Genomic DNA, 57,671 nt, shown 5'->3' on the forward strand with positions numbered 1-57,671 from the left:
CTTTGAAGTTATAAGGCAAGGTGAGAGTACAACTAAATTTTGGATGGGCTATATAGTGAAACTGCATTGTGCCAAGATATTTCACATTTCTGTTACATAACAATAAAGTCGTACTGTTTATAAAAAAGTGGAACCGTTCACTCCCTTTAGATTTACTTATCTATGGGGATGTTTTTATTTATATAAGAAATTGATATATATATACTGAATATAAAAATTTTATTCTTTGAAAATATTCCATAATTTAGTATTGTTTATATATGGAATATTTAGTTTGTACGAAAGGGGGAATAAGATGTTTTTACAAAAGTATAAGGGTTTGATTCTAGGGATAGTGGGTGCTGTATTAGGAGTAATATCTTTTGTTTACCTTAAAGATTTGGATTATATATATAAGACGGGCCTTAAGTTATTATCTGTAACATTAATCGTTATAGGATGGGGTATTGCCTGTGATTCGACCCGTTTCTATAAAAAAGAGAATAATAATGTATAGGTGTTATTATTCTCTTTTTTATACAGTCTTTAATTAGCGAACATTTCTTATGCAAGGAAGAGGGCAAGGTGCTATATGAAAAGAATGAAAAATGTAATGTTGCTATTGTTATGTTTCTTATGTTTAAGTGGTTGTAATTATGAAGATGAAGATCAGGTGAAAAAATATGTGAAAAAAAAGCACGGAATTGATGTGATTGTAACAGATTGGGGTGCTATACATGAAGGGAATATGGGACATACATATCATACTGTTCAAGCAAAAAATAATAAAAATATTCAATTTAGAGTAGAGGTAGATGGTTTCTTATATTCAAGAATAAAAGGGGATGAATATCAATACGGGAAAAAAACATATGAGGAATATAAGAAATTCAAACCCATGCTAGAAGAAATTAAAAAATTAGGTTACGTGGAACCTGAAAATAAAAATGTTTTTCAATATATAGTGGATGATGATTATATAGAGGAGAAACCAACTGATAAGTTATTATTAACTTTAAAAACGAGTGACAAGATTGATTACAGTCAATTTGAATCAAAAGAATTAGATCGTTTATATGCTCTATTCCAATTCATTCAGAAGAGTAATAAAAAGATAACAAAACTTGAAATTGAGGATCATAATGGTGAATCTATAGGCTTACCTTTTGATAATGTGCAAAAAGCTATAACGAAAGAAGAACTGCTTTTAACAATGAAAAACACTGTAAGAGGTTATTGGACATATTTGATTCAAACTGAAACAAAAGTAGGCGAAAGGTTAAATGAAATTCAAAATGATCGTTTTGTAATTGAAGATATTACTTGTTCACAGCCGAAAGACGGCAACTGTCTAGAGTATGAATTGACTTTAGTTTTCAATGACAGTGAGATAAAATATAGAAATGATTCCTATGTAATAGAGGATTTGAGAAAGGTAGTCACTATTCTTAAAGAAGAACTATATAATAAGGAATTTAACATATTTTTAAGGAACAAGGATGGAACAAGTTATTCACTCTGGCTATCATCAGAAAAAATCAAGAAAAATGATAACATAGAAGAGCTAGTAAAATAAAGGTATAAAGAAGAATTTTAAAGCACTTTTTACGTTTATTATTGCTTTATTCAAAAGGAAAAACCGCTTATACTTCATTCTTGAAGCATAAGCGGTTTTGTTTAAAATACTCAAAAAGAAAAATCTTTTGGTAAAGTACCATTTTTAATAACCGTTCGTAACCCATGTTTTATAATCCAAGGATTAACTGGATGCTGTTTATCACGCAATTGTTGCAACCATTGAAAAACGAGTTCTTTATTTTCTTTCGTAATGTCATTGATATGATTGGCTACAGATTTTTGGACATATTTAGACGGATCATTCATTAAAGGTTCAAGAAGTTGTAAATTGTTCTTAAAGTCACCTTTTAGAGCTCCAATTTTTTTAGCCCAAGGAAGTCTTGGTCTTGTACCTTCAGAAACTAATCTTCTAATGTGGCTGTTTTCGTCATGAATCCACTGTTGTAATATGTCTAGTGTATCTTCATGATATGTTTCAAGAAAAGGCCGAATGGCATATTCAGCAGTATTCCTTTTTGTTATTTCATACATGGCGTTGAAAGAGGAGTCAAAATCGTTAAGTCCATATTTTTCAACGTATTTTGCGATAGGCATGTACATATATCCGTTTGTAAATGTGCCTACTTCTGTTGTATTTTCTGGCCCCAATGTTTTCAGTAAAATATGTATTGCTGCATGAAAATCTTTTTGTAAAGCATTGTGTAATTCATCTGCTATTACTTCAATACGCTGCTTTAACTCTAAATTTTCAACTTTACATGTTACGGAAGATACAAAGTTTCTTTTAGAGAAAGTAGGATCGTGTTTACAAATAGAATCAGCCATTTTTTCTGCCAATTCTTCGTTAAATAAAAATTTTAATGGAACATATTTACCCATTTTTTTCACCTCAGTGGTCAGTTGAGAACAAGTTTTATTTTTTTATCGACAATCCATAAACTAAAGTCTCACTCGGAGTCGTAATACTAAAACCTGTCGTCTTATAATCAAGTTTCACCGTATCACCAGTGTAGTCTTTCGTAAATGAATCCATTTGTACAATAAAATCAGCACCTTCATATACAACATCATCTGCATCATATGTATCCAAAATTAAATCAACATCAACGAAAATACTACAAGAGTTTGTCATTGTTCCTCTAATGCGAATGATTTTTTTGTCTTCACGTTCTAATCTATGTATAGCTGCTTTTGCTTCATCAGTAATGCGAATGTTCATGGTATCCCAACCTTTATTTATATTTCCTTTATTATTGCAAAAACAGGAGCAATAGGGAAGGGAGAAGCATTGGAATAAAAAACGAGCAAACATATTTGTTTGCTCGTTTCACTTTATTTCAATTCACATTTATCAAGTGGAATCACTTTCGTTTTCTTCGTAAATTTATATCCTAACCATAGTACTAAGAAGAGTGGTAAACCGATGTAAGAAACGAGTACACCGTTCCAATCGATTGCTTCGCCCATAAATGCGCCGTAGTTTTGTCCTAAAATTACGATGACACAAAGTGCAAATGCGAAGATTGGACCGAACGGGAACCATTTTGCTCTATATGGTAAGTCTTTTAAATCTTTACCTTGAGCGATATATGCTTTACGGAAACGGTAATGACTAATTGCAATGCCGACCCATGCTATAAAGCCAGACATTCCAGATGCGTTTAATAACCAAATATATACAACACCGTCACCGAATAAAGAAGCAATGAAAGCGATACTACCGACAATCGATGTTACGATTAATGCGTTAACAGGTACACCGCGGCTATCTAATTTACCAAGAAACTTCGGTGCTTTTCCTTGGCGAGCTAAATCCCAAAGCATACGAGTTGATGCATACATTCCAGAGTTACCAGCAGATAGTACTGCCGTTAAAATAACAGCGTTCATAACAGAAGCAGCAAAGGCAACGCCCGCTTTTTCAAAAATAAGTGTAAATGGACTTACTGTTACATCACTTGCGGCAAGGCTTTCAGTTGTATAAGGAATTAATAAACCGATAACGAGAATCGCAAGAATATAGAATAAAAGAATACGCCAAAAGATCGAACGAATTGCTTTCGGAATATTACGTTCTGGATCAGAAGTTTCACCAGCAGCTACCCCAAGTAATTCAGTACCTTGGAATGAGAAACCAGCTGCCATAAATACACCGATAATTGCCATAATACCACCGTTAAATGGTGCATCTGCAACAGTGAAGTTTTTAAAGCCAACAGTCTCGCCGCCCATAATTCCAAAAATCATCATAAAGCCGACAATTAAAAAGATAATAATAGTAACTACTTTAATAAGTGCGAACCAATATTCAGATTCACCAAACCCTTTAACAGATAAGTAGTTTAAAAGGAAAATAATAGCTAAACATAATCCGCTCCAAATGAGGGAAGGGGTATCAGGGAACCAAAATTTCATAATTAATGTTACGGCCGCTAGTTCTGCCGCAATTGTAATCGCCCAGTTATACCAATAGTTCCATCCAAGTGCAAAGCCAAGTGATGGATCAACAAATTTTGTTGCATACGTGCTAAAAGATCCAGTAACAGGCATGTAAGCTGCAAGTTCAGCTAAGCTTGTCATTAAGAAATACACCATAATTCCAATTGCGGCGTATGCGATTAGTGCACCGCCAGGACCAGCTGAATGGATGACACCACCGCTGGCAAGAAATAGTCCGGTACCGATTGTACCACCGAGAGAAATCATCGTAAGGTGACGAGATTTTAATCCGCGTTTTAATTCACCTTGTCCTTGTGTAGTTTGCGTTTTAGAGGTAGATTGATTTGTTGCGCTATTCATGTTCAACACTCCTTTTCTTGTAGGTTAGGAAGGAGCGGGGGAGAAAAATACAAAAAACCGCCAAAGGAATTAGGCGGAACGTTTCACAAATAACCACCCCATCATACCCTTCCGTTAAGATAGCACCCCACGTTTACACGGTAATTTTGTAAACGTGACAGTTCTGTTCCTTTCGGAGACAGCCCCAGCTCATATTTCCAGAAAAGAAATATAAACTTCGGCAACTTTTCCTTTCAAACGGAGTCAGTGACATTCTCTGTGTCTCGTCCGTTTTACTCTTAAAAGTCGCAACCTCTACCTCATCGGATTGATGAGGATTTATATATTGCTAAGATATTTAATATATGGCAATTGTAATGAGTTTCTGAATATATTGCAAGGGATTTTGTTAGGAAAAGTCAAAAAATATCGGTTATTGTATAGGAAACGCTTGCATAACTCCACCCGAACCTACTATTATGTAGCAATAAGCAAAGAAAAAATTGTTATACAAATGTTTCGCAAAAAATATTGAAAAACCCTTTAAAATTAAAAGAAAATTCAGAAAATATAATTCGACATAACTATCAAAAGAGGATTATTCCTTAAATTCGTTTCAAAGAATAAGTTATAAATCTGATAAATAGAATGAATATTCTTTTTATTTCTGATAAAATTGAGGTATTGTTTAATTGAAAAGGGGAAATCAACATGAAATTAGAAACAGAAAGGCTCTATATAGTGCCGTGTACAGAAGAGAGTATTCACGTTGCTAACGAGCAAGGGTATAATAGTGGTCCACATATTGTAGGGCATGTAGAAAATATAAAGCAAGATAAGGATTTATTACCTTGGGGCGCGTGGTATGTCATTCGAAAAGAAGATGACATCGTTCTAGGTGATGTAGGGTTTAAAGGGAAACCAAATGAGGAACATACAGTAGAAATTGGTTATGGATTTATTGAGAAATATTGGAATAAAGGGTATGCAACAGAAGCTGTAAGAGAATTAATAAATTGGGCTTTTCAAACAGAACAGGTAGAAACAATTATTGCAGAGACACTTCTAGAAAATGATGGATCGATTCGTGTATTAGAGAAATTACATATGAAGAGAATTGGCAATACAGAGACAATGATTAATTGGAGAATGGAAAAATAAAAAATACCGCTCGAAGTATATCGGGCGGTATTTTTATCGTTATGGTAGCATTTGCTTTTGATCATTCGGATATCCGGCGGTCGATGCGTTAGAATGTTTGGAATGATTGCGAACAGCAATGAAAATAGAAATAATAACGACAAGACCAACTGCCACGTAAGAAAGTGAAATAATAGTTGGATCCACTTTAAATGTAGTAAGCAGTGTACGAATGTTTGTAAAGATAATAAGGCCACCAACTAATACGCCAAGTAAATGAGAAGGTACGATGCGCACTAACCACGCGGCGATTGGTGCCGCAACGATACCACCGAGCATGAGAGAAAATACCCAAACCCAACTTACTTGTTCCCAGCCAAGTGAAATGAAAAATCCAATTGTTGCAGCGAGTGAAACAGGAAATTCACTCGTATCTACAGAGCCGATAACTTTTCTAGCTTCGTTTCCTCTTGCTAAAAGTACAGGTGTCGTAATTGGACCCCAGCCACCACCACCAGTTGAATCAACGAATCCAGCGAATAAGCCAAGCGGAACAAGCTGTTTAGCAGACATACGTTTCTTTGAAGTGACAATTTGTTTTTGAATGATGAATCGTAATAAAATATAAACCCCTAAAATAAATAAAAATACGGAAATGTACGGTTTAATTACATCGCCAGGTAAATTACTTAAAAAACATGCCCCAATAAATGCGCCAACTGCTCCTGGCAATGTAAGCCTGGAAACGGTATATTTATCAACGTTTCCAAATTTGATGTGGGATGCACCAGAAGCGGCGGTTGTAACGACTTCAGCTAAATGAACAGATGCGGAAGCGACAGCAGGTGCGATACCAAACATTAGTAAAAGTGAGGTAGATGTTACCCCATACGCCATTCCAAGTGCTCCGTCAATCAATTGAGCGAAAAATCCAATAATAGCAAAGACAATTAATTTCTGCATAAATAATCCCCCTGTAATAGTAAATGAAAAAGGCACTTTTCCCGTATGAGAAAAGTGCCTTTGGTTTTTCCAATCAGCAATAATTAAATTTGTTTTATTATAATACATATTAATCGTATAAATCAACTGGGTTTTAAAGTTTTTTGAATTGAATGAAAGAAAAATAAAATATACAATAAAAGGATGGAGAGAAAGGGGAGAAAGACATGTTACGATTTGATCATCTCGTACACGCAGTACATGGTACACCGGAGGAAGCGGCAAAACAAATGCAGGAGCGTGGATTTCATACTGCACTAGGCGGAGAGCATACGACCTGGGGTACTTGGAATAGTTTAAGTTATTTTGATTTATCATATATAGAATTTTTAGCAGTTCAGCATGAAGAAAAAGCGAAGAAAGCAGACAATCCATTAGTACAAGAAACAGTAGTGAAATTACAAGACGGAGAAGGAATGCTACAAATTGCAATTCGAACAGATGCCATTGAAGACCTAGCAAATAAATTTAGTAAGCACGGTTTACATACGATAGGACCATTTGAAGGGAAACGTATGAGAAAAGATGGCCGCCTTTTAGAGTGGAAAATGTTATTTATAAAGCAAGAAGAGAACGGACCGAAATTACCTTTCTTTATACAATGGAATGAAACGGACGAAGAAAGAAGAAACGATTTACGTAACATAGGGACGATCACTGAACATAAAAACAAAGTACAACAAATTGAAACGATTCATTACGCAGTGAAAAGCGTTCGAGAAACGGTGCGGAAATGGAAAGAAGTAATGGGGCTAACTGCAAGCCAGGTCGTTAAAAATGAAGAATGGAATGCAGAGTGTCAAAGCGTATCGTTTGGTGACGTTCATGTGCAGTTTTGTGAACCAATAGGAGAAGGGTTAGTACTAGAACGTTTGAAGAATCATGGTGAATATCCATTTGCAGTGGAGTTTAAAGGTGAAAATAAACGAGAGTATGAAGTGTTAGGTAGTTTGTACATATATTGATAGAGGTGAACGTTGTGAAGGAAATACTTAGAGAGATAGAGAGAAAACTAGAATGGCCTCGTATTGTAAAGTGTACAGCTATTTCAAAAGGTTTTTCACATGAAGAGAAATATAAAATTGAATTAAAGAACGAAGAAACTTATTTTGTAAAAGTATGTGATGCTGTTCATTTTGAACGTAAACAAGAAGAATATACGTATATGAAACAATTAGAGTTATTACATATTCCTACGCCTCAGTTAATTCATTTTATAAAGCTGGAGGATTTAAATAAATGTGTTCAAGTATTTGAATGGGCCCAAGGTGTAAATGGTGAAGAAGGTTTAGGGAAGCTATCGGTGGAAGAACAGTATTATGCAGGAAGAAAAGCAGGGGAAGTATTAAAGAGAATCCACTCAATTGAAAGAGAAAGTGCAAGTAATAAATGGGAAACGGTTCGATGGAATAAATACGAAAGATACGTAGAAGCGTTAGCAAACTATGAAATAGACTTCCTTGATTTGAAGCCAGTATTAAGTTTTGTAGGGGAGCATAAACAATTATTGAAAAATCGCCCAATCACATTTTTACACGATGACTTCCATCCAGCAAATAGTATGATTCATAATAAGGAATTTATCGTTATCGATTTTGGTGGATATGATTTTGGCGATCCAATACACGATTTCTATAACGTAGCGATTTTTACTACAAGAATAAGCAAACCATTTGCGGTTGGACAAGTTCACGGTTATTGCGGAGGCGAACCATCGCTTCACTTTTGGCAGCTGTACTCATTATATGCAGCAATGACATTCCCAGCGGATATCGTATGGACAAACCGAAGCACGCCGCATTTAGTAGATGATATGAAGGAAAGGTTAAACGGAATTTTAGAAGATCATAATCAATTTTCAACCTATATTCCAAAATGGTATCAATCACAACATGAGGATATAATAAACAATAAGTAATGGAGGGATTCATATGGATAAAATAGCGGTAATTTCAGATATTCACGGTAATATTCCAGCATTAGATTCTGTACTGAAAGATATTAAAGTAAGAGGAATCGAGCGCATTATTTGTCTTGGAGATCTAGTCGGAAAAGGTCCCCATTCTAGCGAAGTGATTGAAATCATTCGTAAAGAATGTGATGGAGTTGTAATGGGGAACTGGGATGATTTTATTACAAAACCGACTGAATTTGAAGCGTTAAAATGGCACCAAAAACAATTATCGGAAGAACAAAATGACTATTTAAGAAGCTTACCATTTTCAATCGAATTTTTTATGAGCGGCAAACTGATTCGTATGTTCCACGCCTCACCAAGAAGTTTATATGAAAGAATACAACCACATGCCTCAAGAGAAGAGCGTATTAGTATGTTCGAAAACAGTGAGCTCACAGAGAATATAGAAGGAGAAAGAAAACCAGATGTCGTTTGCTACGGTGACGTTCACCAAGCATTCGTTCAAAATTTCAGAGGGAAAACGTTATGTAATGCTGGTAGTGTAGGTAATCCTCTTGAAATTACACAAGCGTCCTATTTAATATTTGAAGGAACTTACGGTAAAAAAGAAGCAGCGAGCTTTTCCATTCAACTCGTACGTGTACCGTATGATATTGAATTGGCCATCAGGCTAGCAGAAGAACTCAATATGCCAGAGATTGAAGAATACAAACAAGAGTTACGCACTGCTTTATATCGAGGATTTAAGGGAAAGTAAGCCAATCATAATATATCAACGATTTTTCAAATATATCTATCGTAACTTAAAATATATCAACGATTTTTTCGATATATCAACGATTCGACAAAGAATATCGACTTACCGACAAATAGTGACAAAAAATCTCACTCATAATAATATTATGTAAACTGGTTGTGTGGAGGAAATATCATGAACCGAAAACAACGTATGAAAGAAATTGCAGATCATATTTTAAAATTAAATTTAACACATCCAATAAGAGTTGGAGTAAGTGATATTACAGCTTCAGGAAAAACAACATTTGCAAACGAACTAGCATAATCCGAAAGAGTGTGCGGATGTTGTTTTTCAGAATAGCAATTTTGACGATCCGTTAGTTATATGTAAAGGAATTTAATATCGTTTATATAGCAAAAAATTTGTGAAAGGGTGATGTTTTGGGTGGATAAAAAAGATAATCCGAACGAATGGCCTGTGTGGGCGAATGAGTCAGTAGAGATAGTTAATGCAAATCCTGATTGGCAAGATAAAGGCCGATGTGAAGAACAGCAACTATATGAACTGCTTGCTCCTCACGGTATAAGCAAAGTAATACATATAGGAAGTACATCCATACCTGGTTTACCTGCAAAACCTATCATTGATTTAATGGCTGAAATAGACTCATTTGATAGAGTACTACATATTTCAGCGAAATTGGGCATATATAATTGGCATTATGTAAGCCCAGAATTAGATGAAAGACCTTGGAGAAGGTTCTTTGTGAAAGTTAAGAATAATAGGCGTGTAGCGCACCTGCATTTGATGGTTAAAGGAACTGAGCGATGGGAGCAACAACTTTTATTTCGTAACCGCTTACGAGAAAATCCACAATTAGTTTATGAGTATTCAAATCTTAAACAAGATTTAGCTAAAAGATTTAACCAAGATAGAGAAGCATACACAAAAGCTAAAACAGAATTTATTAAACAAGTTCTAAAATGATTAAATTTTTGATTGTAACTATGTGTGAATACAAAAGAAAAAACATCCTTTATTTTATAACTTAAACTTACATGAAATGCATGTAAACAAAGTGAGAGACTGCGATGTTCTAATGTATTTCCTTTTATTTATCAGGATAAATTATATATAATTGAATCAAGTTCATATAAGGATAGGTAATTACAGGGGATAAGGCGAAAATATGTTAATAAAGTAAAAAGGGGACAGGAAATATAATGAATGAAGTACTAGAATTAAAAGAAGAACTACTACAAATTAAAAATAATAATTATGCTGTACCAGAAGATGTAGATGCATATCCGTATGCACAGTGGATGCTAGATTATATCGGATCACCAGATGCTGAATTACGCGATGATTTAATTTATAGTACGCTTCATACATGGATTACAAATGATGTGTTTAGACAAAAAGAGTTAAGAGGATTAATGTTACAAGCAATTAGTCCTGATTATTTATTTTATAAAATTGGTGAAAAGGGCACAGACTCTGTTTTTAAACGTGCATTCTCCGTATTAATTCCACCACTTATTTTATCTGTTCATGAAAGAGAACCGTTATTATCCGAAGAACAACTGTACAGTGTAGCAGAACAAGTGCTGGAATATGTATATTTAGAAGAAGATGTAAGAGGCTACGTAGAAGGAAAAGGTTGGGCACATTCTACAGCACACGCTGCTGATGCACTCGATGCGTTAGCACGTACAATACAAAATCGTGAGTTTTCATATGCAATACTAGCTGCTGTTCGTCAGAAGGTTCGCTTACATGATTACGTATATATACACTTTGAGGATGAGAGATTAGTAACGCCAATTATGTCGTTACGTAACCAAAATCTTTTAACAGAAGAAGAGTGGGGCAACTGGCTACATAGTATAGCAACTGTTGAAGACATCCGACATCCGCAGCATGCTATTTTAGTACAAAATATTAGAACTTTCTTAAGAAGTTTTTATTTTAGAGTTTTAGAGGCGGAAGGTAGTACAGCCTTTACAGATGATATATTGGAGACTTTGAAGGGCTTGTGTAGGTATTAAAAAAGAGAAATATAAGAAAAGAATAAGCGTAAAAACCGATTATACATGTAGGCTCTCTACAAAAATAATCGGTTTTTTAGTTGAATTGAAATTTTCGACTTAACTATACATGTGCTTGTATGTAATAAGAAATGTATTAAATATGTAATTGTGGATTTTCTTCATATAAACTATTCATATACTGTTTTAAATTCTTAATGAACAATAAAATATTTTGACTAGCCATTCTAGCATGTTGAAGATGAAATATATTTCTTTTTCCAATTTCAAATTCATCTGAAGTTAAAGTAATAGGGATATTTTTAAAGACATGCCATGGGAAATATAAGTGTACAAAGGTTTCTCTAAAATATATACCTGATTCACAAATTAATACTCCATCAGATCCTTTCCCCATATTCCCAAGGACAGATGTATCTAAAAAAGCGATGATTTGTTCTTCTTTTGGAACGATAAATCGTGCCTCAATTGCTTTTAACTTTTTGTCTGAAATATGAGTGTCTACAAATAATCCGTTATCAGGTTCTAATAATTCATTGTATGTTTCAAATAATGAGCAAATTGATTTTATCTCATTAATTTTTATAACTGGATGTATATCATGTTGTTTAGAATTTTGGAATGAATTTGTAAGAGCTATAAGTAATTCTTTAAATAACAGTGGTGGATAATCACTCCCGCTAATATTAAAGCTTTTTTGTGCATCAAAAGATAAGAAACCATCTTTATCAATTTCAATTTGTTGCACTTCAATTAATTGATCCCATTTCAATTTTCCTTTACCTAATAACCAATTTTTCCAGTATAAACCCGAACTCGTAAAGTAAACACCATACTTGCCTGATCCAAATAAATTACAACTTAAAAAAGCAATAATTTGATCATCCGTTGGTATAGAAAAACGTTTTTGGGCAATTGATAAGAAATCTTTAGGGATTCTAGTAACATAAAATCTAGATTGCTGATACTCTAAACAAATATCAGTTAAACGATTAATATCTATATTCATCTTAGCCATTCTCCATTTCAAATTTCGTTTCGACATAATCAATTATAAAGTTGTCAGGAAAATATTAACACTTAAATTTAGCTTAAATTAAGAAGGTAAGGAACTATAAATAGATTTGTATTAGGCTACAAAAAATGACCAGTATTCTTTATTTGGAGTAGTAAAGACTTGTTACGGTAATAAAAAGGTACATAAAACCAACACCTCCCAACCATACTAATAAAATGAGTTGGAGGTGAGTTTTATGGACAAAAAAGACTTTGAAAAAGTTTATAATGATTACTTACATCAAGGAGAAGAGCAAGCGCAATTTGAAGTAGACCATGAAGTCAATTCAGGAGAAGAACAAATTGTTGCCGTTCGTAAAAATGACGATGGGGATTTAATAGCTTTTAAAACAAGTAGCGGGAGAGAGTTAGATTATATGACTGCTCTTAGTGAAGCAAAATCAGGGAAGTTAGCTCATGTGGACGTATTTCATAAGTATGGTAGAGATATTATACGTAGTGAACCGGATGGAATAAAAGAAAATAACTTAGATAATTTACCTTCATTTTAAAAGGGTAAACCCCAAGAAGAGAATGTTCATTTCGATATTCTCTTCTTTGTTTTGCGAAGTTTTCCTTGCAAATAGACGGTTCATTTCTAAAGTGCAATCATACTTTTAAAGAGCGCTCTAAATTTCTCTTTATCTTCTGCTGTAAATGGTTTTGGTCCCTTTGTACGCTTACCGCTTTTTCGAACCATTGCACTTAAATACCGAGTTTGTAACAATTGTTCAATGTTTTCATTCGTATACTTATACCCTTTATGGTGTAGAACGATACAGCCTTTTGCTAAAGCAAGCGAAGCAAGACCGTAATCTTGTGTTACGATTAAATCTTCTTTTTTTGCTAACTGCATAATCCGGTAATCTGCAGCATCTGCTCCAGAATCAACATAAATTGTTTCTACGCCTGTTGGCTGTTCTGCATTAGAATAATGAGAAAAGCTAGTAACGAGGGTAACAGGGATTTCTACATTCGTAGCTTCGGAAATAATCACATCTTTTACAGGACAAGCATCTGCATCAACGTAAATTTTCATTTTTATCACTCCTATAACTAGGCTCGTGTTGATAATAATGGTAGATTTTTCTTTTGTCAAACGAGAAAGCTTTATTTAAAGTTATTTTCCACAAACCAAAATAGCCTTACGCAAACGAGAAATACCTTCCTCAATTTGATCAATATTCACTTTTCCATAAGATAAACGAATATAACCATCTTTCGCACCGAAAATACTACCTGGCATAAATGCGATTTCTTGTTTTAAACTTTGCATAATAAGTTGTTTTTCGTTTATCGGTTCTTTTAGTTTTCCCCATATGTATATACCGCCGGTCGGGTTTGAAAAAGAGATTTTGTCGTGAAGTTGCTCATTTAAGGCGCGAACGATAACGTCTCTTTTTTCTGCTAATTGTTTTCGTAACGGTACGATATGAGACTGAAATGGTACAGTTTCGAAAAATTGTTGCATAAGCCACTGTGGGAAAATGCTCATTCCTAATTCCATTTGGTGCCTTGCGTCGGATAACCTTTCTACTACAGACTGCGGAGCGACAAGCCAGCCAACTCGTAAGCCTGGTGCAATCATTTTTGATAAGGAATGTACATAAATGACTGTCCCATTTTCATCTATTGATTTTAAAGTAGGGCAAGGTTGTTTCTTTTCTAGCGTAAGTAGACTGGACGGATCATCTTCCACAATCGCAATTCGTAAGTCTGCGCAAAGTGATAACAATTTTTTTCTACGGTTTGGATGAAGCATTGTTCCCGTAGGATTTTGGAAATTTGGATTTAAAAAAATCATTTTAATACGATGTTTTCTATATAACTCTTGTACATCGTCTGGATTAATACCGTGTTCATCGACAGGTAATGGGAAAATACGAATACCTGCTGATTGGAATAACGGTAAGGAATAACAGTGCGATGGACTTTCGAAAGCGACAGCATCACCGGGATTTAATAAACATTGAACGATAAGGTGAAGTGCTTGCTGTGCGCCAGATGTAATCATAATGGATTGTTCAGTCGCTTCAACTTTTAAATATTCTTTCATATATTTTACGACCGCTTGTCTTAGCGGGAGATAGCCTTGCGGATGATCATAACTTAATGAATGCGTTAACGGTTGTTCTCGTAAAATCGTTTGTAGTTGCTCGTGAGGATAGAGATTACAACCGAGCTCTCCGTTTGCAAAATCTATAATATTTTCATTTTGTTGTACTTCTGCCCGAATATGGCGAAGTAACGGTAAGTTTGGTAAAAAAGTACCACCTTCTACGAAATTTCTCCAGTTCGGCGTTAATGTTGGAGAAACACCCCACATATGTGTACTCACACGTGTACCTTTACCAGTCGTACTTTCTACAATTCCCATAGCACGCAGCTCATTATAAGCAGTCGTTACCGTACTTCGGTTTACATTTAATTGCGTAGCTAATTTCCGTTCTGAAGGGAGGAAGCTTCCAGGAGGAAGTTCTCCGTATGTAATACGTTTTTCAATAAAGTCAACAACTTGCTGATAAATTGGGATTTTACTGTCGTTATCTAGCTTCCATTCCATACAAACGCCTCCGCATCTCTTATATACATTCAGTATAACAAATTGGCTGAGGAAAAAAACAGCCAATTGGACGGTGCTATATCCAGCCAATTTTACTATGCTAAATATGGAAGGGGAGATTCGGATGAAACGATGGCAAATGGAGTGGCTCCTAGTATCAGTAGCATTAGTATGGGGAGCAAATTATACAATTGGAAAGTATGGCGTGGCATATATGTCATCCATTCAATTTAATAGTTTACGATTTTTAGTAGCATCTCCGGTATTATTACTTATTACATTTATGATGGAACGCTCATTACGTATTGAAAGAAAAGATTGGTTACGATTAATAGCAGTCGGTATCGTTGGTACGGCAATGTATCAAACGATGTTTATGCTATCTGTGAAATATACTTCAGCAACGAACGCCTCATTATTAATTGCGATGTCACCTATTTTTACAGGGATATTAGCAGTATTACACAAACAAGAACGTTTTTCGATGAAAGTACAAATAGGCTCAATCGTAGCGTTTATTGGTGCAGCATTCGTTTTATTAACAGGGCATACAGGAGGAGCTACTTACGAGTATGCGTGGCTCGGAAATATAATTGGATTAGCCGCAGCAATTGCTTGGGGATGGTATCCAATTTTAGCACAACCTCTTATTACAAAATACTCCGCAATGAGAGTGACTTCATGGTCTACTTTAATTGGAATTGTACCGCTTGTTATATACTGTTTATTCAATGTAAACACATTAACGTGGCCAGTAGACATGCCAAGCTGGGGTTCTCTAGCATATTCAATCATCTTTGCGACCATCTTTGGGTTAGCAATGTGGTATGTCGGTATTAGTCAAATAGGCTCAACGAAAGTAATGGTTTATATGTATCTCGTACCATTATTCGCAGTGATCTTTGCAGCAGTAACAATTGGAGAGCAAATCAATATGATGCAACTTGTTGGCGGACTTATTATCTTTGTGGGTCTATATGTTGTAAAAAAAGGCGGAATCAAAAAGCCTGCTCTCAATTTGAAAAAAGTCAGTTAACAGTAAAAATGATCTCTTTCATATAGAAGGAGATCATTTTTGTTTTCGTAATAAAAGCGCTTGTTCAACGGCCCATTTTTGATGATCGTGAAGGAGAAGATCTACAGCAAGTAATGGAGACATCCACCGTAAAACATGATCATCCTCACAGTTTTCAGTTTGTTTCTGCACCATGTTCGCAATATAAAAGAACCCATCGTTTAAATAATATGTTTCTTCCTTTTCCGCATAAAAATATCGTGCTGTATTACCGATATATTGATCAATTTCAATTACCCATCCTAATTCCTCTAGTAGTTCACGGTGCAAACATGCATCTTTTGTTTCATCACCTTCCATACCGCCACCGGGTAAAAAGTAACGGCCTCCTTTTTGGATAACAGCAATCATTGAAGAAGATGAATGGAAAATAATCGCATAACAACTAGGTCTTAATACATAATGAACGGTAGATTTTTTCGAGCCAAATGTGAGTTTCGAAATCATAAAACACGATCTTTCTCTATAAAATACATAAAAGGGATATTAAGGTAAAAATAGAATTATATAAGTATAATCTTATTAGATTGGAGTGGTAAAAATATGATAAATCGAAAATGTTCAAGATGTAAAGAAATAACTGGTGCATTGCATGGTGGTAAAAAAATTAAGGAAGAATTTTTATGTGAGGACTGTTTGCAAAAAGGAATCGAGAGCGGGGAAATCGAATTATCACAAGTGGAGCAAGAACAAACTTCGTATCTTTCTATAAAAATATTAAAAATAATGAGTGTGATTTATTTAATAGCATCTATTTTTATGGCTTTTTCAACCGGTCCATTTATACACAATATGGGATTTGATGAAATGTCCATTTCAGGATCAGAATTAGGTTTAATAAGTATTGTTATGCTAGGTTCTATATTCCAGTCTGTTCTTGTATTTTGCGGGATTTGGGTATTCATTCTCTTAGTAGAAACCGTAATTAAAATATATGAAAAAATGAAGTGAGTGAGAGGGAGAAACATATGCAAGTAAGAAACATCCAAGGGGAAGATTATGTAAAGATTCATTCTGTTTTAAATGATTGGTGGGGCGGGAGAGACATGGCTGCTATGTTGCCAAAATTGTTTTTCGTTCACTTTCAAGAAACGAGTTTTATTATTGAAGAAGATGGCGAAACGTTAGGTTTCTTATGCGGATTTTTTTCACAAACATATAAAGATGAAGCATACGTTCATTTTATCGGTGTAAATCCAAAGTATAGAAGAAGAGGAATCGCATCGACATTGTATTCTTATTTCTTTGATATTACTCGTGCAAATAACCGTAAAGTTGTAAAAGCAATCACGTCACCAACTAATAAAAACTCGATACAGTTTCATCAAGAAATCGGTTTTCGAATTGATACAGGAGATGATGAGATAGAAGGTGTATCGGTACATACAAATTATGACGGGAACGGCGGTAGTAGAGTTTTATTTTTAAAGCATGTGTAAAAGTAGGCTAGCGCCAAGTTAGCCTTTTTGTTGTGAGGAGGCAAGGATATGGAGAGTTCTCAAAGTAGAAATGAGTATGTAAGACGCATACATACAGTTCAAGATTATATAGAATCAAACATAGACAGTTCACTATCCATTGAAGATTTAGCGGATATAGCAGGATTTTCGAAGTATCATTTTCATCGGATTTTTAAAGGAATAGTTGATGAGCCATTATCTCGGTATGTGAATCGCTTGAAACTAGAAAGGGCAACACATCTACTTACATATCGAGCAGACATGACGATTACAGATATTGCGTATCACTTCGGATTCACAGATTCAGCTGTTTTCTCCCGAACATTTAAAAATTATTACGGTGTAAGTCCGTCTCAATATCGAAATGACAATAGCAAGAATTGCAAAGACGTAAGCAGAGCTTCTCAATACAATGAATGTAAGAAGGTTCGAGGTAATGTTGAAATTGTAACAGCGGATGATATAAACGTCGCATACATAAGACATATTGGTACATATGAGGAGTTAACTATAGCTTTTCCAGAAATGATAGAGAAATTATTTTATTACGCAGCGGAGCAAAACTATCATGTATTTGGGGATACGAAAGTATTAACCATTTACCACGATCATCATGAGTTTACTGAGGATCATCATTTAAGAACAAGTTTATGTATAACAATTCCGGATGCGTCCGCAGTAAAAACGAGTGATATTGGAATAATGGTAATACCTTCTGGAAAGTATGCAGTAGGGCATTTTGAAATATTTCAGGATGAATATAAAGGAGCATGGGATTTCTTATACGGTGAGTGGCTTCCAAATAGCGGATATAAACCGAGAGATTCGTATCCTTTTGAAGTATATAAAAATGATCCCAAGCAGCATCCCGAAGATAAACATATAGTTGATATATATGTACCTATCGAACCTTTTTAATCATAGGTTAAAGGGGAAAGAATAATGAAAACTGCTGAAAAGTTAGATCAAATTATAAAAGAAGAATATAAAAATATGAATGGTATGTTAGTAGTGCAGAAAGAGAATGTTATTTTTGAAAAATATTATAACGGTCACGGTTCAGATGATGCATTTCATATAGCGTCAGTCACAAAAACGATTACTTCTGCGTTAATTGGACTATGTGTAGATAAAGGGTATATAAAAAGCGTTGATCAAAGAGTAATAGAATTTTTCCCGGAATATAACGTTAATTCACCTGAAATAACAGTACGACATCTTCTTACGATGACAGCTCCACATCCATTCGTAGACTGGCAGGAACCGTTAGAAGAACTATGTACACAACAAGATTGGATACAGTATACGTTAAATAGGATAGGAAACGGCGGAGAAATTGGATCTTTTAAATATTCATCTGCAGGAGCTCATATACTATCAGCGATTATAACGAACGCAACAGGAAAAAATGCGCGTGAATTTGCGAATGAATACTTATTTCAGCCACTCGGCATGAGAGAAATTCCAAACTATAAAATGAAAGCATTTGGATTTGATGACTTATTTGGAAAAGATGTGAAAGGATGGGTTCACGATCCAAATGGTATTTCGACGGGCGGATGGGGACTAACGTTAACGGTTAGGGATATGGCTAAGTTTGGACAGATGTATTTGAATGAAGGTATTCATAATGGAAAACAAATACTATCAAAATCATGGATAAAAGAATCGACAGAAATGAACCAAAATCAATATGGTTATTTATGGTGGTTACGAGAAGAAGATGGAATCTTTTCATACTGTGCTATGGGTGATGGTGGGAATATGATTTGCTGCGTACCAGAGAAGGAACTGGTGGTAGTGATTGCTACTGAGGTTATACGAAATGCAGAGGATAGATGGGAGTTAATTAAAGAGTGCATACTTCCTTATTTAAAAGATTAATATGGTTATTTTTATAAAAATAAGAATAAAAGGTTTAGTTAAACTTGTTTTGTTCTCTACGATAGAAAAAAGTGTTGTATTAACCAAGTTGTGCAACTAAGATTATAAAACTTCAACACCTATACGATTATTGAATAGGTGTTGAAGTACTTTATAATTTGTTTAGGTACTTTTAACTATTTTTTAACTTTTCGATGTATTAGATACATCATGCCAAACACAATTACCAGCAAGATAAATTTAATTAATTCCATTAGGCTAATATCCCATTTTGTTTCTACTCCATCTGTTAAATAAAATACATTAAACATACCATGTAAAATTGCGGGTGATATTACAGAACCACCATATTCTCTCGTGTACGTCAAAATTAAAGACAATATAAATAATAAAGAGAGATAACTTAATATTCCTACAAACTGAAACTCATAATTTTTATAAAAGATAGCTACTGGTAAATGCCATGAAGACCAAAGCAAAGCTATAATAATAGCTGTTTGCATAAATGAATATTTTTTTCGTAAATAGAAATGAAAATTCCCTCGCCATATAATCTCTTCTAATAATGCAGATAAAGATCCAATTGTAAGACCAACGAGCAAGAGAAATCCTAATTCATTCCAATGATGATATAAGAACTTTATATCATAAATATAAAAATAAAAATGGAGACATAGCCCTAGAAGTAGTGGAAATAATATGGAGAAAATTAGTGTTTTTATTTTTGGGCGTGAAATTCCAAATGTATGAACTATTTTTTGTTTCTTATATAATGTTTGATATGAAATAACCGCTAAAAGCGGAACAACCATTGTAAACCCCAAATAATTACGACCATTTTCTATGTTCAGCAAGATGATATATACAAGTGATGTAAGAAAATAAATACATAATGTTGAATGATAAACTATGTGTTTATTAATATTTTTCACCTGCCTAAGTATGTATAAGTGGTTAATCGAATATCCGATATTTTAATTATATATGAAATGGAAATCGACAGAATGAATATTTCCATATTATTGTTTTTAAGATAGAAAAAGTGTCGAAATTGCATATATTGAACTTGTAGAAAAAAATAAATTATCCCCCGTAACTTTCACAACAAAAAATCGTTAAACAAAAGAATAGATTTTTTATTACGAATGGGGGAGAACCATGAAAATTCTAATACTAGGCGGTACACGATTTTTAGGAAGAGCATTTGTAGAAGAAGTTTTGAACAGGGGGCACGAGGTTACAGTATTTAATCGTGGAACAAACAAAGAGATTTTCCCTGAAGTGGAACATTTAATCGGTGACAGAAATGGTAATGTATTAAGCTTAGAGAATCGAAAGTGGGATGTTGTCATAGACACGTGTGGCTTTTCTCCGCATCACATTCGGAATGTTGGAGAAGTATTAAAAAATCATATAAAGCATTATATATTCATCTCAAGTCTTTCCGTATATAAAGACTGGATTCCACATGACATAAAAGAAGACTATATATTACAACCTGAACCGACGGAAGAGCAAATAAAGGCTGTAGAGAATGGTGAAGTTTCTCCTTATGAGCATTATGGTGCGCTGAAAGTATTATGTGAAAAAGAAGCAGAGAAGTATTGGCCGGGGCGTGTTTTACATGTAAGAGCAGGACTTCTTTCAGGAATGTTTGATTATACAGATCGACTAACATACTGGATTCAGCGTGTTGCAAAAGGAGGTAAAGTGTTAGTTCCAGGAAGAAAAGACCGTCCAGTGCAGATGGTTGATATAAAAGATGTCGCGTGCTTTGGACTCAACATGGCAGAAAATAATAAAGCAGGTACATTCAATATAACAGGTCCGAATGATAAATTGACGATGGAAGAGCTATTAAATACGTGTAAAAAGGTTACGAATAGCGATGCTGAATTTGTTTGGGTAGACGAATCGTTTATGAGTGAACATAATGTGCAGCCTTGGACAGAAATGCCTTTGTGGATTCCAGAAACTTTCCCATTAGATGGTGAGACGAAGCCGTGGAGAGGCGGGTTTTCTATTTGTATCGAAAGTGCGGTTAATGAAGGGCTTACTTTTAGAAGAATAGAAGAGACCGTTACAGATGTGTATGAGTGGATGGAGAGTACGGACGAATGGAAATTAAAAACAGGTATTTCAGGCGAGAGAGAGAAAGAATTGTTAGAAAAGTGGAATGGATAGTTTTTATAGATAATAGGAATGGATAGAAATATGATAGGTCAATTAAAAAAGGTTAGAAAAAGAACGATAATTTCAACTGTAATAATGCTCTTGCTAACTGTCATTCTCGTAAGAAATAGTACGTGGTATATCTCTCGTTCCTTTTCTTCTGAATTTTTTCAATTGCCGATGCCTTTGGATAGTAAAGTGATTAAAGATTATGAAGCGGATGAGAAAAATTGGATTGAAATAGGGAATGGCGGTTATTGGGAAGTGGTAGCGAATCGAGTTATAGAAACGAAGCAATCGAGGGCAGAAGTAATCTCATTTTATCAAAAAATAGGGAAGTTAAAGTATCCAAATTCTAACGTGGTCGGTGTAGAAATTCAGCTCTATTTTAAAGGTGATAGTACGGTAGTAGAAACCGAAAAGGGAAATTATTACCGAGATAAGACGGGAGATACTCGTTATGTAAGTGAATATGCTATTAGAGATATAAAGAAGGAAAAACAACCAAATGATCCAGAGATGATAACATATGTGATACAAGTACATACCCAATTTGATTATTGGTATAAACTTGATTGAACATGAAGAATTATAGGAGGAGAAAAGATTATGTGGAAAAAACACCATTCGCAGTATTTCATCAAACTTAAGTTTAAAAAATCCAGCTATAAAGGCTGCACACGCCGAAGTTCAAAAAAATTTGCAGGTGGAGTTACCGAATGATTTATATCAATTATTACAGGAAACAAACGGTATAGCTGGTGAATACGGAGACTTTATTTGGGATGCTTCAAAAATTAATACTGAAAATATGAATATGAGAAATATAGTTGATTTTAAGGATTTATATATGCCTTTTGACTGTTTATTATTTTTTGCTGATGGCGGAAATGGTGATTTGTTTGGCTATTCCATTTTGAATGGGATAGTGCAAAGCGATGATATATACGTATGGAACCATGAAAATGATAGTAGAACGTGGATTGCTCCTTCGTTAGAAATTTTTATGGAGTGGTGGGAGAGCGGAAAGATAACAATTTAAACATAGTATTAAGAAAAAACGCCTTGTTACTAAAGAAACAAGGTGTTTTTCGTATGTAAATTTATAACTCAATTGGTTCTTCCCCGTACATTTCCCACAGCTTAGAAAACATATTTTTCAGTCCTTCTTCGTCATCCTCATCCTAGTCTAACTTGATATCAACTTCCTCAAATTTTTCTTCTATTTCAAACTCTTTCTCTTTCACACTATCAGTTGTGCCAATTTTTCTGTAAAACACAACGAAGTCTTTATCGTGTATTAGCTAGTAGCAAGACCTCCACCTCAAAATCCGGCTAATACAAGGGAGGCCCGTATAAATAAGTTGTATTAATTACATTATTAGATTGTGTTTGTGACTATATTTTGGAAATTTTCTGTTGATTTGAAATGTGCGATAGTATATATTGTATATAAAGTATATATACAATATTTTTCAAAAGAGGTATTTGCATGCAAATCATTATTAAGAACACTTCAAAGGAACCCATTTACGAACAAATTGGACTCCAAATAAAAAAACTTATTTTACTAGGTGATTTAAAGCAAGGAGATGCTCTTCCTTCAATGCGTCAGTTAGCAAAAGATTTAAGAGTAAGTATTATTACAACGAAAAGAGCATATGAAGAACTGGAAAAAGATGGTTTTATTAATTCGATTGTCGGAAGAGGGTCCTTTGTAGCAGAACAAAACATTGAAACTATGAAAGAAGAAAAATTAAAAACAGTTGAAGAAAAGTTATGTGAAGCGATTCAAAATGCTAAGCAAATGGATGTTTCTTTAAATGAGCTAAAAGAAATGCTTACAATTTTATACGAGGAGGAAAACTCTTGGAAAACGTAATAGAACTTCAAAATGTCAGTAAATCTTTTAAAGGGTTTCAAATAAACAATTTTTCGGTGGAAGTAAAAAAAGGATTTGTTACGGGTTTTATTGGAGGAAATGGATCAGGTAAATCTACAACGATTAAAATGATTATGAATCTAATAAACCCGGATAGTGGAAACGTCTCCTTATTTGGCATGAACTATTCGACTGATGCGAAACGAATTAAAGAAAGAATTGGCTTCGTTTATGACGATAATGTGTTTTATGATGAACTCACATTAAAGGAAATTACTAAAATTATTGCGCCTGCTTATAAAAAATGGGATTTTAACCAATTTACATATTATAAAGATCTGTTCGAATTACCATTAAATAAAAAAATGAAAACATTCTCCAAAGGAATGAAAATGAAAGCCTCTCTCGCAATTGCCCTTTCACATCATGCTGAACTAATTATTATGGATGAACCTACATCTGGACTTGATCCTGTATTCAGAAGAGAATTATTGGATGTTCTACAAAATATTATGCAGGATGGAGAGAAAACTATCTTTTTCTCATCACATATTACAACGGATTTAGACCGCATTGCCGATTATATTACATTTATTCAAAATGGAAAGCATATTTTCACAAAAGATATTTATGCCATTGCAGAGGATTATGTTTTAGTCAAAGGACCACTAGATTTGTTAAAGTTTGATACTGAGCGTGAATTTATTTCTGTACGTAAGGCAAATACAGGTTTCGAGGGATTGATTGAAAATGCACATTCTATCGAAAACTTATTTGATAAGGATGTGGTGATTGAAAAACCAAGTTTAGAGGATATTATGTATTTCATGAAAAAGGGGGATTCAAGATGCTTAACTTAATTAAAAAGGATTTGATTTTACAAAAAACTTTCTTGCCTGCTTATCTCTTATTTCTAGTTACCTATTTGTGGGCCGGCATGGATGTAGCATATGTCATAATCATTTGTAGTGCCGTTTTTGTAATTAACACATATCAATCTGATGATAAAGATAATGCTAATATTTTAGTAAACTCATTACCGTATACTAGGAAGGAAATTATAAGTTCAAAATACGTTGGAACCTTACTTTTTACAATAGTAATTATCCCATTTTGTTTAGTTGGAAAATATTTTATTTTAGACAGCATGGAATTTCAACTTTCCTTAGAAAGTTACATACTAGGCTTCTTGGCAGTCATGCTGATAACAGCATTTTACATCCCATTTTTTGTTGCATTTAAAGTGAAAACACTTGTACCAATTTTTATATTTTTATCTATTGGAGTTATATATTTAATGCGAAATACTCCATATTTATTAAATAAATATGCTAATGGCGTACTGACCTTTTTAAAAGAGATTTCAGATTTGAAATTATTTCTTTTATTTGCTGTCATAGCAGTGGGGTTCTATGGGGTTTCATGGATATTATCTATTCGTATCTATCAGAACAAGGCTCTTTAATAGCAAGTTCTAAAAGGAGGGTGGTTTAAATGACATCAAAAAAAGAGCGTCCTAGTCGAATACGAAATTGGCTGAAAACTATTGGAGCATTTTTCGTTATGCAACTAATTTTTATCATCCTTGATATGAATTCGTGGATACCGAACTTCAAGGAAGGAGGAGTTGGGGATCGTCTCGTTAATTCAGAGTTCTTTACGGAATGGTTCGCTCCTTATAAAACAAAGCAATTTAATGTACTAACGGCAGTTATGGCTATTTTATTATTCCTAAATGTAGTAACAAGTGCAATAAAAGACGCTTTTTCTAGAAAAAGAATTAATTAGCACATAAGTTGACCTTGCGTCTTTTTAATAATGTCTTAACTATATTTAAAAACAACAGGAAAAAGATAAAAACTCCACTTATTGATGTTTCACTTTATCTTTTACAATGATTCCTTGAAAATTATTTGATTTTTCAGTTTTGTATATTGATAGAGATGCATTCGTCCCCCATAATACTTCCAAAGTGTGCGCAGTAATTGTGACATATGTATTTATACTTGTGATGACAAATGATGTGTATCGTTTTTGGAAAGTTCGAAAATTATTGAACGAACTAGAGAAATTTAGTAATCTTATTTGTACAGCACATACAGATTAGTTTTGTAATGGTTCGATATTTAAAAAATATGTAAGGGGGAATGGGTGTGGATCTTACGTTTAAAGTAGAGGAAACATGTTTTAATTACCGTGTCGGAGCAATTTGTAAACATGATAATAAAATCCTTATTTTGCAAGGGGACGGTGAAGATTTTTGGTACGTACCGGGCGGACGAGTGAAAATGCTAGAAAATAGTGAAGATGCGTTAAAACGGGAGCTGGCAGAAGAACTAGACGTACCTATTAAAGTGAAGAGATTAATATGGTCAGTAGAAAATTTCTTTATACTTTCTGAGCGAAAGTTTCATGAGATTAGTTTTTATTATGAAGTAGAGCTACATGAGTTACCTGCAAATGGAGCGGATCAATATATTTTGGAAGAAGAGGGTAGATCGTATTTGTTTAAGTGGGTGCCGGTAGAAGAGTTAGAGGTATATAATTTACAGCCTGCGTTTATAAAAGAAAAAGTAAAGGATATAGCAGTTCATACAGAACATATTGTTTTGCAAAAATAAACGTATTCGGAGGGGAAAAGGGTGAAGGGGACTAAAAAAGAGATGCATATAAATGACAAAGTAATTCATTACACACATATCGAAAAAGGTTCTAGTAGGGTTTGCTTTATGTTTTCAGGTTCAGGATACAATTATGATAAGCCGTTATTCTATTATGCAACGATGTTAATGCTAGAAAATAAAATTGATGTTGTACATATTCACTATTCCTACGACGAACAAGTAATGAATAAACCAATAGAAGAAGTAACGAAAGTAATGATGGATGATATTAATCCTGTAATGAATGAAGTGTTGAAAAATGGACGCTATAGCAATTCTATGTTTTTAGGGAAATCACTTGGAACAATTCCGATTGCAAATGATGTAATGAAGAGAGAAGAGTTTTTACAGTCAAAAATGATAGTACTGACACCTTTACTAACTTTTGAATCTATTTTTGATTCTATTTTACATAGTAGTCACGAAGGGCTTTTAGTAATTGGGGATAACGACCACCATTATAATGCAAATCAAATGGATCAGTTATATAAAACAAATTTAACGATTGATGTTGTTAAAAACGCAAATCATTCTTTAAATGTTGGAGAATATGAAACAAAGAATTCAATTGAAGCGATAGCAAATATAATAGAAAAGCTTAAAGAAGTTGTTAGGAAAAACTAACTTATCAATACATGCAAAAAGAGGTGCGAATTGCACCTCTTTTACTTTAATAAGCCTTCAACACATGAAGCAAATAATCTTTCCGGTTCAGCGGATTATAATCAACACGTTTTCGAGTAGGGAAGGGAGGCTTCAGCTTTGTGAAACCAGCTGGATTTGTTGTGAAGATACCTTCTCCTTCAGTAAATGAATGAAGCATTCGTTTAAAATTCTCTGTTTTCGCAACAGGTAATGACCCTGTTAACTGATAAGAATTGTTATTGAATATAGGCTCTGCAAAAGTTGCTGGAACGGCAGCGAGCTTATACATTGCAGTACTAATTGCGTGCTCTGGTACAGTTAATTCAAACTCATTTACTGTGGTTCATATACATATGTTTCAGCTTGCTTTAAAGCATCCATTAATACGATCGGTGTTAAATTTCTAAAGTCACTCGCTGTTGTAACAGGACTAGCATAACCTGTATGTGTTAACGTGACAGAAATGTCCGTAACTTCCCATCCGTATAAACCTTGTTTTAACGTTTGAAATACTGTATCTTCAATCGCTTTATGAAATGCTAAAGGTAGTGAGCCGAGCTCAACACCTAATTTATATGTTATGCCAGAATTAAGTTCACCACGTTCGATTTTAAAGCCAATTGTTGCGTAAAATGGATTCGCTTTTTCGCCCATTACTTCAACGCTATTACCTACGCCAATTGGTTTCTCAATGCATACAACTCGCGTATTTGAAAAAGTAACCTGCAAATTATATTTCTCATACAGTGTTGTTTCAATGACTTCTTTTTGCACCTCACCGAAAAGGCGAATGTATAGTTCATTATGAACATTGTCTTTCCACACTTTAATGAGTGGATCTTCTTCACATAGTTCCATAAGAGCAGCGTACAAATCATGAATTCGTTCCGTAGGCACCGTATCAATAGTAGCTTCCATTTGTGGTTCGGCAAAGTGAATATCCTTTATATAATCAGTTCGTTCACCGATAATATCACCAATTTTTATATCACTTAGTCCCCACACTTTACAAAATTCACCGCTTGGAACGGTAGAAGTTTGTAAAGCATCTCCATTATGAAATATGCACATTTTTTTAATCTTTTCCTTATGTGGTAGAGATTCATTGCGCTGTATATCCACATATTTTCTAACTTGTAAGCTACCTGAAAAAACTCTTACATAAGCAATCTTTTCTCCAGAATATTCACGGTCAATTTTAAAAACTACACCGGACAATTTTTCATCTTGAGATGAAGAATTAGCTGGAAGTAAGGCTGAAATATTTTCGAGCAGTTCAGTTACGCCCATGCCTGTCATTGCTGAACCGAAAAAGACTGGATACACATTTGCTTGCGCTATTTGTTTAATGAGTTCTTCTTTTAATAGAGTGTCCGGTACAATTTCGTTATTTACGTATGACTCAAGTAATGATTCATTATATGGTGCTAACAGTTCCATACAATCGTCATATGATTTGTACTCAATGATCCGGGTTTCTTTCGTTCCTTCGTATAGGGCAGAGTAGAAAGGGAATGCTTCATTTGAAAGAATTTCTTTTATTTGTTTCATAACTTTTTCAGTATTTGCACCGCTACGATCAATTTTATTTACGAATAATATTGTTGGGATATTTAGTTTCTGTAATGTTCGCATTAAAACTTTTGTTTGTGCTTGCACACCTTCAACGGCAGAAATAACTAAAATTGCACCGTCTAAAACGCGGAATGATCGCTCCACTTCAGCGATAAAATCAGCGTGTCCAGGTGTATCAATGACATTTACTTTTATATCATCAATAAAAAAAGAAACGACAGATGCTTTAATCGTAATTCCGCGCTGTCTTTCTAATTCCATTGAGTCAGTTTGCGTATTGCCACTATCTACTCGGCCAATTTCTTTAATCACATTCGTTTCATAAAGAATACGCTCAGTCAAACTCGTCTTGCCAGCGTCTACGTGCGCGACAATCCCTATATTTATTGTTGTCATATGTGAATATCCTCATTTCATTTTCCATTTTTATTTCCTCATTTCTATTTGTGTATTGCCGCATTACAATCACTCTCCAGTCATTTAAATTAGTACTATTATAGTGCAATTAACATTTTTTGTAACGCGACAAAGCGCCTTAATTTGGAAAAATATAAATGAAAACAAAATGCTTGCATTCTAAATCGATATAGATTATATTAATTGACATATCAACTATTGATACATCAAATGTTTTTATTTTGATTGTGAAGGAGGGTTAATTTGACAAGTTCATGCTCAAAAGAAGCGATTATTTTATATAAATTACACTTTCTAAATAAAGAAGTAAGTTCGAAGTTTGAAGGGTGTACGGGTATGAGCCAGTCTCGATTAGAGCTTATACTTCAGTTATATGAAGTAGGTGAAATTAGTCAAAAAGCACTTCAACAAGAAGTGAATATTGATAATGCGGCGATTACAAGGCATTTAAAACAGCTAGAAGCAAACGGAATGATTGTAAGACGAAAAAATCCAGACGATAACAGAATTACGTTAGTTTCTCTTACAGAAGAGGGACGAAATAAAATTCAAGCGTTTCAAGAGGAAAAAGAACGTTTTGCAGCATCTGCATTTAAAGGATTAAGTGAGGAAGAACGCGATAATCTTTTAAATATGTTAAATCACATTCAAGAAAATATAAAAGAATTATAAAAAAGGGAGAATACAACTATGACTAACTCAGTAAAAACAAATGATTTTAACGAAATTTTAACAGGACGTCGTTCAATTCGTAAGTACGACCCAACAGTAAAAATTAGCAAAGAAGAAATGACAGAAATTCTTACAGAAGCAACACTTGCACCATCTTCAGTAAACATGCAACCATGGAGATTCGTAGTGATTGAAAGTGACGAAGCGAAAGCAACACTTGCGCCACTTGCGAAATTCAATCAATCTCAAGTAGAAACGTCTTCAGCAATGATTGCTTTATTTGGTGATTTAAACAACTTTGATAACGCAGAAGAAATTTACGGTACAGCAGTAGAGCGTGGACTTATGCCAGCAGAAGTAAAAGAAGATCAAATGAAAAAACTTTCAGCTTACTTCTCTATGGTTACACCAGAAGTAATGAAAGATACGGTATTAATTGACGGTGGTCTTGTAGCAATGCAATTTATGCTAGCAGCTCGTGCGCACGGTTATGACACTTGTCCAATTGGTGGATTTGAGAAAGATCAAATCGCAGAAGCATTTGGACTAGATAAAGAAAGCTACGTACCAGTTATGTTAATTTCAATCGGGAAAGCTGCAGACAGTGGTTACCAATCAGTACGTCTTCCAATTGAAAAAGTTGCAGAGTGGAAATAATTTTATAAAAGAACTTCAATAAGTGAAAGATGAGAGGGGAAGCACCATGATTATTATTCACGCAATATTTCAAGTAGACCCAGCAAAACAACAAGCATTTTTAGAAGAAATTCAGCCACTCATTCATGGTTCAAGAGAAGAAAGTGGCAATGTATCTTATGACTTATATAAAGATACAGAAAAAGAAAGTGTTTATACGATGGTAGAAGTATGGAAAGATGAAGCAGCAGTTGCGAGCCATAATACGAGTGAACACTTCACATCTTTCGTTAGTAAAGCAGCACAATTTTTAACTGCTCCTCTTGATATAAAAGCTTATAATGGAGAGTTAGTAAAATAATAAGGTAGAAAAAGATGACTTTAGCATATGGCTGAAGTCATCTTTTTTGTATAAGTAGAATCCATTTTGGACTCAGTTATGTTGATAGATAAGCGTTGCTCGTATCCTCAGTAACAGTGCTGAATTGTATGTTAAATTCGAACATTCGGTTTATTGGGATATTTTTCCGTGGTATAATTTTCTTGTAAATAAAAGGTAGAGAGGAGCAAGTAATGGGAGAATTTCAAAGTAATTTGCATACGGCAACGCAACTTGCAACGAAAATGAGAAATGCTTCAGATAGAATGAAAAGTGCTACTAGTCGCTCTATAAATAAGGCAACGCGTACGACACTATCTGTGAACTTCAAGGCACAAGAAGCAAATCAACAAAATTTACAGATCACGAAACAATTTTGTACTGCTTTTCAACAAACAATTGATAATATCCATTCCGTAGCAAATGAATTTGAGAAAATGGATACAGGACTTCAAAAGACTTTTCAATAATGTAACAACCTACGTAAAGGGGAAAAGGTAGGGGGAAAAGATGAGTCAAGGAATTGAAACGAGAATCAATCAATGTAATCAAAAATTACGAATTATATTTGAAGAACAAAATGAAAACCGAATCGCGCTGCAAAATCAAGAACGAGCTGAGGCTAGTTTTCATGAATGGAAAAATAGAAGTAATCGTTTATTTAACCGAATACTAGAAACTTGGCACGGCGACAAAGAAGTGTTTCACCTTTTTACGAATATGCGGCAAGAAATCGGACAGTATGAAAGAAAACTTACATTCGAATTAGAAAATGAAAAAGAGACGTTGCTTAAAGAAAAACGGCATCTCAGTGAGAAAGAAAACGACCTTTCCTATGAACAGCAGCAACTACAAAGGGAGGCCAATACATGAGTTTAAACATGTATTTGGGAGAAGTACAAAGTCAAACTCAAAGTATGAACGCTATATGTAATGCTACGATTCAAAGTATGGAACAAGTCATTCAATCTATTGATGCCTTTGCGATAGACACAGTATTACAAGGACAAACATACAGTAGTGCAAAATCCTACCTTGTCCAAACATTTCGGCCATTAGCGCAAGGAATTATATGCTTATGTGAAGAATTAATTCGCCAAAACGAAGCATTTCCAAATGAGTTCCAAGCGAAAGTTGCTTCGACAGATGTGATTGAACAAGAAATAAGAGAACAAATAAGGGGAATTAATCAATCGATTACAAGTATAGAAGCAATAGAAGTACTTACACCAATGCCCGGAGTAGGTGCAATTGTAACGGTATTAGGTACAATGAGAAAAAAACTGGAAGAAAAACTAGAGCATTTATATGAATTCAATCATTCATCCAGCAACAACTACAGCACCGCTCTCCAATTAGCAGCTAGCATCACAGCCGGACTCGCTGAAGTGCAAAGTGGGAAAGGATTTAGTCCTGTGAGTGGTACGTTTAGTACACAAGGGTTGAATATGGATTGGGTGAGTTCGATTCAGGGGATTATAGAAGAAACAGCTCGAAAAAACGAGATGAAAGAAATTACTTTGCAAAAACAAGAAATGAACTTACAAGAGCAGGAAGACAATAGATCATGGCATGAAAAAACAGCCCTTTATGCGCAATCATTTTTGCATGGAGTTATCGAATTTTTTCAAGGTGCTGGTGATGCAGCACTAGAAAACTTTGTTGGACTACAACCGCATGAGAATGATAAATTAGAAAGTAAGACAACTTACCAAGCTGGAAGGTTGGCTGGAAATGTTATATCAATAGCCGGGTCCATTGTAGAAATATTTGAAGGTATTTCGCTCATAGGCGGATCTAATTTCTTAACTATCGTCGCAGAAGTAGGAACTGGTGGGTTAGCATCACCAATTGTTATTCCATTAGATATAGCAGCAACAGCTGCTGGGGCTAGTCTTTTTGCACATGGTGGATTTGTTTGGAATAAATCGATTCAAAATGCTAAGGATACTATTCAAAAAATCCAGTCTTCTGGTGGAGGTAAGGGTGCGAGTAATCGAATACCTTCTTATGGAAAAGATTCTGTACCTAAAGGCCCATACCGTGAAGTAAATGGTTATCCAATAAAAGTGAAAGCAGGAGCTCAAGAAAAGCATATTCCTGATACACCGAACTATAAACAAGAATTAGCAAATGGAAAAAATAAGAGCATTTTCTATGGCGATAATAAAATAGCGCAAGAATTGCTTGATAAGTTCGCCGGGAAAGGTGAACTATTAAAAAACGGTAGAGAAAGAGTAGACTTTGGTGAGCCAATAGGAAAATATTATGACCGCAATACTGGTGAATACTATGAGACTACTAAAGGGTTGATCCATTATGGAAAAGATGGCGCTCATATAGTACCATCAAGACCATAAAAATCATAAGAAAAGAGGATGCAAATGGGGTACGATTCTTTAATTGGAACATTAATAAATTATGAACATAGTGACATGATACTAGAATGGAAAAGTGGATTGAGGATTATTGGAGAACTAGATACAGTTTTTGAAACAGACAATGGACTAGATGAGGATGATATAAATTATACAGAATATGATGCAGCTGTATTTAGAGTAAATAATATTTTATCTCGACCTAATACAAACGAAGGTACTGTATATAATTGGCTAAAACAAGAAAAAAGTTCATTGGTTGAAATTTCTCTCTATGATGATCCGCCAAGTGCAGTGTTTTTAACTGACGGAAAAAGAGTATGGGAAAGAGAAATGTGTAAATAATAGGTGGCATTTAAACTGTTACCTTATTAGTCAAATTAGATCTAGTTAATTTTGATATATGGTTTTTAAAGGAATCAGAACAGGCTACTAACATATACTCTGGTATGAAGAAAAGATATCCTAATCGTAAGCTGATTCCTTTTGCTAAAAGAGTTGATAATGATGATACTGCATGTTTTGAAATCGGCAAAGGAAGTAAAGTTCAACTTATTCATGATTTTGCTTCTGAAGGCTTTGAACAAAGAAAAGATAAGCATCCTATTATTTTAGAAGTTAATACTGAAAAAGCTAGAGAAGAAGGCGTTAAATTTTATTTAGGAAATGAAAAAGTTTGGTTAGCAGATGAGATTCCTAGTGAGTTTATCGCAATTAATAAGAATTAATTGAATCTATTCTACTAGATTATGACGGCAGGAAAAATTTTTTCTTTAAGATATATATTTGAATGAACCACGTTATCTGTCTTAAAATAAACAAATAAATGGCGAGTTACTTATGGAAAATAATCAACAAGAGAGACTTCACATTTGAGGTCTCTTTTGTTGATTTCAATTGAAAATTATTATTTGAGCGAATGCACTTTCGTACCTTGCATTTCACAGGCACATAGGCTTTAATTGATGCTATATAGTATGTTTTTCAATGTCAAAAAACATTAGAAAAACAGGGCAATATTATTAAATAGCCGGGTCCATTGTAGAAATGTTTGAAGCTATTTCGCTCATAGGCGGATCTAATTTCTTAACTATCGTCGCAGAAGTAGGAACTGGTGGGTTAGCATCACCAATTGTTATTCCATTAGATATAGCAGCAACAGCTGCTGGGGCTAGTCTTTTTGCACATGGTGGATTTGTATGGGATAAATCGATTCAAAATACTAAGGATACTATTCAAAAAATCCAGTCTTCTGGTGGGGGTAAGGGTACAGGTGTTGATGGTCAGGGAGCCAGTGTAGCAGGGAACATTGGAAAAAATGATAAACTAGCAAGTCAAGGGCATGTTGATGCTGGCGTTTCAGGTGCTCCAAAAGTTGATGCAGGAAAACAGGGTAAACATGTTCCTGGTCATGGGAATAATGTCTCAACCAAATCGCAGTGGGGAGCAGGGAAAAATGGAGTAGTAGAGACACAAGAAGCATGGGTGAAAGGAACACCAGTAAAGCCAGACGGAAGTGTTAGAGTGCATGATTTTGGAAAGCCAATAGGTCCAAATGGAGAAACGAGGGTAAAGGTTCATATGGATGGTAAAGGAAATATACATGGGTACCCTGTACAATAAAGGAGAATAATTATGAGTGATGAGATACTAAAAGTTGTTAATAAATTATATAAACAAGGTGATTTCCAATATGTTTTGGGGAAATTTGTTGATAAACATTTTTGGGATGGAGAAATTAATAAAATATCAAATATAAACGTTGATAATATTACTGATTTTAGTTATTCAACATGTTTTTCTTACATTCTTCTACCACTAGATGTGAAATTTCGTTTTGGTAGTGTAGAATTCAGTGAGTACGTTCGGAAGCAATCAGAAATTAATTGTGTAATGCTAATGATTTCGGCAATCGCGCCATATGCAGTGGTTAAATATTTAAGATATAGATATACTAATGGTACAATCGAGCTAGTTGAAGAGTCCTCGCCATACAATGATGAATCTAAGAAAATAGGAAGTAGTATTTTAAAATTATTAGATAGTAACGGAATAAAGAATCTTGATAAAGAAACGTTAAGTATTGAAGTGGAGGATGTTTCGTTAGAGTTAAAGGAAACAGGTGTTACTATATATAATTGTCTATTTGAAGATGAGTATTAAAAAAGAGGCATTAATAATTGTGCAGAACTTAAAGGGATACAAATAATAGAGGTAGATTAGTAGTTATTAAGAAGTGATTACAGTTCGAAAATGTAGCCTCATTGAAAAGAGAGGCCCTCGTTAGTAAACGGTTATAACTTACCCTATGGGGTGAATTTTCCCTGTGGGGTGTGCTTGTGGGAGTTTAAGAGGGTGGAGGTAAGGGAGCCAGTGTTGCCGAGGATATTAAGATACAATATTTATAGGAGGATAAAATGAATAGTAATTATGAATTTATTGAAGATAAAGAGAAAAATGATGAAATGAGGTTAAATATGGTAATCCACATGGTCCAACGGCAGATTCTTCATTTAATAAGTATGGTTCATGGGAAAAAGTGATCGAAAAGTCAATGAGTGCAAACCCAGGAATGGACGCATGTTGTGGTTTATATAATAAATATTATCATTTATATAGAATCGGGAGTAAGTAATAATTTATTGTATGGTTAAAAATGACAATCTAGTAATTTATACTACTTGGGAAGGTGTGCAAGAATGAATGACACTAAAATAAATATTATTTATGAAGACTTTGATAAAGATAACATAATTATTTTTTTTGAAAAAAAAGGAAGAAACATGTGCCTTACTTTTGGATTATATGAGTTTGAAAATGAGATGGAGTATTGGGATATGCCAACTATATTAAAAAAATATAATGGAAAAATGGGATTTATTTTTGATAAAAATATTAATAGAATTGATCTAGAAATGGAAATAGCTCGATTTATAAAACATAATGATTTAAATAAACTAGACTTTTAATGTGTTTTTAGGAAAAAAATAAGGTAACTATTCAGCTGCCAAATTGATTTAGTTATTTAATATTTTTATTTACATCCGACAATAATTATACAAATCGGGATGTCTGTTTGATGAAGCGTAATAGATATGATGTTTTATTTTTAGGGAAAAGAGACTCTGAGATTACAACTCATAGTGATTAGTTGATAAATATAAATACCTGGAATGGGCATAAAACTAACGAACTCGTACAAACTCGTAAGGTTTAACGTAGTAATTGTCATAACATACAAAAGGTGTCATGACAACTACTACAAAACTTACAAATTTAATACTACTTAAAAACATATGAACTTAAAGCACTTGATTGTCTATGAAAGACAACAAGTGCTTTTTATTTTAAGATTACAACATAGGGTACGGGTGAAACTGTAAAAACAAAATTACATGTGAGTGAAAAATCTTTGGATCATGCAAACATTGGTGACTTTACTAGAAACCCTAAAACCGGAGAGATTTCAAAAATGAAGGGTGGTGGGCATGGTCAAGCATGGTTTCCTGAAAATTGGTCTAAGGGAGATATAAGGGAAGCTGGAGAATATGTGACAAATATGCCTGAATACAAGGATATTGCGGATGGTGTAACGATATTTGGCGATTATAATGGTGTTAGGATAGGGATAATCAAAACTAATGGAGAGATAGGAACTATTTTTCCTGATAATATGTTACAACCATAATTTTTACAGGGAGGTTTTAATTAATGTTTGAGGAAAAAGTAAGGATTGTCTTAGGGTTGCGAGCATTACTTGATGATAATGATCCAAGAATTGAGCAGAAATGGGAAGAACTTATAGCCTTACTGAGTGAAAGCGAAAACTTAACTTTGAATTTTTTACAAATATGTACAAAAAAGGAGCTCTTATTATTAAGTGAGGTTTTCGAAGAAGTTGCTTATAATTTGCAAAGTAAAAAGTATATTGAAATACTATACTCGTTAGATCAAAGATATCCAGACCTAAATTTTAAAAAACATATACAAATTGCTGGGAGCTACATGGACTAAAATTAGGTGATTAATATCATTGAATTCCACAACTCATAAGAAAAACAGTGTAGGAGATAAGAAAGTGTATACAGTTGAATTAATCATAATAAGCGGATTTGACTGTAGTTATACTACATTGTTTATTGGTGGATAGTATAAATTAATTGCCTTTTAGCCAATAAAATAGAAAGGTGAGATTATTATGAATGTTTTAGAAGGATTTTTGCAGGCAGAAATTAATACACAGGAATTATATGAAGATATAATGTCTTTTATAACTTCATATCATATCAGATGTGGAGAATTTGAAGGAAATGAATATATAATAAAAAAAATGGATCAAACCAATTTTATTTTATTTCTGGAATATATAGATGCAGATGGTGAAAGAGAAATACACCGAGCGATATCAGTTTATAGAAACAATTTCATCAAAGAGATTAATGAATGTGCTCAGGTTAAAGGAATACAAGTAATTGATGTAAATTAGTAGTTACTAAGAAATGATTACAGTTCGAAAACGTAGTCTCATTGAAAAGAGTAACCTTCTTTAGTAAACTTTCATGAGTGTACCCCATAGGGGGAATTTCCGAATAAAACTATTTAACTAATTAAAAGACAGAAAAAATAATAGGGTGTTTGAAAATATATACTCCATGATGGTTGTACTATCATGGAGTACTGTGTGCAATGATAAAATAGAAAAAGAAGTACGAGCATAAGCGAGATGACATTTTATTGGGCGATGAATATAAACACATGGAATGATACTGAACTAACGAACTCGTAAGTTTTAAGGTAGTGGTTTCCATGGCATGTAAAGGTGTCATAATATTGCTACAAAACTTATAAATTTATGCTACTTAAAAACAGATGAACTTAAAGCACTTGTCGCCTATGGGCAACAAGTGCTTTTTATTTTAAGATTACGAGGTACGGGTAATGGTTTACCTTCGTATGAAAAGAAGTCCGTACCTATAGGAACATACAAAGAAGTACATGGATTTCCAGTTAAAGTATAGCCGGGTGCTCAAGAGAAACATATTCCTAATACGCCAAATTTCAAACAAGAATTAGCAAATGGAAAAAATAAGAGCATTTTCTATGGTGATAATAAAATAGCACAAGAATTACTTGATAAGTTTGCAGGAAAAGGAACCACTGTTACCAAAAATAAAGAAAGAGTAGACTTTGGTAAAACAATTGGAAAATACTATGATCGTGATACTGGTGAATACCTTGAAACTACTAGAGGAATGATTCATTATGGAAAAGACGGAGCACATATAGTACCTTCAGAACCACTAAAGAAGTAATAAGAGGGGGATATACATGAAATATGATCCTTTAATAAAAACGTTAAAAGAGTATAAAGATAGAGACTTGATAATAGAGTGGGAAAGTGGATTAAAAATTATTGGTGAACCAGACACACTTTTTGAAACAGACAATGGGTTAGATGACGATGATGTGAATTATACCGAATACTATGCCGTTACATTTCAAGTGAATGATATTTTAGCGCATCCTACTAGGGAAGAAAATAGTTTATATAATTGGTTAATACAAAAGAAAGGCTCGTTAGTTGAAATTTCTCTCTTTGATGATCCACCTAGTTCAGTATTTTTAACTGACGGCAAAAGAGTATGGGAAAGAGAAGTATGTAAATAATAGGTGGTATTTAAACTGAGACCTTGATTGGCATATATGCTTTTCAAGGTTTTTCTATGTTTTTAAAACCTGTAAAGGGTGTTCATCAGTGGTACGAAATTGGTTACAAGAAAAAGATGAGAGTATGAGTGTACTTAGGATATCTAATAAGAAATCAATGCCGGATTTGTGAAAAAACAATGAGAAGAACTATATTATAGATTCTTATATTCCAGGTGAGGGTATTGTTTCGAGGAGATTGATCAAATTGGCGGAAGTAATAAAAAAGGTGGTCGAATAGATGGAGAATTAATTTTGGAAGTCCCTGTACAAACAAAGCTAGTTCCACAAAAAAATATTGAAGAGGCGAATGAGAAAGGGATTATTATTCGTGATATTAATGGGAAGGTGTATAATTAATGGAAATTTATTATTGTGATAAGTGGTCTAATATAAAGAAGAAGCCTTGGAATATTATTGATGAGAATGCAGCCAAGATACTTCATGGAAATCGACATTCTTATACTGCTGTTCTCAATGATGGAGAGCAGCCAAAGTATTTAGTAAATGTCACTGATAAATGGGTATCGGTAAGTTTTTTGGATGATTTTCTTCGTAAATATTTACACTACGATTTTATTGTTAAAGAAGATAATAGAATATTCCTAAGGACAATAATGTATTGGGAATATGACGGGGATACACAGTTAAAAAGTATGATTTTGGGGTATCAAGAAAATGGTCATATTGCTATGGAGCAAAAAGATTCTAAAACTGGTGAAGTAGAAGAACGAGAGATAAAAGATGATGTATCTAGAAATTGGGATATATTCCCCGAGTTTGGCCAATACTTATATTTGTGCAAAGAGGAGAGGTAACTCTTTTGAATATAAACATGAAACTAATGAACTCGTGATTTTTGAGCCTCAAGGTAATTACCTTAAGGTTTTTTTATTGCTCTCAAATAAATATTTCCTTTATTCGAAATCTATAGATATGTTATTATTTTTGTATAAATTGGAAATTGGAAAGTAAATGTTAAACTGTACTGCAAGATAATAAACCTGATAGTAGTGGAAATGTGAAAACATTTAGGATAGATGTAAAGGGAAATATTATTGGAGAATGGCCATAATTTAGAAGCTAGGAGGAATCAAATAGAATGAGAAATCAATTATGTATAGAAGAAAAATGTAAAAGGGGAATAGAGTATCATAAAGAGTTTATTGAAGAAAATAGAGAAGAGATTAAAAGTTTAGAAGAAGATGAAAAAAATGGTATTCAAAGATATCCTAATGATAACAAAAGTATTATATTAGAAAATTATTTGTCGAATTTTATACATGAGATGAACGATATTAGGGCCATGTATTCTTTAGGAGAAGACATAAGTACAATGGAAGCATATTTTTATAATGCATTGGATGATTTAGAGCAAACAGGTACTAACAATGTTGGATATATATATATGCTATGGATGATTTCCTTAGGAATTCTATTAGAAACGGATAAAAAGAATATAGAAAGATTAAAAAAGATAGTTGATAAAAAAAATATGAACGACGCAGTAATTGATTTTCTCTTATGTGCTAGTGATATCGGATACACAAACATAACGAATAGATATTATAAAGACAATCCATATGCAAAAACGAGAGAGATTATAGAACTTGCACAAACAGATAAAAAAGAAGCGTCTAAAAGATTACAAACGTATATGGAGAAAGAATGGTTTAAAGGCCATTATGATTATGAGTGGAAAAACGCGCATAAAGAACCTGGATATGTAGGATATTGGAGCTTTGAAACGGCAGCGCTTGTGAAAATTTTGGAACTTGATGATACAAGTTTAAAAGATAATAATCATTATCCATATGATTTGGCACATTATAAAAATGAAATAAAATTTAAGTATATAGACTTAAGTGAATATCACTATGAAGATGAGACAGAAGAAATAGAGGAAATAGTAGAAGGAATTGAACATAATCCTGCATTGGAAAATATTATTCCGCCAAAATGGCATTCATTGGTCGATGAATTAATACATGATTATGAGAATATGGACGATAGTAGTTTTTATGAAAAATACAAAAAAACAATAGGAATAGGTCAAGTGTGGTTTTTACCACAAGAATATGAAGAAGAAAATGAGCAAAAGGATCTATTAGGAAGTTTAATTGTGTTTGCCCTTACAGTAAGAGATTATATATTACAACTGGACTATAAAGAGGATTTAGAGGACTACATTGATAATCTTAAAAATTTCTGGAATGGATCAGAAATAAAGTTAATTCAATTTATATTAGAGAATGATCAAAATTATTATGCATGGGTACCGAAAGAAATAAATATCCCAAATATGTATGAAGTGAAGATAGAGGTTGTCGAAGTAGAAGAAATTCAATAACCAGTACATCAAAAACATATAGAATTCAATAAATAAAAGAGGTTATAAATAGTGGTAGTTTTGGGAATCCGACTGTCACTATTTTTGTATTTACATACGGCTATGTGATTTAAGTAGAGTGTTGAAAATTTTCCGGAAAACGAAAAATCATATAAAGAGCATAATAGTCTTGTCTTTAATACAACTTAGATGGGAAAACTGAATCATCATAGTTGGTTAAATCTTTATGGACAGGTTAATAGATAAATAATGGGTTATAACCTAATGAACTTAAATATGTAGAGGAGGACTACTAGGTGATTAATTGGAAAGAAAAGATAACAACTTTAGCTTTAGTGAAGCAAGATTTAATGAAACAAGATGTAGAGAAAATATGGCCACATCACTTTCCTGAAGTAGGAGCAAGTGAAGAGTATGTGTATGCTCTTGAACAAGAATTGGGTTATAAACTGGATTTAATATATCGAGATTTTCTACAACATGCCAATGGTTGGAAAGGTATTTATCAAACTGTGGACTTATTTAGCATTGAACAGCTGAAGAAATCAGCTATAATGGATCACGCTCAAATGTTATTAACAGTTATTGATGACGATGTTTTAAAAGAAAGTGATGTTTTAAGACAGGAGCTATTACCAATAGCGGTCGCTGAATTTGATAAGGACTTATTTGTTTTATGTTTATCAAATTCACGTAAACCAGGTGAGATAATTTGGTTTGCAGGAGAGGAAATAGACAGATTTGAGAATTTTGAAGAGTATTTCTTGGCAATGGTTGATTACAATAGAGAAGAAATATTGGCTTTAAAAGGTAATCAGCTAAAGAGAGAATTAAATTTTGAAATACCTGTATACAAAAATAGTTCCTCAAAAAAATATTGACGAGGCTAATGAACAAGGGTGTATTATTCGTGATATTAAAGGAAAGGTGTATAACATAATGGGAATTTATTATTACGATAAGTGGTCTAATCTACAAAAGAAATCGTGGAATAGAATTAATGAGAAGAAAGTAAAAACCTTTTTTAAAAATTGTGACCTACATACTACTGTTTTAAGAACTGGAGGGTAGCAGAAGAATATGTGTGAATTAATTTTGAAATGATTAAATAAAGAAATAAATGGAAGGAAGGTATAAATATAATATGAAACAGTTAATTGAAATAATAAAAACATTACCAAATTGTCGGGTTCATGGGCCTACAAGATTACCTAAATTTGATAAGGATAAGCATGTGCTTCCAAGTGATCTGAAAGAGTTTTATAGTCTTTGTGGAGGACTTGTTTTATTTGAAAATGAGGAATACGCTATTCATATTGTGGCGCCAGAGGAATTTGTTTTAGCTAATCCTATAATTATAGGAGAGTTATGTGCGGATGATATTTCATCAAATTGGTATATTATAGGTAAAGATTGTATGGATGGGTATGTAACGATGGATTTAAGTGAAGAGAGATTAGGTAGATGTTATGATAGTTTCTTCGATCGGCACGGTATAGTTGGAGAGGCACAAATTATCGCAAATTCTTTTACTGATTTACTTATAAACCTCATTAACAATCAAGGGCAATATTGGTATTGGCTAAAAAGAAATTTTAAACCACTTGGAGATGCTTATGATGAAGGAGAGAAGGTTATAGATAAACTTTGATGTGATATAAAAGAAAAACGATATTTGAAAAGGTATACATATATTGTTATGAGTTTTTGTGTGCAGTGAAATGATTACGTGAAGCTAAGGAAAAGCATTTTTATAATGAGAATATAAATAGAAGCTGCAAAATAAGGAGTAGTAGTTAATGAATAAAGAGGAATTAACAAATTTTATTAAAGAACATGAGGAAATAGACGACTTTACAGGCGGAGTAAATGAAAGTCAAATTTATGCTGTTCAATACAGGCTGAGTGTAGAATTACCAGATAGCTATAAGTGGTTTTTAAATACATATGGTTCCGGCGGGTTATTTGGTGTTGATATATTAGGGATTGGTAAGTCAAATATAACTTCAGTTGTTATTGTAACGGAGGACTATAGAGGTTTAGAAATGAGTGACAATTTAGTAGTTATTGAAGATGCTGGAGAATATGCGTATTGTTTAGATATGAGTCATATGGAAAATAATGAGTGTCCAATAATTGCCTGGAATAGACAAGGCGGACTTGATGACTATAGTACAGCAAAGAACTTTTATGAATTTTTATCAAAAAGGTTAATAGATGCAAAAGAAGTATGGGAAGAAGAGTTTTAATATTAGAAATTTTATTGGTGTTAATAACGAAGGTCTATATAAGGCAAGTTGAGGAATGCAGATTGAGTGAGGAAATTCAATAGAAGTGGAGAATATTGATTTGAAAACAATAATCAAAAATATAGGTAATAAAAATATAAAAGCTAAAGTAGAAGAACCATTAAGTCTTCATGTAGAAACTTTATTTAATTTATTATCTAATGTAAAAGATAAATTAGCAGATAGATTTTCAATACAAATTGGATGGTCTGTTTATAGTTTATATAAGTATGAAGATTATTATCAAATTATCACCCGGGATTATACTAGAAACCCTTTTATAGATACGACGGAAGATTTAACGATTGCATTATGGATACAACTAGAGCAATCGCATTGCTTACGTCGATTAAATATAGAGGGAGAATTAATAAAATTTAACGATAAGATTGTGATAGCGAAAAATGTGTTGCAACAAGAAGAGGTGTATTTACAAAGATCTAGTGGTTGTGATGAAGGTGATTCAGGTTGGTATATAGGTCCTATCAATGAAGAAGTATCAGGAGAATTGGAAATCATATACGCCTACGAATTATTAAAAATGAAACCTGCAATTATTCAAGTGCTAGCTTTACCGTATGAGTATTTAGTAGTATTTGAGAAGGACAAAATTAAAGCGATTTTAAATGAATGTGATGTTGATATTTGGAGTGAAATAGAAAATAAATGAAGTGAATATAATGGAAAAGTTTCATGGAGGATTAGAAAATGAATGTTGAAATGAAACCTGAAATTAAAGAAGTTCTGAAAAAAATTAAATTTATAGATAGATATAAAAAATTGTCTGGAAACTTTAGCTCAAATCTTAATGATTTAAATGATAGACTTGAGGGTTATGATATGGAAAAGGTAAATGAAATATTTATAAGGTTGGGATATGCAGCAACTTTTGATAAAAAGGAGAAATTTTTTAAGGTAGGTGTTCTAGATCATTCTCCAAATTATATGGTATGGTTTCATATAATTTTAGAACATGGAATGACAGTGTTTGTATGGGTTGTCTATCATAATAATGAAGTAAGACTAGGTAGTCCTTGGAGTGTTTATTCAAGGTTATTGATGAATGCAAGTGAAAGAATAAAAACACCAGTATATCGAAACTATATGGAGTTAGAGGAAATATTAAAAGAGGCATTTTTAATGTATGATGATTTTAAAAGTGAAATAAGTAATGTGTATAGTAAAACCCACAATTGAAAGTAGTAAGTAATACGATACTGTAAATTATTATACATAAGTGATTCATATACTCAAAACATTATTACTTTGTGTGAATGCAACAACCAGATGAAAAAACTAGAAAATAGGCATGTTTTTAAGAGGTATAGAAGGTAGGGATTATTAACTTTGAAAATTTATTATTGTGACGAATGGTCAGATATTAGAAAGAAACCTTGGAATATAATTGATGCATGTAAAGCATACTTGTGTCATCAAAATCACGAACCATATACGGCCGTGTTAACTGAAGGTGAAAGGATTAAGTATGTTATTAATGTTACAAAAGATTGGGTTTCAGTTGGGTTTTATGATGACTTAGTTCGTAAGTATTTAAATTATGATTTTGAAGTTATAAATGATAATAGAATTTTCTTAAGAACAGCTATGTATTGGGAATATAATGATACGAATGAAAAAGAAAAAACTAGCATGATTTTCAATTTCCGCGAAAATGGTTATACAGTAATGGAAAAGGTGGATGTGAATAGAGGATTAGTTGAGGAACGAGAGGGTGATGATAATCTTGAAAATCACTGGGATGTGTTTCCTGATTTTGGTCATTATATTCATTTGTGCAGAGAGGAAAGATAGTGAATGTATATAAGGTGTCAAATGCCCAATATGAAAATTACGTGAGTTAAGCACTTCATTGTCAACGGACGACAATAGGTGCTTTTTTTACGTGCAGTGAAGAAAAAATATAAGTTTCCTTTTTGCTCTATTTCATATTTGAATTACATGTTATAATTTGGAAAAAATATATTCTTAATTTTCTGATATTAAAAAGGTGGTAGATACTGTATGAGTACATTAAAGAAAATTACTAACAATATCTCGAAGGTTATTATAGGAAAAGATGAATCTATTGAACTTGCAGCTATAGCCCTTATAGCAAAAGGGCATATTTTATTAGAAGATGTACCTGGGACGGGAAAAACAACATTAGCGAAAAGTTTAGCGAAAAGTGTGGACGCTAAATTTCAAAGAATACAATTTACAGCGGATACTTTGCCTGGAGATGTTATTGGTCTTGAATATTTTAATGTAAAGGAATCGGATTTTAAAACGAGATTAGGACCTATTTTTGCAAATATAGTATTAGTCGATGAAATTAATCGAGCTGTACCGAGAACACAATCTTCGTTACTTGAAGTTATGGAAGAACGTACTGTTACGATTGCGAAACAGACACATTCATTACCAGAACCTTTTTTAGTTATTGCAACGCAAAATCCACTCGAATCAGCAGGTACATTTCCTTTACCTGATGCTCAATTAGACCGATTTTTACTTACGATTCGACAAGGTTATCCTACGAGGGAAGCAGAAAAGGAAATGATGAATCGTTTTCAAAAGAATGATCCGCTAGATACGTTACATTCTATTATTTCAGGTGAAGAAATTATTATGATGCAAAAACGCGCAAGGGATGTGCTAGTAACAAATGATGTGCAAGATTATCTCCTTGAAATCATTGAAGCAACTCGTAAGCATGAGCTAATTGAAATTGGAGTAAGTCCGCGGGGGACGTTGGCATTTATGAGAGCGATTCAAGCACGGGCAATATTAAATGAAAGAGATTATTGTACGCCAGATGATATAAAACTACTAGCTGCATCCGTTTGCGCTCATCGTTTAACGTTAACGATTGAGGGAGAGATGAAAACGACGAAAGAACAAATCATGAAAGAAATTCTTCATACGATTAGTGTGCCAGTGGAGAATGTACGATGAATCAACAGCTTGTGTATACACCTTTAGCGGAGCCTTTCGTAATGGGAGTTATGTCAGTTGTAGCCGTTATTTTAAGTGTATTTTCAAGTAATCTATTGTTTTTATCTCTCGTATTTTTGTATGTAATTTTAATAGGTGCGATGCATGTATACATGCGTAAAGTATCTCGTGTTGAATGGGAATACAGTCAGGGGAATTCAAACGTTTTTATAGGTGAAACGAATACGTGTAAAATTAAAATTTCAAACAAGTCGATATTTCCTATTCTTAATATCGTATTTCGATTTAAATGTGAAAATAAGCTAACTTGGAATCATGATGAAATAAATAAAAATTATAGTACAGGTTCAAATTATTATATGAATTTTAATTTAAAAGGAAGAGAGTCAGTTTCATTTGATTTACAAGCTGTAGCGTTAAAAAGAGGAATTGCGAAATGGGAAGAAGTTGAAATTGTTATTACTGATCTCTTTGGATTCATAACGAACCATATAACATATAAACAAGTTGATACGCCCTCCTATTTAGTCTTACCAGCTGTTCCGAAAATGCAAGTTCCTGAATTACAAGAATGGTCACGGGGATTTCGAAAAGCGATGTCTTCACCGCTATATGATGAAACGAAAGTAATGGGAGTGAAGTCTTATGAAAATGAAGATTTTCGTTCCATCCACTGGAGTGCAACAGCGAAAACAGGGACGATAACTGCGAAAAAGTACGAGCGAACACAATCAGATAAATATGCGATTTATCTCAACTTGCAAAATAAAAGTGGTGTTTCTTTGCGAAATGATACAGAAGAATTAATTGAATTAACGGCAGGCATATGTAAACAACTGCTCATGCAAAACTGTTCATTTGAAGTATGGATCAATAGTGTAAAAGATAACGGTTTGCTACATATAAAAAATGGGGATAATCGGAAACATTTGCAAAATGTATTAAAGGTACTTGCCTCAATATCGAATCAGGACACGCCAGTATCTTCTTCTTATTTTTACACAGCAGGTTTTCGTCGAAAGAAACTGGATGCGGTTCCTTTAATTATTGGTACTTCACCAAAGAAATACAGTAGAACGAATAAATGGATTGTAATTAAAGAATAAGAAGGGGCTTATGTCATGGTTAATAAAGCGCGGCATATGAAAGTGAAGTTATGGAGTGTTAGAGTTTTAATGCTACTTTTCTTTACGGTTAGTGCGATAACGTTATCACAAGGTGTGGTGCATTTGCAAGACATAGTAAAAGAACGTTTTTTTAATAAGACGGAGACAATGTTGGAAAGAAATTATGATTTTACTAGTATAAACGAACAGTTTGATGAGCCTGAAAGAATTATAGATGAAGAAACAGGAGTTGTAGATACAAGAACGAAAATAGATAGGAAAATCCCGCTTTTTAAACGGGAGAATTCATGGAGTGATGTGCTTTCTGTGCTTTCAAATTCATGGATTAGTATAGTTTTTTATGTAGTTATTGCAGGGGTAATTATATATTTTCTTTATAAATCCGTTAGGAAAAAGTTAACGAAACCAGAAATAGAACAGGAGAAAAAATCGGTAACAAAAGAAAATACGGTAAGAACCGAAAATAACAAGAAAGTCATTCATCAGTTAGAACAGTCGTTACCGACAGATACGATAAGAAAAACGTTAGTTGAATGGGAAAGAACATTACCATTTCATGAACAGAGAAGGTCCTATGAAACGATGCAACAGTGGTTAAAAAGAATTAGTAGAACGAGAAATATTACTTCGTTATATGAGTCTGTTCGTTATGGTGAAAAGACGTATACGGATTTAGATGTGGAAAAAATAATGAAGTGGGTAGAGGGAGATGGGAAGATGAATATATAAATATCCACCTTTTCTTTTTTTTATACGTAAATTTGATTAACATGAATTATTTTCTTATATGAAACCGTCTTCAAATAGGAAAACAAAATTAACTTTATTTACTTATACTTCATTACATGTTAACCTATACTTAATTTTTATAAATTATAATTAATTTTTAAGTTTTTTAAGGGTGTGAATGTGTAATGAAATCGGTATTAAAAAGCATACTTATTTCCTTTGTTTTTTCAGCAGTAGGTATGTGTTGGTTACTGTTCTTATTATTCAAAGGGGACGGAGACTGGTTATTGTCTTGGATAGGCGTATTAATGGCATATTTATCTTTATTCACTTTAATAGATTTATATTGTAAAAATACATACGATAAAAAAATAAGTAAGTGGCTTATAAAAACAGCGGTGACTAGCTTTAGTTTTGCTGTATTAGGAATCTCATTTTGTATCATACACGAGCTATTAACACCATGGAGTCTCAGTTTAATGGTGTGGTATTGGTTGGTAATGTTAGTTTTATTTTTAACAACCATAATATCGTTAGTCAGTCTCGTATTTGTTAATCGTAAAAATCATAATTTCACCGGTGTATATAGAATACTTATACTTCTAAATGTACTGCTTACGTTAGGACCAGTATTATGGCCACTATTACTTTCTATTATCGGAAATGGTATGAACGCTAGTGCAGGATGGTAAAGGTGAATAAACTAAAAAGTTGATATAGGGTTTTAAGTATGTAAGAGAACGTGTTTTCATAAATTGAAAACACGTTCTTTTTTATTTTCATACATTACTTTTTCCCATTTGGTCGTCTAATTTTGAAAGTAAGTATTTCGTAAGGAATGGATAAGAAAAAAGAAAGTTTTATCATTTAGGATTAAGGTATAACTTGAATCAATACGATTTTAAAAGAGGAGAGAACCTTATGAAAAAATGTACTTCAATAAAGTTAGGAAGTTTGGCAGTGTTAATAGCGAGTACTACTCTATTCACACCAGGTTTTACTGTGAAAGCAGAGTCTACTCAAAATATTTCTAATTTGTCAGAAGCAAATCATCAAAAGAATCGGAATGGTTGGAAACAAGTAATGCAGGAAACGGTACAGCTTGGAACACCAGGTATATTAGCTAAGGCTTTTAAAAACGGAAAAACTAGTAGCTACACTGCTGGCGTGGCGGATTTAAGTACAAAGAAATCGATGAAATCGGATTATCGTTTTCGGATTGGTAGTGTGACGAAAACTTTTACTGCTACGACTGTTCTTCAATTAGTAGGAGAAAATCGTGTGCAACTTGACGATCCAATTGAAAAGTGGCTACCGGGTCTCATTCAAGGAAATGGGTATGATGGGAATCAAATTACGATACGTCAACTTTTGAACCATACGAGTGGTATAGCTGAATATTTAAAGTCAAAAGACGCTAACATTATGAATTCGAAAAAAACGTATACAGCAGAAGAAATAGTGAAAATAGGACTTGCTCTACCACCAGATTTTTCGCCAGGTAAAGGTTGGTCGTATTCAAACACAGGATACGTAATACTAGGAATGCTTATTGAAAAAATAACTGGTAATAGTTACGCAGAAGAAATCGAAAAGCGCATTATTGAGCCTTTGGACCTATCAAATACGTTTTTACCAGGTAATTCACCCGTCATCCCAGGAAAGAATCATGCTCGAGGGTATATGAAAATTGACGAAACAAGTGAATTGAAAGACATGACGTATTATAATCCGAGTTTAGCTAATTCAGCGGGAGATATGATTTCAGATGCGGACGATTTAAATAAGTTCTTTTCATCTTTACTTGGTGGCAAGTTACTAAAGGAAACTCAGCTAAAAGAAATGATGACAACAGTTCCTACAGAAAGAGAAGACATTGGTCATGGATATGGTCTTGGAATCTATGAAACTAAACTTCCAAACGGTGCTTCAGTTTGGGGGCATACAGGAGGAATTCCTGGATTTACTACTTTTGCTGGTGGAGTAATGGGTGGCAAACATACATTGGCTGTCAGTACTAATTCTTTAGGTGTGATTGATATTGGTACACAGTTTAATAAAATGATGCAAATTGAATTTAAGAAATAGATGAATAGAATGCGAATAGGCTCCTGCTGTAAAGGACAGTATTAGCATTCCTAGTATGACATCAAGTGTATTTCAATCGTATAGTTTAGTATGAAAAAAGGATGTCGGTTACACGACATCCTTTTTTATTGAGAATCAAAGAAGTATGTTTTGAATTTTGAAAATTGTTATTTTTGCAATCGTTCCATATAATGAAGGGTATAGGGGTTATACAGGGGAGTTATGAATGGAAAATACTTTAGTTTGTTAATTGTTTTTATTTTAATAAATAAAAGTAAATTGATTTGGAGTGAAATACATTGGGAGAAAATCAGTTTAGATGGAGTAACACACAATTACGAGAACATGTTGAAGTAATAGACGGCAAAAGAAGTCCGCACATTTTATTAAAGAATGCAACATACTTAAATTCCTATATGCGCGAGTGGGTGCAAGCAAATATTTGGATCTATGATGACCGCATTGTATATGTAGGAGAAAAACTACCAGCGCAACTACATGAATGTGAAGTCATTGATTGTGATGGAAAGTATGTAGTTCCTAGTTACATAGAACCGCATGCACATCCATATCAATTATATAATCCAGAGACTTTAGCGAATCATGCGATGCAATTTGGGACAACGACTTTCATTAATGATAATTTAACTTTATTTTTCACATTACAACGTGAAGAAGCATTTCGTTTATTAGATGAATTTGAAAAGATTCCAGCAAGTATGTATTGGTGGTGTCGTTTTGATGGACAAACTGAATTGCAAAACGGGGAATCTTTATTTAATCGTGAAGAAATAATAGAGTGGCTTAAGCATAAAGCAGTTCTTCAAGGCGGCGAGCTAACAGCGTGGCCAAAGTTATTACATGGCGATGATGAAATGTTACATTGGGTGCAGGAAACGAAACGATTACATAAAAAAGTAGAAGGACATTTTCCAGGAGCATCTGAAACAACTTTAGCGAAATTAAAACTGCTAGGTACAGATTGTGATCATGAAGCGATGACAGGGCAGGAAGCTTTCACCCGTCTTATGCAAGGTTACACTGTTTCCCTTAGGAATTCTTCAATTCGTCCAGATTTAGAAGTTTTACTGAAAGAATTGCTGGAACTAGGAGTAAAGCAGTTTGATAGATTCATTCTTACTACAGACGGCTCACATCCTTCGTTTTATGAAAGTGGCATGACAAACGTAATGATATGTACCGCGATAAAACAAGGAGTGCCTATAATAGATGCTTATCATATGGCAAGCTATAATATCGCTCGTTATTATAATATGGAACATATACATGGTTCAATTGCGACAGGTAGAATTGCTAATATTAATATTTTGGAAAGTAAAGAAAACCCAGTTCCAATAAGCGTAATTGCAAAAGGGAAATGGGTGAAGCTTGACGGAATAAACAAAAATGAATCATTACAAATAGACTGGAGTAAATTCAAAGTAACTCCATTATTATTAAACTGGTCTATAGAAAAAGAGGATATGATTTTTTCTCAAAAAGTGGGTATACAATTATTAAATAACGTTATAACTAAACCATACACGACTGAAATTGATTTAAACCGTGATGAACTTTCTTTAGATCATGATGAGTGTTTTCTTATGATGATTGCTCGTGATGGTACTTGGCGAGTGAATACAGTTGTAAAGGGGTTTGCGAAAGAACTAGGTGGTCTTGCTAGCTCTTATTCTGGTACCGGTGACATCATTCTTATTGGGCAGAATAAAGAAGATATGCTTACAGCTTTTCATAGAGTAAAAGAGCTTGGCGGGGGAATGGTACTAGCTGAAAAGAATGAAGTATTACACGAAATCGCATTACCATTGCTCGGGATTATGTCTAATTTAAAAATGAATAAATTAATACAGGAAGAGAAACAGTTGGTGAAATTACTAAAAGAGCGTGGTTACGCGTATGACGATCCGGCATTTACCATTTTATTCTTTTCTGCGACGCACCTGCCTTTTATACGGGTAACACCTATAGGACTATATGACGTAAAAAGTAGTAAGGTAATTGCTTCACCAGTGAATTTGATAAAGCAATGTTAATATGAAAGGCCCTATAAAAGTCCAATTTATAGGGCCTTTCACATTGTTAGCATAAGAATATTGTGAGCCTCAAATAATATAGTATCTAAATTACTTGAGGTGAAACGTAAGTATGAAAAAAATATTGTATATTTTAAGTGTATTTATATTATGTGTATCTATTCAACAAGTTGTACATTCTCAAACAGATGCACCAGAGCTATCTTCTGATTGTCTTGAAAAAAGGAAAATTCGAGATGACAAGCATGTGAAAAATATAATAAGTGACATTAAATCCACATTTAATTTAAATATTGATGAACATAGTTTTTGGGAAGTAAGTAAAAGAGATCTGGAGGCTGCCCATTTGATGTATGGTGGAAAGGAAAATGACTCTTATTATAATTCGCTAACTAAAATTTATGATAGTGGTGGATTTAGTGAGCAGCCTAGTTTATTTGTGAGTGCGCAAGAAGCATTTTTACTTTATAAAGAAAAAGATAATATCAATGTAATGAAACACTTAAACCTAGATGTTGAAAAAGGGGAATGGATCGTTATAGAAACGAAAAAGAAGAAAGGGAAAAAAGTGAAATTCAAGCCGTTAAAATGTGAAAAAGATTATTTAAAAAAGAGAAATGAGTACCATAATGTAAAATGAAATAACTTAATTTTGGGTGCGAAAAAATTCATTAATAATTGTAAATGAAGCGGTAGAAATTACTAGTAATTTCGCCATAAAAAAACGTCATTATTTATTTTTAAAATGACGTTTTTTTATATACTTAAAGCTTTTGCAGCGCACTTTCAATCCTCTTTACCAACTCGGCAGACACTTTATGAAAATATCCTAAAACGACCTTTCTAATATCATCAGAGATAACTTTCAAATCACTAGCTAAGTTTTTAGCAAGATGTTCTTTTTCTATAGGTTTTAACTTCGTATAAAATTCAGTAGGCTGCGTAAAGTCATCCTGTTTCGTAATAGAAGTTCTTTCAAGTTTACCTTCAACGTATCTTCCGTCACCGCTCGTTATTTGATTAGCAGGTGTCCAATTTTGCTGTTTGTTAATCGCCAATTTGCGAAATTCGGAACCAATTCTTCTTCTTTGAGAATCACTGTAAATGTTAGCACGCCCTTGCAGCATTTTATCATCTGATAGTTCTGCACCGTCTAGTAAATTAGAAGGGGAGAAGGCGACTTTTTCTACTTGCTCCATATAATTTTCAGGATTTTTATTTAATACCATTTTGCCTACTGGTATAAGAGGATACTTCTTTTCATCCCATACTTTTGTATCATCTAAAGGGTCATAAGAAAGATGCGCTTCATCTTTCGGATCCATGAGCTGGACATATAAACCGTATTCTACTGGTTTACCATTTGCAATTGCATCATATAAATCTTTCCCGCTATAATCAGGGTTTTCAGCAGCCAGTTTATTCGCTTCCTCACTAGTAATGTATTGTACACCTTCAAAGGGGTACCAATGATACTTTACATACTTTCGATTACCTTCTGCATTTCTCCATACATATGTATTAACACTATGTCCTGGGATGTGGCGAAGACTTTTGGCCGTACCAGCATCAGAATATAAATGGACAACGAAATGAATGGATTCAGGCGCTCTAGCGACAAAGCTCCAAAATCTATTCGGGTCTATTAAGTTATTTATAGGTGAAGGTAACAACGCTTGAATCGTTTCAGGGAAACGCATCGGATCACGAACGGAAAAGACAGGGATGTGATTACATAAAAGATCGAAAATGCCTTCTTCTGTATAAAACTTTGTAGAAAAACCGCGTACATTTCTAGAAGTGTCAGGTGTTCCTTTCGTACTAACGGCTAATGAAAATCGCACCATAACAGGAACTCTCGCATTAGAATGTTGTAAAAAACGTAGTTTAGTATGTTCAGACATTGGATAGATCGTTTGAAAATAACCGAACGCACCAAATCCTTTTACATGAACAGGTCTTTCTAAAATTTTTTCGTGAATAAATTCTTGTAGCGTCTCGTGAAGTACACTATCTTGCTTTAGAACAGGTCCACGTGAACCAACTGTTTGTGAGTGAAGTATAGCTTGTTCAGTACGTTCTCTATTTTCATTAAAGTCATTCCCTAGTAAAGATTGCCCCTGTTTATCATAGTTTTCATCCATCTATATAGCCTCCAAATCTTTTTTGTCCATTGTTACTAAATATGATTTCATAGCCTTGATTATGTATGACACGCAAAGTCCAAACTAGTAACAGACCGCTAGATGAAAAAAACGTGTATGTAGTGGACCTGTTGAAATAGAAGAAATTATGGAAAAATGAATATCGGGAAGAAAATAACAATTAAAATTTCAATCTTAAAAATGAATTTATACATGACTTTATAGAGAATGAACAGAAATAAACAGGGAAAATAACTAGGAGGAATTTAAAATGTCGGATTGGTTTCAATTAGATAAAGAATATATGATGCCTACTTACTGTCGTACGAAGGTTGCGATAGAAAGAGGAGAAGGGTGCAAGCTTTATGATGTGGATGGTAAAGAGTATGTAGACTTATTTTCTGGTGTCGGAGTGAACGTATTAGGGTATAACCATCCGAAAATCGTGCAAACGACAATGGAACAAGTTACGAAATCATTGCATCTTCCATTTCATTTTTTAAATCCAGTTGCGATTGAATATGCAAAGAAATTAGTTGATTGCTCTTTAAAAAACGGAAAAGTCTTTTTTACAAACTCAGGTACGGAAGCGACAGAAACAACGTTGAAATTAATTGATAAATATAGAGCTAATACGCATGAGGAACGTGAAGGAATCGTAGTGTTGAAGAATAGTTTCCACGGGCGTACGTTAGGAGCACTTCATTTTACGAGACAAGAAAGTGTATATCAAAATTTCCCTAAAACATCGATTCCTGTATATGAAGTAGAGCGCGAGAATATAGGACAATTAGAAGAAACAATTGTTAAAGAAAATCCAATTGCGATTATGCTAGAGCCAGTGTTAGGAAGCGGGGGGATATATCCTTTATCAAGTGAATATTTACATGGTGTTCAAAACTTATGTGAAAAATATAATGTCATTCTTATCGTTGATGAAGTTCAAAGTGGTATGGGGAGAACTGGTAAACTATTTGCTTATCAAAATTTCAATATTACTCCGGATATTATTCAAATTGGTAAGGGAGCAGGAGGCGGGATACCGCTTGGCGGCATTATTGTAGGTGAAAAATTATGTGATGTATTTGCACCAGGAGATCACGGCACAACGTTTGCTCATTCTTCAATGGGAACGGCTTTAGGGTTAACGGTATTAAACACATTGATTGACGATGGTTTAATGCAAGAAGCGTATGAAACGTCACACTATCTAAATGATAAATTGCAAGAAATTCAGAAAGAAAATTCTTATTATATTCAGGAAGTACGCCATGCTGGTATGATGTTTGGAATTAGTTTGAATGATACGAATGAAAATGTAAAGAAATTACAGGTAGAGCTAATGGAGAAAGGGATGTTAGTTGATGTTACACAAGGGAACATCATCCGTTTACTTCCTCCATATATAATTAAAAAAGAAGAAATTGATGCATTTATTACTCAATTTATTTCTTGTATGGATAAAGTTGCTGCTGTAGTAAGTGCTTAAAAGTTAAAAGCTAAATTTTATATAAAGCGCACTCTAATTGTTAAAAATAGTTTTACAATTGGGGTGCATTTTTTATAGTTGAATTTTGTAAAATACAGTTGTTGGTAAATGATAACGAAAAAAATAGAAGGAATTTCATTATATTTGATACATGATTGAATGATATTTTACTGTTGAAGAAAAGAGAAAGTAAATATAAAGATAGTAGATAAAACGAGTGGTACTAACAACGAGTGATAGAACGTTTTGAAAATAATAGCATACGAATATATATAAAATAAGAATGAGGTGATATATTGGAAAATAATGATATTCAATTTACTTCTTTACAAATGAGAACGGATAAATATGGTTGGGCTGGTATTCAATATGCAAATAAAAAGCAAGCCATCTTATATACTCGAAACGGAGGAGTAGAATGGGATGTTGTTAATCCTCTAAATTCAATTGTATTATTTGTATATCCAATAAATGCTCGAAGCTCTTGGGCATATGGTTTAACAAAAACGAATGACAATTTATTGCCAGCTATATTTTATACAGTTAATAGAGGGGAAAGATGGAGTGAGTTTATTTTACCGGTTGAAGAAGATTGGGAGAAATCGACTGATGTTCAAGTGCAATTGCATGCTACGAATATGGATAGTATATGGATTGTATTATCTAGAAAGCTTGCATCAAATAAATTTGAACATAATTTATACTATTTGAAAATGAAAGGGAAAGCTTGGAAAGTAATAAAAAATATAAGTATTAGTGATAGTATTTCAGGGACAACATTTATAAACGATTTAGTCGGATTTATTTCATTACAAAAACAATATGAAACATCAACGGTATTTAAAACAATAAATGGTGGGGAAAGTTGGCAAGCTATAAAAGATATTCCAAGTCTTGAAGGAATTAATACTGGGACTGCTATGGCTTATAAAGCAATCTATAAAAATAACCTATTAGTAATACCAACTAAAATGAATGATGACAAATTTTTAATGAATTACTCATTTGATAAGGGGAATTCGTGGCATATTTCAAATAAAACAATAAATACTAGTAAAGTGGCTGTTTCGTTTTTTAGTTCCTATTATGGCTGGGTTATAAATAGTGAAAATGGAAGTGTGTATCAAATAATAAAAAAAGAATCAAAATGGATCAAAGTATCAAGTAATCCATTGTTAAAAAATGTATTTTGTTTGCATTTTTTTAATCGGCGTAAAGGTTGGGCGTGTAATAAAAAAGAAATATTTAATACAAAAGATCGCGGTATAACATGGAAAAAGGTAGTATGTAAAATTAATAATATTGATAAATTAGTTTAAAAGAGTCCTAAAGAAATTAGGGCTTTTTTTGTTTTTAAATGGGGATTGTTGTAACACACAATGATAAGAGGAAGGAAGCGAGTGTAGAACTTATATTTTCAAAAATAGACGGTTGTTTTTACACAGTATAATTCACTGTTGAATATGTTAATAAAGTAGCAAATTCATAGGAAATGGTATTAATATTTTATGTCACATGATGTGCAAAGGGGGAGTGTAGTGAAATCGTTAACGGTTATTATTTTGTATAGTGAAAGAGCGCAAATATTAGAAGAATCAATTCAATCTATATGGAAGCTAAATCCTCTTGAAATTATAATTTTAGTTCCTAACGATAGAAGTAATTTGTATGAAATAGCAAAGAAACATAAATGCCATATTGTTTTGATGGATAAATATAGTACGTATTATGATGGGTATGAAGCTTCTGTAAAGGTAGCAAAAGGAGATGTATTGTTATTTGTAGATAGTAATTCTTTATTATCTTCAAATGAAATGAAGAATTTTATTGAGCCAGTCATTACAAATCAGGCTGATGTAGTATTAAACAAAATAGATAAATTTATCGAAGTTGGTAAATGTCCAAATATGGATATTGTTTGGAGAAAAATGTTAAATGAAATTTTATGTCGACCAGATTTAAAAAGCAATTCAATATTTTCATTACCATATGCACTTACGAAAGAAGTAGTGGTAAATATCGGCTTTGGTTATATAAAAGATATCGTTCTAGCCCATATGAACATAGTGAATCAAGGCTGGCGGATTAACGATCAATATGCA

The 57,671-nt window shown here is 33.5% G+C and carries 67 protein-coding genes, 3 pseudogenes and 1 riboswitch (1 of these 71 running past the window's edge); of the genes and pseudogenes, 59 read left to right on the top strand and 11 right to left on the bottom strand.

What is annotated here, in order from left to right:
* The first annotated feature begins 295 nt into the window (after positions 1-295).
* Both QEP67_RS12420 and QEP67_RS12425 read left to right on the top strand, forming a co-directional pair.
* A complete protein-coding gene (locus tag QEP67_RS12420) occupies positions 296-496 on the top strand; it encodes a hypothetical protein (protein WP_000479693.1) in 201 nt (66 codons plus the stop codon).
* Between the two features lie 75 nt (positions 497-571).
* Positions 572-1,555 carry a hypothetical protein gene (locus tag QEP67_RS12425; protein WP_000827142.1) on the top strand — a complete coding sequence of 328 codons (984 nt, stop codon included), beginning with the start codon at positions 572-574 and terminating at the stop codon, positions 1,553-1,555.
* A gap of 110 nt (positions 1,556-1,665) precedes the next feature.
* Here the strand turns inward: QEP67_RS12425 and QEP67_RS12430 are convergent, their stop codons facing one another.
* The 3 genes from QEP67_RS12430 to QEP67_RS12440 form a co-directional block, all read right to left on the bottom strand.
* Positions 1,666-2,436, bottom strand: coding sequence for a DNA alkylation repair protein (locus QEP67_RS12430; protein ID WP_000521706.1), 771 nt, complete (start codon positions 2,434-2,436; stop codon positions 1,666-1,668).
* 34 nt (positions 2,437-2,470) lie between these two features.
* Complete coding sequence (locus tag QEP67_RS12435; protein ID WP_001026171.1) at positions 2,471-2,776, bottom strand: iron-sulfur cluster biosynthesis family protein; 306 nt, start codon at positions 2,774-2,776, stop codon at positions 2,471-2,473.
* Positions 2,777-2,889: 113 nt separating this feature from the next.
* Positions 2,890-4,356 carry an amino acid permease gene (locus QEP67_RS12440; RefSeq protein WP_001083383.1) on the bottom strand — a complete coding sequence of 489 codons (1,467 nt, stop codon included), beginning with the start codon at positions 4,354-4,356 and terminating at the stop codon, positions 2,890-2,892.
* A gap of 112 nt (positions 4,357-4,468) precedes the next feature.
* A riboswitch (Lysine riboswitch) is annotated at positions 4,469-4,661 on the bottom strand.
* Positions 4,662-5,046: 385 nt separating this feature from the next.
* Between QEP67_RS12440 and QEP67_RS12445 the strand changes: the two genes are divergently transcribed.
* Positions 5,047-5,496: a GNAT family N-acetyltransferase gene (locus QEP67_RS12445; RefSeq protein WP_000764612.1), complete on the top strand. Its 450-nt coding sequence runs from the start codon at positions 5,047-5,049 to the stop codon at positions 5,494-5,496.
* A gap of 39 nt (positions 5,497-5,535) precedes the next feature.
* On the opposite strand, the gene QEP67_RS12450 is transcribed toward QEP67_RS12445, so the two are convergent.
* Positions 5,536-6,546 carry a sulfite exporter TauE/SafE family protein gene (locus QEP67_RS12450; protein WP_002108107.1) on the bottom strand — a complete coding sequence of 337 codons (1,011 nt, stop codon included), beginning with the start codon at positions 6,544-6,546 and terminating at the stop codon, positions 5,536-5,538.
* 98 nt (positions 6,547-6,644) lie between these two features.
* Here QEP67_RS12450 and QEP67_RS12455 point away from each other — a divergent pair, with 98 nt between their 5' ends.
* From QEP67_RS12455 to QEP67_RS12480, 6 genes are all read left to right on the top strand, one after another.
* Positions 6,645-7,442 (top strand): VOC family protein, encoded by a 798-nt coding sequence (locus QEP67_RS12455; protein ID WP_000943356.1) that lies wholly within the window; start codon positions 6,645-6,647, stop codon positions 7,440-7,442.
* Between the two features lie 14 nt (positions 7,443-7,456).
* Positions 7,457-8,395 carry an aminoglycoside phosphotransferase family protein gene (locus QEP67_RS12460; protein ID WP_000658975.1) on the top strand — a complete coding sequence of 313 codons (939 nt, stop codon included), beginning with the start codon at positions 7,457-7,459 and terminating at the stop codon, positions 8,393-8,395.
* A 13-nt stretch (positions 8,396-8,408) separates the two neighbouring features.
* On the top strand, positions 8,409-9,152 hold the full coding sequence (locus QEP67_RS12465; protein WP_000357620.1) for a metallophosphoesterase family protein: 744 nt from the start codon (positions 8,409-8,411) through the stop codon (positions 9,150-9,152).
* A gap of 174 nt (positions 9,153-9,326) precedes the next feature.
* Positions 9,327-9,458 carry a hypothetical protein gene (locus tag QEP67_RS12470; protein ID WP_002108108.1) on the top strand — a complete coding sequence of 44 codons (132 nt, stop codon included), beginning with the start codon at positions 9,327-9,329 and terminating at the stop codon, positions 9,456-9,458.
* 120 nt (positions 9,459-9,578) lie between these two features.
* Complete coding sequence (locus tag QEP67_RS12475; RefSeq protein ID WP_000358205.1) at positions 9,579-10,121, top strand: GrpB family protein; 543 nt, start codon at positions 9,579-9,581, stop codon at positions 10,119-10,121.
* A gap of 236 nt (positions 10,122-10,357) precedes the next feature.
* Positions 10,358-11,182 carry a DUF2785 domain-containing protein gene (locus tag QEP67_RS12480; protein WP_001006675.1) on the top strand — a complete coding sequence of 275 codons (825 nt, stop codon included), beginning with the start codon at positions 10,358-10,360 and terminating at the stop codon, positions 11,180-11,182.
* Between the two features lie 136 nt (positions 11,183-11,318).
* On the opposite strand, the gene QEP67_RS12485 is transcribed toward QEP67_RS12480, so the two are convergent.
* Positions 11,319-12,191 (bottom strand): hypothetical protein, encoded by an 873-nt coding sequence (locus QEP67_RS12485; protein WP_001017828.1) that lies wholly within the window; start codon positions 12,189-12,191, stop codon positions 11,319-11,321.
* 244 nt (positions 12,192-12,435) lie between these two features.
* Between QEP67_RS12485 and QEP67_RS12490 the strand changes: the two genes are divergently transcribed.
* Positions 12,436-12,750: a DUF3892 domain-containing protein gene (locus tag QEP67_RS12490; RefSeq protein ID WP_000358168.1), complete on the top strand. Its 315-nt coding sequence runs from the start codon at positions 12,436-12,438 to the stop codon at positions 12,748-12,750.
* Positions 12,751-12,836: 86 nt separating this feature from the next.
* On the opposite strand, the gene QEP67_RS12495 is transcribed toward QEP67_RS12490, so the two are convergent.
* Both QEP67_RS12495 and QEP67_RS12500 read right to left on the bottom strand, forming a co-directional pair.
* A complete protein-coding gene (locus QEP67_RS12495; protein ID WP_000708783.1) occupies positions 12,837-13,277 on the bottom strand; it encodes a YaiI/YqxD family protein in 441 nt (146 codons plus the stop codon).
* 81 nt (positions 13,278-13,358) lie between these two features.
* Positions 13,359-14,801 carry a PLP-dependent aminotransferase family protein gene (locus QEP67_RS12500; protein WP_064473326.1) on the bottom strand — a complete coding sequence of 481 codons (1,443 nt, stop codon included), beginning with the start codon at positions 14,799-14,801 and terminating at the stop codon, positions 13,359-13,361.
* Positions 14,802-14,925: 124 nt separating this feature from the next.
* On the opposite strand from QEP67_RS12500, the gene QEP67_RS12505 reads away from it, so the two are divergent.
* Entirely contained in the window at positions 14,926-15,837 is a 912-nt protein-coding gene (locus QEP67_RS12505; RefSeq protein ID WP_048566139.1) for a DMT family transporter, read from the top strand.
* Positions 15,838-15,870: 33 nt separating this feature from the next.
* Here QEP67_RS12505 and QEP67_RS12510 read toward each other — a convergent pair whose 3' ends face one another.
* A complete protein-coding gene (locus QEP67_RS12510) occupies positions 15,871-16,323 on the bottom strand; it encodes an NUDIX hydrolase (protein ID WP_048566140.1) in 453 nt (150 codons plus the stop codon).
* 96 nt (positions 16,324-16,419) lie between these two features.
* Between QEP67_RS12510 and QEP67_RS12515 the strand changes: the two genes are divergently transcribed.
* From QEP67_RS12515 to QEP67_RS12530, 4 genes are read left to right on the top strand one after another with little or no spacing between them, the layout of a single operon-like run.
* The gene (locus QEP67_RS12515) at positions 16,420-16,827 is read left to right on the top strand and encodes a DUF3980 domain-containing protein (RefSeq protein WP_000610477.1); all 408 of its coding nucleotides are present in this window, start codon (positions 16,420-16,422) and stop codon (positions 16,825-16,827) included.
* A 17-nt stretch (positions 16,828-16,844) separates the two neighbouring features.
* Complete coding sequence (locus QEP67_RS12520) at positions 16,845-17,315, top strand: GNAT family N-acetyltransferase (protein ID WP_001198088.1); 471 nt, start codon at positions 16,845-16,847, stop codon at positions 17,313-17,315.
* A 48-nt stretch (positions 17,316-17,363) separates the two neighbouring features.
* Positions 17,364-18,254, top strand: coding sequence for a GyrI-like domain-containing protein (locus tag QEP67_RS12525; RefSeq protein ID WP_064460325.1), 891 nt, complete (start codon positions 17,364-17,366; stop codon positions 18,252-18,254).
* A 24-nt stretch (positions 18,255-18,278) separates the two neighbouring features.
* Positions 18,279-19,220: a serine hydrolase gene (locus QEP67_RS12530; RefSeq protein WP_064460326.1), complete on the top strand. Its 942-nt coding sequence runs from the start codon at positions 18,279-18,281 to the stop codon at positions 19,218-19,220.
* A 176-nt stretch (positions 19,221-19,396) separates the two neighbouring features.
* Here the strand turns inward: QEP67_RS12530 and QEP67_RS12535 are convergent, their stop codons facing one another.
* Positions 19,397-20,152, bottom strand: a complete 756-nt coding sequence (locus tag QEP67_RS12535; protein ID WP_002108112.1) for a CPBP family intramembrane glutamic endopeptidase — start codon at positions 20,150-20,152, stop codon at positions 19,397-19,399.
* 226 nt (positions 20,153-20,378) lie between these two features.
* On the opposite strand from QEP67_RS12535, the gene QEP67_RS12540 reads away from it, so the two are divergent.
* The 9 genes from QEP67_RS12540 (at position 20,379) to QEP67_RS12580 (ending at position 26,561) form a co-directional block, all read left to right on the top strand.
* A complete protein-coding gene (locus tag QEP67_RS12540) occupies positions 20,379-21,404 on the top strand; it encodes an SDR family oxidoreductase (protein ID WP_000697744.1) in 1,026 nt (341 codons plus the stop codon).
* A gap of 30 nt (positions 21,405-21,434) precedes the next feature.
* Positions 21,435-21,971, top strand: coding sequence for a hypothetical protein (locus QEP67_RS12545; protein WP_000580171.1), 537 nt, complete (start codon positions 21,435-21,437; stop codon positions 21,969-21,971).
* Between the two features lie 46 nt (positions 21,972-22,017).
* A complete protein-coding gene (locus QEP67_RS12550; protein ID WP_033658743.1) occupies positions 22,018-22,434 on the top strand; it encodes an SMI1/KNR4 family protein in 417 nt (138 codons plus the stop codon).
* A gap of 450 nt (positions 22,435-22,884) precedes the next feature.
* On the top strand, positions 22,885-23,274 hold the full coding sequence (locus QEP67_RS12555; RefSeq protein WP_001165710.1) for a GntR family transcriptional regulator: 390 nt from the start codon (positions 22,885-22,887) through the stop codon (positions 23,272-23,274).
* Complete coding sequence (locus QEP67_RS12560; RefSeq protein WP_064449299.1) at positions 23,262-24,134, top strand: ABC transporter ATP-binding protein; 873 nt, start codon at positions 23,262-23,264, stop codon at positions 24,132-24,134. Before QEP67_RS12555 ends, QEP67_RS12560 begins: the two co-directional genes overlap by 13 nt.
* Positions 24,122-24,739: an ABC-2 transporter permease gene (locus QEP67_RS12565; RefSeq protein WP_000933349.1), complete on the top strand. Its 618-nt coding sequence runs from the start codon at positions 24,122-24,124 to the stop codon at positions 24,737-24,739. Before QEP67_RS12560 ends, QEP67_RS12565 begins: the two co-directional genes overlap by 13 nt.
* 29 nt (positions 24,740-24,768) lie before the next feature.
* Positions 24,769-25,062: a YfzA family protein gene (locus QEP67_RS12570; RefSeq protein ID WP_000202084.1), complete on the top strand. Its 294-nt coding sequence runs from the start codon at positions 24,769-24,771 to the stop codon at positions 25,060-25,062.
* A 365-nt stretch (positions 25,063-25,427) separates the two neighbouring features.
* Positions 25,428-25,895, top strand: coding sequence for an NUDIX hydrolase (locus tag QEP67_RS12575; protein WP_000366235.1), 468 nt, complete (start codon positions 25,428-25,430; stop codon positions 25,893-25,895).
* 21 nt (positions 25,896-25,916) lie between these two features.
* The gene (locus QEP67_RS12580; protein ID WP_000679143.1) at positions 25,917-26,561 is read left to right on the top strand and encodes a hypothetical protein; all 645 of its coding nucleotides are present in this window, start codon (positions 25,917-25,919) and stop codon (positions 26,559-26,561) included.
* Positions 26,562-26,607: 46 nt separating this feature from the next.
* On the opposite strand, the pseudogene QEP67_RS12585 reads toward QEP67_RS12580, so the two are convergent.
* A pseudogene (locus tag QEP67_RS12585) lies at positions 26,608-28,553 on the bottom strand (translation factor GTPase family protein).
* 264 nt (positions 28,554-28,817) lie between these two features.
* On the opposite strand from QEP67_RS12585, the gene QEP67_RS12590 reads away from it, so the two are divergent.
* The 32 genes and pseudogenes from QEP67_RS12590 to QEP67_RS12745 all read left to right on the top strand — a co-directional run bounded on the left by QEP67_RS12590 (position 28,818) and on the right by QEP67_RS12745 (position 52,576).
* Complete coding sequence (locus QEP67_RS12590; protein ID WP_000204180.1) at positions 28,818-29,246, top strand: MarR family transcriptional regulator; 429 nt, start codon at positions 28,818-28,820, stop codon at positions 29,244-29,246.
* Positions 29,247-29,264: 18 nt separating this feature from the next.
* Complete coding sequence (locus QEP67_RS12595; RefSeq protein ID WP_353706590.1) at positions 29,265-29,903, top strand: nitroreductase family protein; 639 nt, start codon at positions 29,265-29,267, stop codon at positions 29,901-29,903.
* Positions 29,904-29,949: 46 nt separating this feature from the next.
* Positions 29,950-30,243, top strand: a complete 294-nt coding sequence (locus QEP67_RS12600; RefSeq protein ID WP_000583804.1) for a putative quinol monooxygenase — start codon at positions 29,950-29,952, stop codon at positions 30,241-30,243.
* 212 nt (positions 30,244-30,455) lie between these two features.
* On the top strand, positions 30,456-30,731 hold the full coding sequence (locus tag QEP67_RS12605) for a TIGR04197 family type VII secretion effector (RefSeq protein ID WP_000503635.1): 276 nt from the start codon (positions 30,456-30,458) through the stop codon (positions 30,729-30,731).
* A gap of 40 nt (positions 30,732-30,771) precedes the next feature.
* Positions 30,772-31,134, top strand: coding sequence for a DUF3958 family protein (locus tag QEP67_RS12610; RefSeq protein ID WP_000077520.1), 363 nt, complete (start codon positions 30,772-30,774; stop codon positions 31,132-31,134).
* Positions 31,131-32,621 carry a polymorphic toxin type 50 domain-containing protein gene (locus QEP67_RS12615; RefSeq protein ID WP_353706591.1) on the top strand — a complete coding sequence of 497 codons (1,491 nt, stop codon included), beginning with the start codon at positions 31,131-31,133 and terminating at the stop codon, positions 32,619-32,621. Before QEP67_RS12610 ends, QEP67_RS12615 begins: the two co-directional genes overlap by 4 nt.
* Before the next feature lie 24 nt (positions 32,622-32,645).
* On the top strand, positions 32,646-32,984 hold the full coding sequence (locus QEP67_RS12620; RefSeq protein WP_000540188.1) for a hypothetical protein: 339 nt from the start codon (positions 32,646-32,648) through the stop codon (positions 32,982-32,984).
* Between the two features lie 56 nt (positions 32,985-33,040).
* The gene (locus QEP67_RS12625; protein WP_336458635.1) at positions 33,041-33,367 is read left to right on the top strand and encodes an RNA 2'-phosphotransferase; all 327 of its coding nucleotides are present in this window, start codon (positions 33,041-33,043) and stop codon (positions 33,365-33,367) included.
* 298 nt (positions 33,368-33,665) lie between these two features.
* Positions 33,666-34,262: pseudogene (locus tag QEP67_RS12630) on the top strand (hypothetical protein); the annotation flags it as partial.
* A gap of 12 nt (positions 34,263-34,274) precedes the next feature.
* A complete protein-coding gene (locus tag QEP67_RS12635) occupies positions 34,275-34,802 on the top strand; it encodes a hypothetical protein (RefSeq protein ID WP_001278748.1) in 528 nt (175 codons plus the stop codon).
* Positions 34,803-35,056: 254 nt separating this feature from the next.
* Positions 35,057-35,182, top strand: a complete 126-nt coding sequence (locus tag QEP67_RS12640) for a hypothetical protein (protein WP_353706592.1) — start codon at positions 35,057-35,059, stop codon at positions 35,180-35,182.
* A 156-nt stretch (positions 35,183-35,338) separates the two neighbouring features.
* The gene (locus QEP67_RS12645; protein ID WP_353706593.1) at positions 35,339-35,608 is read left to right on the top strand and encodes a hypothetical protein; all 270 of its coding nucleotides are present in this window, start codon (positions 35,339-35,341) and stop codon (positions 35,606-35,608) included.
* A gap of 443 nt (positions 35,609-36,051) precedes the next feature.
* Positions 36,052-36,327 carry an EndoU domain-containing protein gene (locus tag QEP67_RS12650; protein ID WP_353706594.1) on the top strand — a complete coding sequence of 92 codons (276 nt, stop codon included), beginning with the start codon at positions 36,052-36,054 and terminating at the stop codon, positions 36,325-36,327.
* 23 nt (positions 36,328-36,350) lie between these two features.
* Positions 36,351-36,653 (top strand): hypothetical protein, encoded by a 303-nt coding sequence (locus QEP67_RS12655; RefSeq protein ID WP_353706595.1) that lies wholly within the window; start codon positions 36,351-36,353, stop codon positions 36,651-36,653.
* Positions 36,654-36,837: 184 nt separating this feature from the next.
* The gene (locus QEP67_RS12660) at positions 36,838-37,125 is read left to right on the top strand and encodes a hypothetical protein (RefSeq protein WP_353706596.1); all 288 of its coding nucleotides are present in this window, start codon (positions 36,838-36,840) and stop codon (positions 37,123-37,125) included.
* Positions 37,126-37,570: 445 nt separating this feature from the next.
* A pseudogene (locus QEP67_RS12665) lies at positions 37,571-37,951 on the top strand (polymorphic toxin type 50 domain-containing protein); the annotation flags it as partial.
* A 16-nt stretch (positions 37,952-37,967) separates the two neighbouring features.
* Entirely contained in the window at positions 37,968-38,306 is a 339-nt protein-coding gene (locus QEP67_RS12670) for a hypothetical protein (protein ID WP_353706597.1), read from the top strand.
* 398 nt (positions 38,307-38,704) lie between these two features.
* Positions 38,705-39,163 carry a hypothetical protein gene (locus QEP67_RS12675; protein ID WP_048566145.1) on the top strand — a complete coding sequence of 153 codons (459 nt, stop codon included), beginning with the start codon at positions 38,705-38,707 and terminating at the stop codon, positions 39,161-39,163.
* Positions 39,164-39,447: 284 nt separating this feature from the next.
* Positions 39,448-40,695, top strand: a complete 1,248-nt coding sequence (locus tag QEP67_RS12680) for a PoNi-like cognate immunity protein (RefSeq protein ID WP_353706598.1) — start codon at positions 39,448-39,450, stop codon at positions 40,693-40,695.
* Positions 40,696-40,991: 296 nt separating this feature from the next.
* Entirely contained in the window at positions 40,992-41,576 is a 585-nt protein-coding gene (locus QEP67_RS12685) for an SMI1/KNR4 family protein (RefSeq protein ID WP_000611507.1), read from the top strand.
* A gap of 263 nt (positions 41,577-41,839) precedes the next feature.
* The gene (locus QEP67_RS12690; RefSeq protein WP_080482906.1) at positions 41,840-42,346 is read left to right on the top strand and encodes an SMI1/KNR4 family protein; all 507 of its coding nucleotides are present in this window, start codon (positions 41,840-41,842) and stop codon (positions 42,344-42,346) included.
* A gap of 148 nt (positions 42,347-42,494) precedes the next feature.
* On the top strand, positions 42,495-42,944 hold the full coding sequence (locus QEP67_RS12695; protein WP_353706599.1) for an SMI1/KNR4 family protein: 450 nt from the start codon (positions 42,495-42,497) through the stop codon (positions 42,942-42,944).
* 100 nt (positions 42,945-43,044) lie between these two features.
* Positions 43,045-43,653: a hypothetical protein gene (locus tag QEP67_RS12700; protein ID WP_002108115.1), complete on the top strand. Its 609-nt coding sequence runs from the start codon at positions 43,045-43,047 to the stop codon at positions 43,651-43,653.
* A gap of 38 nt (positions 43,654-43,691) precedes the next feature.
* The gene (locus tag QEP67_RS12705) at positions 43,692-44,180 is read left to right on the top strand and encodes a hypothetical protein (protein ID WP_098486714.1); all 489 of its coding nucleotides are present in this window, start codon (positions 43,692-43,694) and stop codon (positions 44,178-44,180) included.
* Between the two features lie 150 nt (positions 44,181-44,330).
* Positions 44,331-44,795 carry a hypothetical protein gene (locus QEP67_RS12710; protein ID WP_000708800.1) on the top strand — a complete coding sequence of 155 codons (465 nt, stop codon included), beginning with the start codon at positions 44,331-44,333 and terminating at the stop codon, positions 44,793-44,795.
* A 210-nt stretch (positions 44,796-45,005) separates the two neighbouring features.
* Entirely contained in the window at positions 45,006-45,938 is a 933-nt protein-coding gene (locus QEP67_RS12715; RefSeq protein ID WP_048566150.1) for a MoxR family ATPase, read from the top strand.
* Entirely contained in the window at positions 45,935-47,044 is a 1,110-nt protein-coding gene (locus QEP67_RS12720) for a DUF58 domain-containing protein (protein WP_016087357.1), read from the top strand. The genes QEP67_RS12715 and QEP67_RS12720 overlap by 4 nt, the downstream gene beginning before the upstream one ends.
* Before the next feature lie 15 nt (positions 47,045-47,059).
* The gene (locus QEP67_RS12725; RefSeq protein ID WP_353706600.1) at positions 47,060-47,794 is read left to right on the top strand and encodes a signal peptidase II; all 735 of its coding nucleotides are present in this window, start codon (positions 47,060-47,062) and stop codon (positions 47,792-47,794) included.
* A 185-nt stretch (positions 47,795-47,979) separates the two neighbouring features.
* Complete coding sequence (locus QEP67_RS12730) at positions 47,980-48,486, top strand: DUF3902 family protein (RefSeq protein ID WP_000843825.1); 507 nt, start codon at positions 47,980-47,982, stop codon at positions 48,484-48,486.
* A gap of 229 nt (positions 48,487-48,715) precedes the next feature.
* Positions 48,716-49,882 carry a serine hydrolase domain-containing protein gene (locus QEP67_RS12735; RefSeq protein WP_353706601.1) on the top strand — a complete coding sequence of 389 codons (1,167 nt, stop codon included), beginning with the start codon at positions 48,716-48,718 and terminating at the stop codon, positions 49,880-49,882.
* A gap of 299 nt (positions 49,883-50,181) precedes the next feature.
* Positions 50,182-51,936, top strand: a complete 1,755-nt coding sequence (locus QEP67_RS12740) for an adenine deaminase C-terminal domain-containing protein (RefSeq protein WP_353706602.1) — start codon at positions 50,182-50,184, stop codon at positions 51,934-51,936.
* A 112-nt stretch (positions 51,937-52,048) separates the two neighbouring features.
* Positions 52,049-52,576 (top strand): hypothetical protein, encoded by a 528-nt coding sequence (locus QEP67_RS12745; RefSeq protein WP_000723225.1) that lies wholly within the window; start codon positions 52,049-52,051, stop codon positions 52,574-52,576.
* Between the two features lie 124 nt (positions 52,577-52,700).
* Here QEP67_RS12745 and QEP67_RS12750 read toward each other — a convergent pair whose 3' ends face one another.
* Positions 52,701-54,080 (bottom strand): catalase, encoded by a 1,380-nt coding sequence (locus QEP67_RS12750; RefSeq protein WP_048566154.1) that lies wholly within the window; start codon positions 54,078-54,080, stop codon positions 52,701-52,703.
* 271 nt (positions 54,081-54,351) lie between these two features.
* Here QEP67_RS12750 and QEP67_RS12755 point away from each other — a divergent pair, with 271 nt between their 5' ends.
* From QEP67_RS12755 to QEP67_RS12765, 3 genes are all read left to right on the top strand, one after another.
* Positions 54,352-55,569: an aminotransferase class III-fold pyridoxal phosphate-dependent enzyme gene (locus tag QEP67_RS12755; protein WP_064473318.1), complete on the top strand. Its 1,218-nt coding sequence runs from the start codon at positions 54,352-54,354 to the stop codon at positions 55,567-55,569.
* A gap of 296 nt (positions 55,570-55,865) precedes the next feature.
* Complete coding sequence (locus QEP67_RS12760; protein ID WP_353706603.1) at positions 55,866-56,888, top strand: hypothetical protein; 1,023 nt, start codon at positions 55,866-55,868, stop codon at positions 56,886-56,888.
* A 219-nt stretch (positions 56,889-57,107) separates the two neighbouring features.
* Positions 57,108-57,671: the start of a glycosyltransferase gene (locus tag QEP67_RS12765; protein ID WP_098056997.1), read on the top strand. 954 nt of this gene lie beyond the right edge of the window; 564 of the gene's 1,518 nt are visible here — the first part of the coding sequence; it begins with the start codon at positions 57,108-57,110; its stop codon lies beyond the right edge, outside the window.

The organism is Bacillus cereus group sp. MS39, from assembly GCF_040448665.1.
Lineage (GTDB): Bacteria > Bacillota > Bacilli > Bacillales > Bacillaceae_G > Bacillus_A > Bacillus_A wiedmannii.

Bases quoted from the DNA above. Each gene is read 5' to 3' on its own strand.
- QEP67_RS12420 (WP_000479693.1), top strand. From the start codon at position 296: ATGTTTTTACAAAAGTATAAGGGTTTGATTCTAGGGATAGTGGGTGCT.
- QEP67_RS12425 (WP_000827142.1), top strand. From the start codon at position 572: ATGAAAAGAATGAAAAATGTAATGTTGCTATTGTTATGTTTCTTATGT.
- QEP67_RS12430 (WP_000521706.1), bottom strand. From the start codon at position 2,436: ATGGGTAAATATGTTCCATTAAAATTTTTATTTAACGAAGAATTGGCA.
- QEP67_RS12435 (WP_001026171.1), bottom strand. From the start codon at position 2,776: ATGAACATTCGCATTACTGATGAAGCAAAAGCAGCTATACATAGATTA.
- QEP67_RS12440 (WP_001083383.1), bottom strand. From the start codon at position 4,356: ATGAATAGCGCAACAAATCAATCTACCTCTAAAACGCAAACTACACAA.
- QEP67_RS12445 (WP_000764612.1), top strand. From the start codon at position 5,047: ATGAAATTAGAAACAGAAAGGCTCTATATAGTGCCGTGTACAGAAGAG.
- QEP67_RS12450 (WP_002108107.1), bottom strand. From the start codon at position 6,546: ATGTATTATAATAAAACAAATTTAATTATTGCTGATTGGAAAAACCAA.
- QEP67_RS12455 (WP_000943356.1), top strand. From the start codon at position 6,645: ATGTTACGATTTGATCATCTCGTACACGCAGTACATGGTACACCGGAG.
- QEP67_RS12465 (WP_000357620.1), top strand. From the start codon at position 8,409: ATGGATAAAATAGCGGTAATTTCAGATATTCACGGTAATATTCCAGCA.
- QEP67_RS12470 (WP_002108108.1), top strand. From the start codon at position 9,327: ATGAACCGAAAACAACGTATGAAAGAAATTGCAGATCATATTTTAAAA.
- QEP67_RS12480 (WP_001006675.1), top strand. From the start codon at position 10,358: ATGAATGAAGTACTAGAATTAAAAGAAGAACTACTACAAATTAAAAAT.
- QEP67_RS12485 (WP_001017828.1), bottom strand. From the start codon at position 12,191: ATGAATATAGATATTAATCGTTTAACTGATATTTGTTTAGAGTATCAG.
- QEP67_RS12490 (WP_000358168.1), top strand. From the start codon at position 12,436: ATGGACAAAAAAGACTTTGAAAAAGTTTATAATGATTACTTACATCAA.
- QEP67_RS12495 (WP_000708783.1), bottom strand. From the start codon at position 13,277: ATGAAAATTTACGTTGATGCAGATGCTTGTCCTGTAAAAGATGTGATT.
- QEP67_RS12500 (WP_064473326.1), bottom strand. From the start codon at position 14,801: ATGGAATGGAAGCTAGATAACGACAGTAAAATCCCAATTTATCAGCAA.
- QEP67_RS12505 (WP_048566139.1), top strand. From the start codon at position 14,926: ATGAAACGATGGCAAATGGAGTGGCTCCTAGTATCAGTAGCATTAGTA.
- QEP67_RS12510 (WP_048566140.1), bottom strand. From the start codon at position 16,323: ATGATTTCGAAACTCACATTTGGCTCGAAAAAATCTACCGTTCATTAT.
- QEP67_RS12515 (WP_000610477.1), top strand. From the start codon at position 16,420: ATGATAAATCGAAAATGTTCAAGATGTAAAGAAATAACTGGTGCATTG.
- QEP67_RS12520 (WP_001198088.1), top strand. From the start codon at position 16,845: ATGCAAGTAAGAAACATCCAAGGGGAAGATTATGTAAAGATTCATTCT.
- QEP67_RS12525 (WP_064460325.1), top strand. From the start codon at position 17,364: ATGGAGAGTTCTCAAAGTAGAAATGAGTATGTAAGACGCATACATACA.
- QEP67_RS12530 (WP_064460326.1), top strand. From the start codon at position 18,279: ATGAAAACTGCTGAAAAGTTAGATCAAATTATAAAAGAAGAATATAAA.
- QEP67_RS12540 (WP_000697744.1), top strand. From the start codon at position 20,379: ATGAAAATTCTAATACTAGGCGGTACACGATTTTTAGGAAGAGCATTT.
- QEP67_RS12545 (WP_000580171.1), top strand. From the start codon at position 21,435: ATGATAGGTCAATTAAAAAAGGTTAGAAAAAGAACGATAATTTCAACT.
- QEP67_RS12555 (WP_001165710.1), top strand. From the start codon at position 22,885: ATGCAAATCATTATTAAGAACACTTCAAAGGAACCCATTTACGAACAA.
- QEP67_RS12565 (WP_000933349.1), top strand. From the start codon at position 24,122: ATGCTTAACTTAATTAAAAAGGATTTGATTTTACAAAAAACTTTCTTG.
- QEP67_RS12570 (WP_000202084.1), top strand. From the start codon at position 24,769: ATGACATCAAAAAAAGAGCGTCCTAGTCGAATACGAAATTGGCTGAAA.
- QEP67_RS12595 (WP_353706590.1), top strand. From the start codon at position 29,265: ATGACTAACTCAGTAAAAACAAATGATTTTAACGAAATTTTAACAGGA.
- QEP67_RS12600 (WP_000583804.1), top strand. From the start codon at position 29,950: ATGATTATTATTCACGCAATATTTCAAGTAGACCCAGCAAAACAACAA.
- QEP67_RS12605 (WP_000503635.1), top strand. From the start codon at position 30,456: ATGGGAGAATTTCAAAGTAATTTGCATACGGCAACGCAACTTGCAACG.
- QEP67_RS12610 (WP_000077520.1), top strand. From the start codon at position 30,772: ATGAGTCAAGGAATTGAAACGAGAATCAATCAATGTAATCAAAAATTA.
- QEP67_RS12615 (WP_353706591.1), top strand. From the start codon at position 31,131: ATGAGTTTAAACATGTATTTGGGAGAAGTACAAAGTCAAACTCAAAGT.
- QEP67_RS12620 (WP_000540188.1), top strand. From the start codon at position 32,646: ATGGGGTACGATTCTTTAATTGGAACATTAATAAATTATGAACATAGT.
- QEP67_RS12635 (WP_001278748.1), top strand. From the start codon at position 34,275: ATGAGTGATGAGATACTAAAAGTTGTTAATAAATTATATAAACAAGGT.
- QEP67_RS12640 (WP_353706592.1), top strand. From the start codon at position 35,057: ATGAATAGTAATTATGAATTTATTGAAGATAAAGAGAAAAATGATGAA.
- QEP67_RS12645 (WP_353706593.1), top strand. From the start codon at position 35,339: ATGAATGACACTAAAATAAATATTATTTATGAAGACTTTGATAAAGAT.
- QEP67_RS12655 (WP_353706595.1), top strand. From the start codon at position 36,351: ATGTTTGAGGAAAAAGTAAGGATTGTCTTAGGGTTGCGAGCATTACTT.
- QEP67_RS12660 (WP_353706596.1), top strand. From the start codon at position 36,838: ATGAATGTTTTAGAAGGATTTTTGCAGGCAGAAATTAATACACAGGAA.
- QEP67_RS12670 (WP_353706597.1), top strand. From the start codon at position 37,968: ATGAAATATGATCCTTTAATAAAAACGTTAAAAGAGTATAAAGATAGA.
- QEP67_RS12675 (WP_048566145.1), top strand. From the start codon at position 38,705: ATGGAAATTTATTATTGTGATAAGTGGTCTAATATAAAGAAGAAGCCT.
- QEP67_RS12680 (WP_353706598.1), top strand. From the start codon at position 39,448: ATGAGAAATCAATTATGTATAGAAGAAAAATGTAAAAGGGGAATAGAG.
- QEP67_RS12690 (WP_080482906.1), top strand. From the start codon at position 41,840: ATGAAACAGTTAATTGAAATAATAAAAACATTACCAAATTGTCGGGTT.
- QEP67_RS12695 (WP_353706599.1), top strand. From the start codon at position 42,495: ATGAATAAAGAGGAATTAACAAATTTTATTAAAGAACATGAGGAAATA.
- QEP67_RS12705 (WP_098486714.1), top strand. From the start codon at position 43,692: ATGAATGTTGAAATGAAACCTGAAATTAAAGAAGTTCTGAAAAAAATT.
- QEP67_RS12715 (WP_048566150.1), top strand. From the start codon at position 45,006: ATGAGTACATTAAAGAAAATTACTAACAATATCTCGAAGGTTATTATA.
- QEP67_RS12720 (WP_016087357.1), top strand. From the start codon at position 45,935: ATGAATCAACAGCTTGTGTATACACCTTTAGCGGAGCCTTTCGTAATG.
- QEP67_RS12725 (WP_353706600.1), top strand. From the start codon at position 47,060: ATGGTTAATAAAGCGCGGCATATGAAAGTGAAGTTATGGAGTGTTAGA.
- QEP67_RS12730 (WP_000843825.1), top strand. From the start codon at position 47,980: ATGAAATCGGTATTAAAAAGCATACTTATTTCCTTTGTTTTTTCAGCA.
- QEP67_RS12735 (WP_353706601.1), top strand. From the start codon at position 48,716: ATGAAAAAATGTACTTCAATAAAGTTAGGAAGTTTGGCAGTGTTAATA.
- QEP67_RS12745 (WP_000723225.1), top strand. From the start codon at position 52,049: ATGAAAAAAATATTGTATATTTTAAGTGTATTTATATTATGTGTATCT.
- QEP67_RS12750 (WP_048566154.1), bottom strand. From the start codon at position 54,080: ATGGATGAAAACTATGATAAACAGGGGCAATCTTTACTAGGGAATGAC.
- QEP67_RS12755 (WP_064473318.1), top strand. From the start codon at position 54,352: ATGTCGGATTGGTTTCAATTAGATAAAGAATATATGATGCCTACTTAC.